At 46.0% G+C, this 57,671-nt stretch carries 48 protein-coding genes and 1 pseudogene (1 of these 49 only partly in view); 28 read left to right on the top strand and 21 right to left on the bottom strand.

Features of this window, described 5'->3' with window-relative positions:
• The 5 genes from RH949_RS13980 to RH949_RS13960 form a co-directional block, all read right to left on the bottom strand.
• Positions 1-1,077, bottom strand: the 5' end (the start) of a protein-coding gene (locus tag RH949_RS13980) for a PAS domain S-box protein (protein WP_446353866.1). The gene continues 2,091 nt to the left of window position 1, outside the view; the window shows 1,077 of its 3,168 coding nt (coding positions 1-1,077); its start codon is at positions 1,075-1,077; its stop codon lies off the left edge, out of view.
• A 418-nt stretch (positions 1,078-1,495) separates the two neighbouring features.
• Positions 1,496-2,632, bottom strand: coding sequence for a WD40 repeat domain-containing protein (locus tag RH949_RS13975; RefSeq protein WP_006101503.1), 1,137 nt, complete (start codon positions 2,630-2,632; stop codon positions 1,496-1,498).
• 28 nt (positions 2,633-2,660) lie between these two features.
• On the bottom strand, positions 2,661-3,086 hold the full coding sequence (locus RH949_RS13970; protein WP_446353950.1) for a heavy metal-responsive transcriptional regulator: 426 nt from the start codon (positions 3,084-3,086) through the stop codon (positions 2,661-2,663).
• Between the two features lie 158 nt (positions 3,087-3,244).
• Positions 3,245-3,538 carry a hypothetical protein gene (locus RH949_RS13965; protein ID WP_006101375.1) on the bottom strand — a complete coding sequence of 98 codons (294 nt, stop codon included), beginning with the start codon at positions 3,536-3,538 and terminating at the stop codon, positions 3,245-3,247.
• A 300-nt stretch (positions 3,539-3,838) separates the two neighbouring features.
• Entirely contained in the window at positions 3,839-4,009 is a 171-nt protein-coding gene (locus tag RH949_RS13960; protein ID WP_006101587.1) for a hypothetical protein, read from the bottom strand.
• Between the two features lie 188 nt (positions 4,010-4,197).
• Here RH949_RS13960 and ald point away from each other — a divergent pair, with 188 nt between their 5' ends.
• Complete coding sequence (ald, locus tag RH949_RS13955) at positions 4,198-5,295, top strand: alanine dehydrogenase (RefSeq protein ID WP_446353863.1); 1,098 nt, start codon at positions 4,198-4,200, stop codon at positions 5,293-5,295.
• 807 nt (positions 5,296-6,102) lie between these two features.
• Here the strand turns inward: ald and RH949_RS13950 are convergent.
• Positions 6,103-6,645 (bottom strand): pentapeptide repeat-containing protein, encoded by a 543-nt coding sequence (locus tag RH949_RS13950; protein ID WP_006101352.1) that lies wholly within the window; start codon positions 6,643-6,645, stop codon positions 6,103-6,105.
• Positions 6,646-6,944: 299 nt separating this feature from the next.
• Between RH949_RS13950 and RH949_RS13945 the strand changes: the two genes are divergently transcribed.
• Together RH949_RS13945 and RH949_RS13940 are read left to right on the top strand one after the other, a co-directional pair.
• Complete coding sequence (locus RH949_RS13945; RefSeq protein WP_006101388.1) at positions 6,945-7,328, top strand: hypothetical protein; 384 nt, start codon at positions 6,945-6,947, stop codon at positions 7,326-7,328.
• Positions 7,329-7,367: 39 nt separating this feature from the next.
• On the top strand, positions 7,368-9,017 hold the full coding sequence (locus tag RH949_RS13940) for a cation:proton antiporter (protein WP_446353861.1): 1,650 nt from the start codon (positions 7,368-7,370) through the stop codon (positions 9,015-9,017).
• Between the two features lie 135 nt (positions 9,018-9,152).
• On the opposite strand, the gene RH949_RS13935 is transcribed toward RH949_RS13940, so the two are convergent.
• Positions 9,153-9,554, bottom strand: coding sequence for a hypothetical protein (locus RH949_RS13935; protein ID WP_006101359.1), 402 nt, complete (start codon positions 9,552-9,554; stop codon positions 9,153-9,155).
• 311 nt (positions 9,555-9,865) lie between these two features.
• On the opposite strand from RH949_RS13935, the gene RH949_RS13930 reads away from it, so the two are divergent.
• Positions 9,866-12,793 carry a tetratricopeptide repeat protein gene (locus RH949_RS13930; RefSeq protein ID WP_446353858.1) on the top strand — a complete coding sequence of 976 codons (2,928 nt, stop codon included), beginning with the start codon at positions 9,866-9,868 and terminating at the stop codon, positions 12,791-12,793.
• 406 nt (positions 12,794-13,199) lie between these two features.
• Here RH949_RS13930 and dtd read toward each other — a convergent pair whose 3' ends face one another.
• Both dtd and RH949_RS13920 read right to left on the bottom strand, forming a co-directional pair.
• On the bottom strand, positions 13,200-13,646 hold the full coding sequence (gene dtd / locus RH949_RS13925) for a D-aminoacyl-tRNA deacylase (RefSeq protein WP_446353856.1): 447 nt from the start codon (positions 13,644-13,646) through the stop codon (positions 13,200-13,202).
• A 274-nt stretch (positions 13,647-13,920) separates the two neighbouring features.
• Positions 13,921-15,108, bottom strand: coding sequence for a class I SAM-dependent methyltransferase (locus RH949_RS13920; protein WP_446353854.1), 1,188 nt, complete (start codon positions 15,106-15,108; stop codon positions 13,921-13,923).
• A gap of 471 nt (positions 15,109-15,579) precedes the next feature.
• On the opposite strand from RH949_RS13920, the gene RH949_RS13915 reads away from it, so the two are divergent.
• The 7 genes from RH949_RS13915 to RH949_RS13885 all read left to right on the top strand — a co-directional run bounded on the left by RH949_RS13915 (position 15,580) and on the right by RH949_RS13885 (position 25,225).
• Positions 15,580-18,885, top strand: coding sequence for a phycobilisome rod-core linker polypeptide (locus RH949_RS13915; RefSeq protein WP_044207501.1), 3,306 nt, complete (start codon positions 15,580-15,582; stop codon positions 18,883-18,885).
• Between the two features lie 379 nt (positions 18,886-19,264).
• Positions 19,265-19,750, top strand: coding sequence for an allophycocyanin subunit alpha (apcA, locus tag RH949_RS13910; protein WP_044207500.1), 486 nt, complete (start codon positions 19,265-19,267; stop codon positions 19,748-19,750).
• Between the two features lie 105 nt (positions 19,751-19,855).
• Positions 19,856-20,341 carry an allophycocyanin subunit beta gene (gene apcB / locus RH949_RS13905; protein ID WP_006101432.1) on the top strand — a complete coding sequence of 162 codons (486 nt, stop codon included), beginning with the start codon at positions 19,856-19,858 and terminating at the stop codon, positions 20,339-20,341.
• A 202-nt stretch (positions 20,342-20,543) separates the two neighbouring features.
• On the top strand, positions 20,544-20,747 hold the full coding sequence (locus tag RH949_RS13900) for a phycobilisome linker polypeptide (protein WP_006101555.1): 204 nt from the start codon (positions 20,544-20,546) through the stop codon (positions 20,745-20,747).
• A gap of 247 nt (positions 20,748-20,994) precedes the next feature.
• Entirely contained in the window at positions 20,995-21,492 is a 498-nt protein-coding gene (locus RH949_RS13895) for a MerR family transcriptional regulator (protein WP_446353851.1), read from the top strand.
• Positions 21,493-21,513: 21 nt separating this feature from the next.
• Entirely contained in the window at positions 21,514-24,576 is a 3,063-nt protein-coding gene (locus RH949_RS13890) for an HsdM family class I SAM-dependent methyltransferase (protein WP_446353849.1), read from the top strand.
• Positions 24,560-25,225 carry a hypothetical protein gene (locus tag RH949_RS13885; RefSeq protein WP_446353847.1) on the top strand — a complete coding sequence of 222 codons (666 nt, stop codon included), beginning with the start codon at positions 24,560-24,562 and terminating at the stop codon, positions 25,223-25,225. Before RH949_RS13890 ends, RH949_RS13885 begins: the two co-directional genes overlap by 17 nt.
• Positions 25,226-25,286: 61 nt before the next feature.
• On the opposite strand, the gene RH949_RS13880 is transcribed toward RH949_RS13885, so the two are convergent.
• Positions 25,287-25,433, bottom strand: a complete 147-nt coding sequence (locus RH949_RS13880) for a hypothetical protein (RefSeq protein WP_446353845.1) — start codon at positions 25,431-25,433, stop codon at positions 25,287-25,289.
• A gap of 64 nt (positions 25,434-25,497) precedes the next feature.
• On the opposite strand from RH949_RS13880, the gene RH949_RS13875 reads away from it, so the two are divergent.
• Entirely contained in the window at positions 25,498-26,712 is a 1,215-nt protein-coding gene (locus RH949_RS13875) for an FtsW/RodA/SpoVE family cell cycle protein (RefSeq protein WP_446353843.1), read from the top strand.
• A 173-nt stretch (positions 26,713-26,885) separates the two neighbouring features.
• Here the strand turns inward: RH949_RS13875 and RH949_RS13870 are convergent, their stop codons facing one another.
• A complete protein-coding gene (locus tag RH949_RS13870) occupies positions 26,886-27,659 on the bottom strand; it encodes a DUF3747 domain-containing protein (protein WP_006101527.1) in 774 nt (257 codons plus the stop codon).
• 174 nt (positions 27,660-27,833) lie between these two features.
• Entirely contained in the window at positions 27,834-31,529 is a 3,696-nt protein-coding gene (locus RH949_RS13865; RefSeq protein WP_446353841.1) for a response regulator, read from the bottom strand.
• A gap of 587 nt (positions 31,530-32,116) precedes the next feature.
• Between RH949_RS13865 and RH949_RS13860 the strand changes: the two genes are divergently transcribed.
• The 10 genes from RH949_RS13860 (at position 32,117) to RH949_RS13815 (ending at position 43,047) form a co-directional block, all read left to right on the top strand.
• Positions 32,117-32,728: an N-acetyltransferase family protein gene (locus RH949_RS13860; RefSeq protein ID WP_446353839.1), complete on the top strand. Its 612-nt coding sequence runs from the start codon at positions 32,117-32,119 to the stop codon at positions 32,726-32,728.
• A 429-nt stretch (positions 32,729-33,157) separates the two neighbouring features.
• Positions 33,158-33,712, top strand: coding sequence for a hypothetical protein (locus tag RH949_RS13855; RefSeq protein WP_006101360.1), 555 nt, complete (start codon positions 33,158-33,160; stop codon positions 33,710-33,712).
• Between the two features lie 237 nt (positions 33,713-33,949).
• The gene (locus tag RH949_RS13850; RefSeq protein WP_044207491.1) at positions 33,950-34,210 is read left to right on the top strand and encodes a MoaD/ThiS family protein; all 261 of its coding nucleotides are present in this window, start codon (positions 33,950-33,952) and stop codon (positions 34,208-34,210) included.
• A gap of 105 nt (positions 34,211-34,315) precedes the next feature.
• Positions 34,316-34,771, top strand: coding sequence for a DUF2996 domain-containing protein (locus RH949_RS13845; RefSeq protein WP_006101518.1), 456 nt, complete (start codon positions 34,316-34,318; stop codon positions 34,769-34,771).
• Positions 34,772-35,263: 492 nt separating this feature from the next.
• On the top strand, positions 35,264-36,046 hold the full coding sequence (locus tag RH949_RS13840; protein ID WP_006101409.1) for an RNA polymerase sigma factor SigF: 783 nt from the start codon (positions 35,264-35,266) through the stop codon (positions 36,044-36,046).
• 159 nt (positions 36,047-36,205) lie between these two features.
• Complete coding sequence (locus RH949_RS13835; protein ID WP_446353835.1) at positions 36,206-37,132, top strand: hypothetical protein; 927 nt, start codon at positions 36,206-36,208, stop codon at positions 37,130-37,132.
• A 189-nt stretch (positions 37,133-37,321) separates the two neighbouring features.
• Positions 37,322-37,573, top strand: a complete 252-nt coding sequence (locus RH949_RS13830) for a hypothetical protein (RefSeq protein ID WP_044207489.1) — start codon at positions 37,322-37,324, stop codon at positions 37,571-37,573.
• A gap of 19 nt (positions 37,574-37,592) precedes the next feature.
• A complete protein-coding gene (locus RH949_RS13825; RefSeq protein ID WP_446353833.1) occupies positions 37,593-40,556 on the top strand; it encodes a hypothetical protein in 2,964 nt (987 codons plus the stop codon).
• A 252-nt stretch (positions 40,557-40,808) separates the two neighbouring features.
• Positions 40,809-41,336 (top strand): cyclic phosphodiesterase-like protein, encoded by a 528-nt coding sequence (locus RH949_RS13820; RefSeq protein ID WP_446353831.1) that lies wholly within the window; start codon positions 40,809-40,811, stop codon positions 41,334-41,336.
• Between the two features lie 307 nt (positions 41,337-41,643).
• Positions 41,644-43,047, top strand: coding sequence for a tetratricopeptide repeat protein (locus tag RH949_RS13815; protein WP_446353829.1), 1,404 nt, complete (start codon positions 41,644-41,646; stop codon positions 43,045-43,047).
• 142 nt (positions 43,048-43,189) lie between these two features.
• Here RH949_RS13815 and RH949_RS13810 read toward each other — a convergent pair whose 3' ends face one another.
• Complete coding sequence (locus RH949_RS13810; RefSeq protein WP_446353827.1) at positions 43,190-43,873, bottom strand: Uma2 family endonuclease; 684 nt, start codon at positions 43,871-43,873, stop codon at positions 43,190-43,192.
• A 709-nt stretch (positions 43,874-44,582) separates the two neighbouring features.
• On the opposite strand from RH949_RS13810, the gene RH949_RS13805 reads away from it, so the two are divergent.
• A complete protein-coding gene (locus RH949_RS13805) occupies positions 44,583-45,107 on the top strand; it encodes a PEP-CTERM sorting domain-containing protein (protein ID WP_446353825.1) in 525 nt (174 codons plus the stop codon).
• A gap of 456 nt (positions 45,108-45,563) precedes the next feature.
• Here the strand turns inward: RH949_RS13805 and RH949_RS13800 are convergent.
• Positions 45,564-45,940: pseudogene (locus tag RH949_RS13800) on the bottom strand (Uma2 family endonuclease); the annotation flags it as partial.
• A gap of 319 nt (positions 45,941-46,259) precedes the next feature.
• Between RH949_RS13800 and RH949_RS13795 the strand changes: the two are divergent.
• Positions 46,260-46,847, top strand: coding sequence for a hypothetical protein (locus RH949_RS13795; RefSeq protein ID WP_446353823.1), 588 nt, complete (start codon positions 46,260-46,262; stop codon positions 46,845-46,847).
• Positions 46,848-47,038: 191 nt separating this feature from the next.
• Here the strand turns inward: RH949_RS13795 and RH949_RS13790 are convergent, their stop codons facing one another.
• Positions 47,039-47,302 (bottom strand): XisI protein, encoded by a 264-nt coding sequence (locus tag RH949_RS13790; protein WP_006101346.1) that lies wholly within the window; start codon positions 47,300-47,302, stop codon positions 47,039-47,041.
• A gap of 108 nt (positions 47,303-47,410) precedes the next feature.
• Between RH949_RS13790 and RH949_RS13785 the strand changes: the two genes are divergently transcribed.
• Together RH949_RS13785 and clpB are read left to right on the top strand one after the other, a co-directional pair.
• Positions 47,411-48,061 carry a Uma2 family endonuclease gene (locus tag RH949_RS13785; RefSeq protein ID WP_446353821.1) on the top strand — a complete coding sequence of 217 codons (651 nt, stop codon included), beginning with the start codon at positions 47,411-47,413 and terminating at the stop codon, positions 48,059-48,061.
• A gap of 145 nt (positions 48,062-48,206) precedes the next feature.
• Positions 48,207-50,834 (top strand): ATP-dependent chaperone ClpB, encoded by a 2,628-nt coding sequence (gene clpB / locus RH949_RS13780; RefSeq protein ID WP_446353819.1) that lies wholly within the window; start codon positions 48,207-48,209, stop codon positions 50,832-50,834.
• A 112-nt stretch (positions 50,835-50,946) separates the two neighbouring features.
• Here the strand turns inward: clpB and aat are convergent, their stop codons facing one another.
• On the bottom strand, positions 50,947-51,534 hold the full coding sequence (gene aat / locus RH949_RS13775; RefSeq protein ID WP_006101361.1) for a leucyl/phenylalanyl-tRNA--protein transferase: 588 nt from the start codon (positions 51,532-51,534) through the stop codon (positions 50,947-50,949).
• A gap of 215 nt (positions 51,535-51,749) precedes the next feature.
• Between aat and RH949_RS13770 the strand changes: the two genes are divergently transcribed.
• A complete protein-coding gene (locus tag RH949_RS13770) occupies positions 51,750-52,079 on the top strand; it encodes a hypothetical protein (protein WP_006101347.1) in 330 nt (109 codons plus the stop codon).
• A gap of 63 nt (positions 52,080-52,142) precedes the next feature.
• Here RH949_RS13770 and rpsN read toward each other — a convergent pair whose 3' ends face one another.
• The 5 genes from rpsN to RH949_RS13745 all read right to left on the bottom strand — a co-directional run bounded on the left by rpsN (position 52,143) and on the right by RH949_RS13745 (position 56,783).
• Entirely contained in the window at positions 52,143-52,445 is a 303-nt protein-coding gene (rpsN, locus tag RH949_RS13765; protein WP_006101458.1) for a 30S ribosomal protein S14, read from the bottom strand.
• 171 nt (positions 52,446-52,616) lie between these two features.
• Positions 52,617-53,276, bottom strand: a complete 660-nt coding sequence (gene nth, locus RH949_RS13760; RefSeq protein WP_006101512.1) for an endonuclease III — start codon at positions 53,274-53,276, stop codon at positions 52,617-52,619.
• A gap of 127 nt (positions 53,277-53,403) precedes the next feature.
• Positions 53,404-54,504, bottom strand: a complete 1,101-nt coding sequence (gene rseP / locus RH949_RS13755; protein WP_446353948.1) for an RIP metalloprotease RseP — start codon at positions 54,502-54,504, stop codon at positions 53,404-53,406.
• A 356-nt stretch (positions 54,505-54,860) separates the two neighbouring features.
• Complete coding sequence (gene serS, locus RH949_RS13750) at positions 54,861-56,144, bottom strand: serine--tRNA ligase (RefSeq protein ID WP_006101575.1); 1,284 nt, start codon at positions 56,142-56,144, stop codon at positions 54,861-54,863.
• Between the two features lie 69 nt (positions 56,145-56,213).
• Positions 56,214-56,783, bottom strand: coding sequence for a DUF3611 family protein (locus RH949_RS13745; protein WP_006101463.1), 570 nt, complete (start codon positions 56,781-56,783; stop codon positions 56,214-56,216).
• A 272-nt stretch (positions 56,784-57,055) separates the two neighbouring features.
• On the opposite strand from RH949_RS13745, the gene RH949_RS13740 reads away from it, so the two are divergent.
• Complete coding sequence (locus RH949_RS13740; protein ID WP_006101567.1) at positions 57,056-57,517, top strand: hypothetical protein; 462 nt, start codon at positions 57,056-57,058, stop codon at positions 57,515-57,517.
• Positions 57,518-57,671 lie beyond the last annotated feature (154 nt).

Raw genomic sequence — 57,671 nt, 5'->3', positions numbered from 1 at the left:
AGAGGTACTGCTGACGATCGCGTTGAGTCTGGCTTCACTTTGGCGCAGGCGTGCTTCAGTTAATTTGCAATCAGTGATATCCCGTCCAACCGCCTGGAATTCCAGTAATTGTCCTTGTTCGTCAAAGATAGCGCGATCGCTCCATTGTTGCCAGCGAATCTCACCACTCTCTAGAATGACACGGTGTTCGACTATACCTACAGGATTGTCTGGGTTCAACTCCGCAATAAAGCCTTCTAACACGGCTTGATCATCCGGGTGAATCAGGGGGACAAAGCGATGTCCAATTAGTTCTTTGGGAGTTTTGCCAAAATAGCGACAATAGACTTCGTTAACAAAGGTGAGTATGCCATCGGCGCTGTAACGACAAATCAGTTCACTTTGATCCTCAATAATCGCACGATAGCGGAACTCACTGTGTTGTAACTGCTGCTTTTGCTGTTCTACCGTGTTCTCCAGGATTCGCGAATGGTTTTCTAGATGGTTGTAGGCTTGAGCATTTTTTAGCGCCGATGCAGCTTGGACGCACAGGAGTTGAACAATCGCCACGCGATCGCGCGTAAATACGCCTCTGGTTTGATTATTTTCTAGGTAAAGAATACCAATCCCCTGATTACCAACTGTTAATGGCGCACATAATATACTCAATTGGGAACGTGTTGAGTTTTGAGTGTTGAGGTTGTAGGGGCGGGTTTCACTATTATCTTTGTTTCCCGCCCTGATGGTACTAAACCCACTCTCATTTCCCTCATCTCCCAGATTCAGTGCGATCATTGACCATCGTTTAATATCTGTCGTATCGTCTGAGACGATCAAAATGTCTGGATGATGCCATACATATTCAACCAGCATCAGGGGAATCTCCGGGCTGGATTCAATGGGAGTCAGGGGCAAAATGCTTGGGTTCGTACCCCTTACCCCCCTAGCCGCTACAACTAAACCCTCCGGCTGAGGCAAAATCAGGGTAACGCTTTGAGCCTCTGTTGTCTCAAAGGCTATCTGGATTAAGGTTGAGAGCAAGGGCTGTAGTCTAATTTCTCCAGAGATGGCTTGGCACAACTCAATCACCATCGCCATGGATAGACTATCGGAATTATCAATGAAACAAGAGACCAAGGTTCTAGGGTTAAATGTTTTGACATCAAAACGGACGAACAGAAGTAACTTAGCCTACTGATCAGATGGTTATTTCTGAATAAAAATGAATTTTGCTTGACTTTTTCCGTCTATTGTTTTAATTACAACAGACCCTTGGATGATTCGCGATCGCGTCTTCTGTGAGCGTCCTTTTCTCCGGCTGATTAGCTTTTCTTTTCCAAAGATTAACTTGGCTTTATAGTAAGCTAAGCTTTTATAGCTTTTGTCCTCTAGTTTATACTAGATTTCCTTTAAGTGAACACGCCTGTACGGGAGAAATCCTAGTGCAAGAAGGCAGAAATAACGCCAACAGCTCCCCCATCTCCCCCAGTGAAGTAAGGGCTTGGTAACCAAGCCCCTACTGAGAACCTTGTGCCAACTCTTCACCACTCAGGGGAGAAATTTGCCAAATCCTGATTTGCCGATCAAATCCACCTGTTGCTAGGAGTGTACCATCAGGGCTAAAGGCAACGGAATGCACCCAATCGTCATGGGCTGTCAGTAACGCTAACAGTTCACCGGTTCTGAGATTCCATAACCGCACCCCGTCACGGCTGGCGCTAGCGAGAGTTTCACCATCGGGATTAATCGCCACAGCCCAGACTCGCCCCGTATGTCCCGAAAGAGTCTGTGCTAATTGTCCCGTTCTAAGATTCCAGATTTTAATTGTGCGATCGTAACTACCACTGACTAATGTTTGTCCATCGGGTGTAAACGCCAAGGCATTAACTGAACCACGATGGGCGCTAATCCGATTGAGTGACTGTCCTGTTTTTAGATTCCAGAGTTTAATTGAACCAAACTTATGACCACTTGCCAGGATATCTCCATCGGGGTGAATCGCCAGTCCATAGGTCTGGTTATCGAAACGCGCTAAGGTATAGATTCGACGTTGTTTGGTTAAATCCCATAGTCTAATTCCATCTAAAGCGCCTGTGACTAAGGTGCGACCATCTGGCGTGATTGCCAAGGATAAAACATTGCTGGTATGATCACGAAACTGATGGATATAGTCTCCGGTTTTCCAGTTCCAGAGATTAACCGCAGAATCTGTACCAGAACTGACCAAGGTTTCTCCATCGGGTGATAAGCGTAGAACCGATACTGAAGTTCGTTGCGCTCGCAGGCTGTCGATTTCTCGACCTGTTTTTAGCTGCCAGAATTTAATTTTGCCATCGTTACGACTACCGCCGCTAATTAGAATTGTTCCATCGAGGCTAAAGAACAACGAATCAACGGCTGTGTTATGACCTGTAAAGGTGTAAATGAGTCGCGGATTTCTCCAGGCTTCAGGAGAGGAGAGAGGTTGAGGCGGAGATAAATTATCGGGATTGAGTGGATTTGTTGGTGTAGGAGGCGGCGGTTGGGCAGGATTTTCCGGACTAGATGGCACAGCGGGTACAGGTAAAGGCTGACTTATTGCCTTATGGCTGATAGTCGCCAAACTTATCATGACTCCGATTAAAATTAAAATTGCCCCTTTGTTATTGATCATTTGTCAGGGAACAGGAAATTATCAGAACTTATTGAATGTTGGGGCAAATCGTTTGAGCTACGCGATCGCGCGGCGGCTGCTCTTGCCATCCTGAGAGTAAGCCTAAAAGCTCTGATTTGAGTAGTTCTAGGGCTTGAATTTGCTGGTTAATTTCCTCGACTTTATGCAGCAAGTGTTGCTTGACTGCACCACAGGGTAATTCCCCGGAGTCGTGAACCTCCAGGATTTCGTGGATTTCACTCAGGCTAAGTCCGAGGGATTGCGATCGCTTGATAAAGGCTAACCGATTTAGGGTTTGTTCGGTAAACAGGCGATAACCTGATTCGGAACGGGTTGTCGTTGGCGTCAGTAAACCCACCTCTTCGTAATACCGAATCGTTTTTACCGATAATCCGCTTTGATTGGCAACTTCACCAATTTTATATAATCGCTCTAATGTTGTTTTGCGCGTCATTCCCACCAATCCGCCTCTGTCTTCTTGAGTTTCCCGAAAAATTATAGCGGTTGCCATAAAGGTTTAAGACAGATTGAATGGTTCAAATGCCACGTACCAGTAAGAACCCTTCTGCCCTGGAGCCTTCTGCAATACACCCGACTTGCAACAAAGAAGCATCAGCGATGGGGATGACGTTTGCTGGTACTGAGCATCGGTAAGGGTGGACGGGAAGGACTTGATGGCAGATAATGGGTTACGGGTTGTTCAGCCAGTTCGGTTTGGCGGCGTTGGCTTTGCCACCAGCGTAAACATAAGGCTAACATGACCATCATTAACCCAAATGTTAGCAGCGACCAGCGTTCACCAACTCCGCCAATGACGGCATCGACAGCGCCGACAGTGACAATAAAGCTAGAAATCGGCTCTTTGCGGTAGGCTAACTTCCAGAATCGAGGTCCTAAGGCATTCATCACGGTTTGCTATTTATCTCTATTCCACGTAAGTACTTTATCTACTTCTAGGTTATCCGATCAATCGACAGATTAACTGACAACCCATTATTCTTTAACACTAATACTCTATAGTCGCAATCAGGGACGGAGGAGGGCGGGTTTTGTTCGTCAGTTATTGGCAGGTAAGCTAGCTTCAGTGGCTAAACCCGCCCCTACAATTGACGTGAGACGTTTGACTTGTTCAGAATCGCTCACTGGGTTATGCCCAGGAACCCTTTCGGGAGCAAAATACTCTCACTGCCATAAGATGTCACAGTATTATTGCAAACCTAGCCACGTTAGCAGTCCCTGACCTGTAGCATATTCAATCGCCAAGGTCAAGACAAAGCCAATCATCGCGGCTCGACCATTCAAACGTTCAGCATATTCATTGAAACCGAACTTGGGTTCGGCGAGTTGGGGAGTGGTTGTAGGTTGGGGTTGTGTCATAGTTGCCAAGGATGGTGTAATGATTTAGTTATATTTCTTTACTCAGTTTAACATTTAAACAAGCAAGGACAGAATTAATACAGTTAAGTGATACCAAATTCAACAACAGTGTTGTGCGATCGCGCCAGGAGTATAAGCTTAGTTCTTATGGCACAACGCCTGAAAACTGCATGACATAAAGGAAAACGATGGAAATCGGTGTACCCAAAGAGACAAAAGACCAAGAATTTCGAGTCGGCTTGAGTCCTAGTAGTGTTCGCGTCTTACAGGAAGCAGGACATCAGGTTTGGATTGAAACCCAGGCGGGGGCGGGTGCTGGCTTTACCGATGAAGACTATCAGCATAGTGGCGCTAAGATTGTCGCCACAGCAGCCGAGGCGTGGAATCGGGAACTGGTGGTTAAGGTGAAAGAACCGCTAACGTCGGAGTATCCCTATTTACAGAAAGAACAATTACTGTTTACCTACCTGCATTTGGCGGCGGATCGCCCGTTGACCGAGTGTTTAATCGATAGTGGTGTTTGTGCGATCGCTTATGAAACTGTGGAACTTCCAGATCGCCGCCTCCCCTTGCTGACACCAATGAGCATTATTGCCGGTCGTCTTTCTGTCCAATTTGGCGCTCGATTTCTGGAACGCCAGCAAGGTGGGCGCGGGGTGCTATTAGGGGGTGTTCCTGGGGTGAGACGCGGTAACGTGGTGATTCTTGGGGGTGGTGTTGTCGGCACAGAAGCGGCGAAAATAGCGGTAGGAATGGGCGCTCAAGTTCAGATTTTGGATATTAATGTTGAACGTCTAGCCTACTTAGAAACTCTGTTTGGTTCCAGAGTTGAACTCCTTTACAGTAATTCAGCCCAAATTGAAGCCGTCGTTCCCCAAGCCGATTTACTGATTGGGGCGGTATTAGTTCCGGGGCGTCGAGCGCCAATTCTTGTCCCTCGTGGCTTGGTGCAACAAATGCATCCGGGTGCTGTAATTGTTGATGTGGCGGTGGATCAGGGAGGATGTATTGAAACCTTGAAATCTACCTCACACACGAATCCCACCTATATAGATGAAGGGGTTGTCCATTATGGTGTCCCCAATATGCCCGGTGCTGTACCTTGGAGTTCGACTCAAGCCCTGAATAATAGTACGTTACCCTATGTCCTCAAGTTAGCCAATGAAGGAATCAAGGCTGTCGCATCAGATGTGGCGTTGGCAAAGGGCGTGAATGTCCAGAATCATCAGTTGGTTCATTCGGCGGTGCGGGAGGTTTTTCCTGATTTAAGTAACGCGAAGGTGTAAGCTGTTCGGCATATAAACCTTAATGTCAATAATGGCGCAATCCTTGTAGTGCGAGCATCTTGCTCGCTACTAATACCCCATTTAAATGCATAACGGCGTAAGCTATCGTACTTCGGCTTCTCTGGAGGGATTTAGGCAAGAGTTGGATGATCCGTGAACTCTTATATCGATTTATTACCTTATTTTTCAATAAACAAACTTCTGTATCATTGCTAGTCCACAAAAACCAGAACGGAGTAAAGTTATAAAGTGAAGCCATAAAGCTTCCCTGACAGATAACCGAGTCTAGTCTAGTGTAACTCCAATATTGAACGATAACGAGGTCAAACCATCTGTATACCCGAATATCTGTCTCGTCAACAAACAACAGCAACGATTAACTGTATTGTTCATATTTCCTCAACTAAAAGACAGGGAGCTATGCGACTCAAAGGTGTGAGGTAAGTCAGCGCAACCCTAAAACCAATTGTGTCAGCCGAGGAAATTACTGGCAGAAATGTAAACGTTGCTGTTGTTTTTCAATAGACAAAAACTTTGAGGGTTGAGGTGTACCAGTAATAAACCTTGGCGTAGCATCCTTCATAAGTAAGCTGTCATGCATTTAAATTGGGTATTAGTAGCGAGCAAGATGCAAAGCCTGCGGCATGGCTTCGCTTAACGCCCTACATACAAGGATTTCACCATTATTGACATTAAGGTTTAGATGCCGAACAGCTTATGGCATCACCTTGCTCAGGAAAAATGTACCCTTGCTCCCCCAGCTCCCCCAACTCCCTTTTACCACAACACTTATTCAGCAGCCCCTAATTAACGACACCCTAAACTATCCCGCGTTGAAACGCCGGTGACGGGATTAACGCCATCTGCCCGTTGACACATTAATGATATTTGATAGGTGTCAAGGATTGCACCGGAAAAATCAGCCCCTGTAATCGTTGTATCAAAAAAGCGACTACGACTGGCAATAGCATTAGTAAAAATAGCATTGGTTAAATTAGCGCCGTCAAAGACAACTCGATCAGCTAAAGTCTCGGACAGGTTAGCTCCGGTTAAATCCGCCTCAAAAAACGCCGCTTTGGTGAGAATTGATCCTTGAAGAGAAGCTCCTCGAAAAGAGGCACCGCGTAGATCTGCACCTGCAAACGAGGTTCCCTCTAAATTTTGATTAGAAAAATCTCGATAGTGTAATTCAGTAAGCGTATAGTTGACGCTATTCTCCTGTGCGATCGCGCTAGGCAAATCTACAATCCACGCGAAAAGTGCAATCAATAATCCTATTCCAATGGCTAAACGTTTCCCAGCTTTTTTACTGGGGCGGTTTTCGGTTTGTTTTTGGCTCGCCTTAGTCATCGTTTCTTCTTGACATTAAAACTGATGGGGTCTAACTTACCTATTTTGCCGCAAGCTGGGATTTGTCATTCGTCATTCGTCAGGGAATAGGCAATAGGCAATAGGCAATAGGCAATAGCCAATCGGGTAAGGTAGAGTTTTGAGTTAAATCGCAACGGCTCCATCTCCCCTATCTTTCTCATCTCCCTCATCTCCCTCATCTTCCCCCGCACCTTTGCGCCTTACCTCTCACTCGTTAAACTGCTTTTTGTTAAGATACATTAATGAGTCAATAGTCGCCCTATTCTACCAAACAACTCATGATCACTGAACTTTTGCCCTTTCAATTCGAGTTAAATACGACAGCGATCGCGGGTGCATCGTTGTGGGCGCTAGCGCTGTACTGGGGCTTCTCGACGCTAAGCCACTGGATCATGGAACAACTGAATCGCTGGTTTAACTTTGCCGAGCGATCGCTCTACACTTCCATGAAGGAATATGAACGCACTCGTCGGGGAAGAGAAGCTCAAAATGCTTTCTATGCTTCCCTGTTCAGCATTGTGCCATTTTTAGTCGTTGGCGCTGGCTGCAACTGGGGTGTTGAACTCACACTCGGTTCCAGTTGGGCAATCAGTATGGGGCTTCTGGCTTGTATCAGTGGCGCTGTTTATGAACTAGGGCGTCGTGATAGTCAGTCGAATTAATTATTTGTCTCTTATCCTTCCTCAGAACCAGAATCTTCTATGTTAACTAGCGCATTGTGGATTTTACTGATGGGCTTTTTTGGGGGTCAAATTGCCCGTCGTTTAGGTGCGCCACCGTTGATCGGTATGATTTTGGTGGGAATTGTCCTCGGACCACAAGTTGGCAATGTGATCAGTTCAGATGTGCTGGAAGCGGCGGATAGTTTGCGAACGGTTGCCGTGATGGTTATCTTGATGAAGGCGGGACTAGGGCTGGATCGGGAAAAGCTGCTTTCTCAGGGAAGTGTAGCGCTGCGGCTAGGCTTTTTGCCTGCGGGGTTTGAAGCAATTGCGATCGCGTTAGCCGCTATCTGGATTTTTCACTTTGACGTTCCCACGGGATTACTCTTAGGTTGCATCATTGGCGCAGAATCTCCGGCGGTAATTGTTCCGGGAATGCTGCGGCTAAAACGTTTGGGTTGGGGAGTGACGAAGGGAATTCCCGATGCCATTCTCACGGGGAGTGCCTTATCCGATGTTCTCTTATTACTTTTATTCAGTTTACTGTTAAGTTTTTTAGGTCAGGGCGGAATTGAAACCATCACCCTTCCTGGAGGATTTACACTTTCGGCGTTGCAATTACTACCGTTGCAAGTATTTATTGAAATCGGACTGGGCATCTTGATTGGCTACGCGGCGGCTCGTTTAATCGTCTCGCTACTAACGGAACAAAATTGGACACAAAATACGGTTCAAGATGTTTTAATTGCCGCTGGAATTGCCTTATTATTGGTGATTGTCGATAAAGTGTTGCCTTATTCGGGCTATTTAGCTGCGATGGCGATGGGGTTCTTTTTGATTGAATTGGATGCACCGTTGGCTCGACGCCTACGCGGTGGATTTGATAGCCTTTGGGTTGTGGCGGAGATTGTTTTATTTGTTTTATTGGGCGCTAGTGTTCAACTGCAAGTATTAGGGGATACAATTTTACCAGGACTTTTAGTGTTAGCTATTGGCTTGTTTGTCGGTCGTCCCGTGGGTTGGTATCTCTCGACAGTGGGAAGTAATTGGACGGGGCGAGAACTGCTGTTTTTGCTGCCGGGAAATATGGCAAAAGCAACGGTTCAAGCGGCAATTGGTGCGATTCCCTTAGCCAGGGGGATTGAAGGGGGAGAAATTATTTTAGCCATTGCAGCACTTTCCATTTTGACCACAGCACCCATTGGTGCTTGGGCGATTCCTACGTTTGCGCCAAAATTATTGGAACGGGGAGAGGTTGACCCGACGAAAGTAACGGTAGTGACTCATACCGTGTTGTTAGCGGCGGTGGATACCTCTCCCTTGGCGACAGAAGTTTTAAGGAAAGTAGCTACTATTGCTCGACGCACGGATGGTGAAGTGATTGTATTACATGTGATCAATAGTGATGAGATAGAGGAGGTAGAAAAGCTGCGCGATCGCACTCAACGATTACTCAGTGATATTCGCTATAAATTTATCACGATCAAGGGTTCCATTCCAGAAGAAATTATTCGGGTGGCGCAAGAGTATCAAGTGGCAGATATTGTCATGGGGAAACGGGGACATCAACCTTGGCAACAGGTGCGAGTCGGTTCCGTATCGCAAGCCGTTCTAGAAGTAAGTTCTATCCCGGTTATCTTAGTAGAAGATCCGCAAAACGAATTGGCGATAAAAAGCCGCAGGGTTTGATAATTAGTGGCTGCTGAATAAGTGTTGTGATCGGGACAGGCAAGAGGCAACACCTCGACTTCGCTCGGTGTGTCTTATGCAATGGGCAATGTCTCAGTCTATTGTTGATTTACGGCTAATCTTGAACTCAGTTTGCTAGCGCCAATAGGGACGTCCTTTCCAAAATACGCCAACGAGAACGGCAACCACGTTGGCATAACTTAAACTTACCAAGAAAGCGGGTACAGGCAATAGTGATTTTAACCACAAAGTTAGGGCTAAACAGGGAACTAATGCCCACAAGCTGTTACTGTTAATCAAAACCTGGGGATAAAAGCGTTCTAGAATATAAACCGCGAGAACTCCAAATCCCACCGCAGCCATTAAGGCGATGATCATCCCTAGGGGAGGAGTATAGAGAAACTGGAGCATCTCGCGGATTGCAGCGGATTGGGTGACGCCTAAGCCGATGATAATTTCAAGGGCGATCGCGATCGCAGTGGTAATCCCTGAGATTTCGAGTAGCGATCGCCAAGGGAGAGATCGTAAGCGATACATGGAATTTTATCCAGTTGAGGGCATCCTGCTATTCTACCGCTCTAGCTCCCGTGAAACGTCAAAACCTACTGGCGTGGCACACCTGAGAACTAACGCAAAGGCTCTATATGTTCTATATGTAGGGTGCGTTAGCGATAGCGTAACGCACCATATAACTGGAAAACCTCTCTCCAAACCTCTCTCCTACAAGGAGAGAGGCTTTGAATTCTCCCCTTTCGTGCAAAAAAAACGAAGCATCCTTATTCTTGATGACAAAAATATAGTGAATGGGGACATACTAGGAATAAGAGCATCAGGAGGCAAACCAGATCATGTCGGATGATAATATTGCCGTATTATTACAGCAGGGACATGAGCAGCTAGATCGGGGACAAAACCAAGAAGCGTTGCAGATATTTCAGCAAGCCGAACAACGGGAACCGGAAAACCCCCAAGTGTTGTTTGGGTTAGGTTTAGCTTGTTATCGCTTAGAGCAATATCAGGAATCGGTTGATTATCTGACTAAAACTTTAGATATTGAACCCTGCTATATTTTAGCCCTAGCGTATCGAGGTATGGCTTACCGAGGGTTGAAATTAGAGGAACCCGCAACAGCAGATTTTTACCAAGTGCTTCAACGTGAACCTCACACTTATCAAGATTGGCGAGGGCGAGGACTTGCGTTATCTGAGTTGAAGCGGTATGAGGAAGCAATTGTTAGTTTCGATAAAGCCATTGAAATTAATTCTGACTACTATTATGCCTGGAATGGGCGGGGTTATGTGCTGTATGAGTTAGGGAACTATAAAGAGGCGATCGCGAGTTACGATAAAGCCATTGAAATTAAATCTGACTACTATTATGCCTGGAATGGCCGGGGTGGTGTACTGTATGAGTTAGGGAACTATAAAGAGGCGATCGCGAGTTACGATAAAGCCATTGAAATTAATCCTGACTACTATATGGCTTGGAGTAATCGGGGTATTGCGCTAGATAACGTAGGGAAGTATGAAGAGGTGATCGCGAGTTTCGATAAAGTGGTTGAAATTAAGCCTGACTACTACAAAGCTTGGGGGAACCGAGGTGTTGCGCTGTATAAGTTAGGGAAATATGAAGAGGCGATCACGAGTTTCAATAAAGTGGTTGAAATTAATCCTGACTACTACACAGCTTGGAGTGATCGGGGTGATGTGCTAAATGATTTAGGGAAATATGAAGAGGCGATCGCCAGTTTCGATAAAGTGGTTGAAATTAATCCTGACTACTACACAGCTTGGAGTAATCGGGGTGATGCGCTGGATAAGTTAGGGAAATATGAAGAGGCGATCGCCAGTTTCGATAAAGTGGTTGAAATTAATCCTGACTACTATTATGCCTGGAATGTACGTGGTGGTGCGCTGTATAAATTAGGGAAATACGAAGAGGCGATCGCAAGTTGCGATAAAGCCATTGAAATTCGACCTGACTACTATATAGCTTGGATAAATCGAGGTTCGGCATTATTCTACCTGAAACGCTACGATGAAGCCTTCCAAAACTGGGAAAATGGAAGAAACAACCTTAACTTAGACACGCCTGAACACCGAGAAGGGCGTGGCGAACTCTACTATGGTGAAGCTCGAGCCTATTACCAACTAGGACAACAGGAAGCTAATCTCGATAACTTACTCAAAGCCAAAGATTCTTATGACAAAGCTTTGAATCTTCTTGATACTACCAAATATCGCCAGCGACAACTAGAAGTTTTGCAAGACTTAATCCGGGTTTGTCAATACATCAGCACGCCGAAACAAGTCCAAGAACTACTTAACCAAGGTACTGATTTATTAGAACGATGGCTGCAAGACTCTAACTTTAGCGATGAAAACTATATCCACTTCAAACAGAAATTTGCCGGATTTAATCAATACCAAGTCGATACCCTCGCCCAGTCATCCGAACCCGAACAACAAATTCAAGCCCTAGAATTAGCTGAAGAACGCAAAAATACCTGCTTAGGCTGGCTACAATATGGCAAAGCCTATAAAGCTCCCAACCTCACCTATAACCAAATCCAACAGCAACTTAATTCCCATACTGCTGCAATTTACTGGCACATTAGTCCCGCCGCGATTACTACCTTTATCCTCAAACATAACCAACCACCGCAAATCCTCCAGCTTCAACCCTTAAAATCGAAGAAAAAGCGCTCGCCATTTCCTTTCTTTAATCAACCCAAACAATCTTATCCAGCAACCGCCAATCAATTGCGAGAGTTTGAAGACTGGTTAGAGCGATGGAAACAAGACTATCGCCATTACAGCAAACCGCACCAAACAACCTCTATTTGGTGGCAAAGTATGGACTCTCAATTACGCAGCCTGGAATATATTCTCCATATTCGTGATATTTTGCCCTATCTCAGAGATATTGACCAACTCATTTTAATTCCCCATCGCGACTTACATCTCCTCCCTCTCCATTACCTTTTTCCCCCAAAGTTTACCATTACCTATCTACCCAGTTTTCAAATCGGATTAAACTTGCAACCCTATCAATCTGCCCAATCGCTCCTCAGTCTAGAAAATCCCTCTGATAACTTACGCTATTCTAGGATTGCAGCTAATGTGATTGCCGTCTTATATCCCCAATATCAACTCCTGGATATTTCCACACTGGATAAAGTCAAACTGATTCAGCGATTACAATCAAATACAGGTACATTTCAATTCACAGGTCATGCTTATCACAATCTAGACAATCCTAAAGCATCAGCCCTACAACTGACATTGGCTGATAAGCTAACTATGGCAGATATTTTTGAACAGTTAGACTTTGGCAATTACAATCTCATCTTTCTCTCCGCTTGCGAAACCGGGATTACGAATTCCCAGAACCTGATTGATGAATATGTGGGATTAGTTAGTGCATTTCTAGCCAAAGGCGTAAGTTATGTGATTAGTACCCTTTGGATGGTAGATGAACGTTCAACCGCTTGGCTAACCATTCGTTTTTATCAATATCTGAAAGCGGGTGAACATCCGGTGTCTGCTCTCAAACAGGCACAAAATTGGCTCAAGCAAGTTACAAATCGTGACCTAGTGAATTGGTATCTTAAACTCGCTCAAGATGTAAAAGCCACTCATCCTCACGCGAGCGAATATCTCAAAACTGAAGCGGCTTTAATTCAACAAGATTCGGATAAAATGATGGCAGGTAAACCTCCCTTTGAGCATCCTTATCACTGGGCGGGTTTCATCATAACAGGTAATCCTTTTTGATAATAACTAGGACTGACTTTCTTGCTCCCCTCTCCCCAGAGTGGGAGAGGGGCTGGGGGTGAGGGGTTTCTGGCTTAAGCTGTAAGGACAAGATAATATCGTGCCCCTACCCTAAATAGTGTTTGTGCGTAAGTCCTAAGCTGTCATGCATTTAAATTGGGTATTAGTAGTGAGCAAGATGCAAAGCCTGCGGCATGGCTTCGCTAAACGCACTACAAGGCTTTCGCCGTTATTGATATTAAGGTTTAAATGCCGAACAGCTTAACCCAATTAGGTGTGCCATACTACTACAATTTGCTTTATTGAGAAGGGAGCAATATCTGAGTGTTAACTAACAAGCTGTCACGCATTTCAATTGGGAATGGGTAGCGAGCAAGATGCTCGCACTACCAAGATTTCATCAATTCTACCGCTCCAGTAGCAATGTCACGGGTCCATCATTTTCAATCGAGACTTGCATCATCGCCCCAAATACCCCGGTTTCCACTCGTAACCCACTTTGACGCAACTTTTCCACAAACTGCTGATAAAGCTGTTCGGCTTGTTCTGGATTTGCCGATCGCGAAAATGATGGACGACGTCCTTTACGACAATCGCCATACAAGGTAAACTGACTCACCACCAACAATTCACCGCCAATTTCCTGAACCGATTGTTCCCAGCGATCGCTATCACTATTGGTTCCCGGAAATAACCGCAAATCCAAGCATTTTCGCGCCATCCAATCTAATTCAGTTTCCGTATCGCTATCAGCAATTCCTACTAATAAATTTAGTCCTCGACCAATTTTGCCAACGACTTCACCGTTAACGGTAACTTGAGAGGATTTAACTCGCTGGATAATAACGCGCATTGACAATTTACGATAAGAAATTTTTAGTTTTGAATGTGTAGGGGCGGGTTTCACCAATAACGCATCGGCTCAAACCACTAACTTAACTAAACCCGCCCTGACTATAACTTTCGCTTACAGAAATCAGAACCTAATGTGTGTGTACGGTTGGGTTTAGGGGCGGGTTTAGTCGCATATCCCCCTCTCCCCCAGCCCCTCTCCCACCAGGGGAGAGGGGAGCAATAAATGACAAATAAAGAATGACAAATGACGAATGACAAATGACAAATGACGATTACCGACTCAAGATAATAAGCTGTTGCTGTTGGAGCGATCGCACTCCATCTAATCCTAACTCTACCTCCCTTAAAATCTCTGCCACAGTGCGTTGTTGACTACTGTTCTCGTCGCAGGCTTGCAGAAAAGCAAACTCCGCATCTGATAAATTGATAATCTGATAGTCGTAGTTAAATAAACATTGACTGGGCCACCCTTCCATACAGGGATTGCGTTCTGGAATCGCCGCTAATAACTCCTGATCCTGTGACCAATCAACCTTCGGTAAAGGTGGACGCCCCAAGAAAAACTCATAATGAGATAGGTCTGGATCTAACAATTCAATTAAACGATACTGTTCGCGATCGCTCAACCCACTCGCCCGTTCCATTAATCCTGGATTTTTCCCCAATAGGCGATCCAATTGCCAATATCTAGGATTAGAAAAGCCGATAAATTCTAACCCCGACGCATCAATTAACTCAAATAGACTGTCAATCGTGTAGTCAATCTCTTGGGGATGCACATACATATCCGCGAAATTCGCATCCCGTTGATTTTCCAATGACCAACGTTCTTTTTCTCGCTTGACAATTCGGTTATTTTCTGGTAAAGATTCAAACACCTGGCGTCCGACTTGCACACCATCGTGGTAATCCCCACGCTGTTCCCCTTGCAAGAGTGCGATCGCCTGTTGCATTAGCCGCACTTCCCAGCGCCCCAATTCAGCATAGACAAAAATATGCATCAAGCCCCCTGGTGCTAACTTAGGGGCTAATGCCTGAATACCGCGAATCGGATCAGGCAAATGATGCAATACGCCTACACAGTTAATTAAATCAAACTCTCCCTCCAATTCCTGGGCATCATAAAGACTCAAGTGATGAAACTCAACCCGATTCGCCCCAGAACGATGACACCTCTCCTGCGCCACCTGCAACGCCCCAGCACTCAAATCGATGCCCACCACCGCAGCTTGGGGATTCAGGTGAACCAAATATTCGGTTCCTACCCCTGTACCACAGCCAGCATCCAAAATCCGAATATCCTGCCTTGACGGTTTTTGACCCGTGCAGAAACTATAGGCGGCTAACCAATTCCAGCGCCAGTTATACCCAGGCGGCGGTTCATCCAGCAAGGGTTCTGGGGGAAAGGGGTAAGCGTCATACAATTGGGCTACAGCCATGCTGGTATTGTCATTGGTCATTCGTCATTTGTCCTTTGTCATTGGTCATTCGTCATTGGTCATTCGTCATTGGTCATTCGTCATTGGTCATTTGTCATTCGTCCTTTGCTTCCCCAGCTCCCCCAGCTCCTTCACCCCTCGGAACCCGAACTAATGTAACAAAACTTATGCTTTTTCTCAGTGAGTGAGATTAATCCACTATGATGACTCTGTTATGACACTGTAAAATTTTGGCATGTATTCTATACACTTCTTAATAAAGCCGTTAAGCAGATCAGAAACGTTTTAATCTAGATTCTGACCAGGTTGAGCGAGGTCACTGGTTGATTTAGGGCAAGGTAACGCAGGATATCCCATTCCCTGAACAAGTAGGTCTGGGAAAAAATCTTAATGTACTGAGCCTAAGAATGTAAACGACAGTGACCTAGATGAATCCCCTGGTCAGGCTTAACACAGTCAGTAGCAATTGTCGATGGGAGCGTTTGAAAATCAATGAGTGTTAAGGCAAGTGGTGGAAGCTCAGTTGCACGTCCGCAACTGTATCAAACTGTACCGATTAGCAACATTATCCAAGCCGAACAGCAAGATCGGTTTTTGGGTAAAGGAGAGCTGCTTGAGCTGTCCGAATACTTCCAATCCGGTACAAGACGCATAGATATTGCCAATCTGATTACTCAAAACTCAGACTTGATCGTATCTCGTGCCGCTAACCGGATTTTTGTCGGCGGTTCTCCGATGGCGTATTTAGAAAAGCCCCAAGAAGAACCTGCACCGGAAATGGCAATGGCAACCAGTGGTGCGGGTACAGGTGATGTCAGACGCACGATGACACTAGGAACCGCGACGTATGTAGAAAGTGGCGGAGGGTTCTTTGAAGGATTCCGGAACATCTTTAGCGCCTCCAGTGGCGGTCCAGCGCCATCGGGATTCCGACCGATAAACGTCGCCCGTTATGGTCCAAGCAATATGCAGAAATCCCTGCGGGACTTGTCTTGGATGCTGCGCTACCTCACCTACTCAATCGTTGCCGGTGACCCGAATATTATTACCGTCAACGTCCGAGGATTACGGGAAATTATCGAAAATGCCTGCTCTGGAGATGCCACATTACTGGCACTGCAAGAAATGCGGGCAGCGTCTTTGGGATACTTTAAGCGCGATGCTGAAGCCGCCCAACTGGTTGGTGAGTACTTTGAGATTCTGATTAACGAATTCAAAGCCCCGAATCCAGCCGATAAAGTCCGCCAACGTCCTTCGCCGGATCAGCAAGGGTTACAACTGCCTCAAAGCTACTTTAATGCCGCAGAACGGCGTCCGAAGTTCGTGATGAAGCCGGGACTATCAGCGTCAGAAAAGAACCAAGTGGTTAAAGCGGCGTATCGGCAGATCTTTGAGCGTGACATTAGCCGCGCCTACAGCCAATCCATCTCCTACCTAGAATCTCAGGTGAAAAACGGCGATATCTCCATGAAGGAGTTTGTGCGTCGCCTGGGTAAATCGCCCCTATATCGTAAGCAATTTTACGAACCCTTTATAAACAGTCGTGCTTTAGAACTGGCATTCCGTCATTTCCTGGGTCGGGGTCCGTCCTCTCGCGAAGAAGTTCAGACCTACTTCTCGATTGTGTCCGATGGCGGTTTACCTGCGCTGGTAGATGCCTTGGTGTATTCTCAGGAATACTCCGATTACTTTGGTGAAGAAACTGTTCCCTACCTACGGGGATTGGGACAGGAGGCTCAGGAATGCCGCAACTGGGGAATGCAGCAAGATTTGCTCAAATACAGCGCCCCTTTCCGCAAAGTACCGCAATTTATCACCACCTTTGCTAAGTACGAGCAGCCGTTACCGGATCAACACCCCTACGGTGCTGGTAATGACCCCTTAGAGATTCAGTTTGGGGCAATTTTCCCCAAAGAAACGCGCAATCCCAACACGCAACCGGCTGGGTTTGGCAAGGATACTAAGCGCATCCTGATCCATCGCGGACCGGCGACGAATAACCAAAACAGCAATCCTCAGGCAAGGGGTGAGTTTCCCGGTTCTCTGGGGGCGAAAGTCTTCCGCTTAGACCAGATTCCTAGCACTAAGGCGGCTAGTGTCACATTTGCCGAAAGCTCAACCCAAAAGGTGATTAGTGCCTGCTATCGCCAAGTCTTTGGGCGGGATGTGTATGATGGTCAACGCCAGAAAGTGGCGGAGATTAAGCTGGAAAATGGCGAAATTACCATCCGGGAGTTTATCCGCATCTTGGCGAAGTCCGATGTCTTCCGCAAGATGTACTGGACATCTCTGTATGTGATGAAGGCTGTGGAATATATCCACCGTCGTCTATTGGGACGCCCCACTTACGGGCGCGGGGAAACGAACAAATACTTTGATATTTGTGCCAAGAAAGGGTTCTACGCCCTGGTTGATATGCTGATTGACAGCAAAGAATACGAGGAAGCCTTTGGGGAAGATACGGTTCCCTACGAGCGCTATCTGACACCGGGCGGTTTACAATTGCGATCTACTCGACCGGGTGCGATTCGTGAGGATGTGGGGACTAAGCCAGAAGTCCCAGCTACTCCCGCCTATGTGACGATGGCAGAGGTGTCAGAAACGCGGACTGAGCCGGATGTTCAATTCCGGATTAATCAGGGCGTTAACACTAAGCGCCAGCAGACCAAGATCTTTAAGCTGACGGATCTCAACGATAAGCCAGCGGTGAAGGTTCTGATTCGTGCGGCGTATCGCCAGATCTTTGAGCGTGATGTTGAACCTTATGTGGTCAAAGGTCAGTTCTCTAGCCTGGAAAGCAAGCTGGGGAACGGTGAGATTAACCTCAAGGAGTTTATTGAAGGGTTAGGATGCTCTGAACTCTACATCAAAGAGTTCTACACGCCTTATCCCAACACCAAGGTGATTGAGTTGGGAACCAAGCATTTCTTGGGTCGAGCACCGGAAAATCAAAAGGAAATCCAGAAGTACAACCAGATTCTGGCATCCCAGGGTATCCGAGGCTTTATCAGCGCCATGGTTAACAGCATGGAGTATGTTCAAGTCTTTGGTGAAGATACGGTTCCCTATCGTCGCTTCCCCACTTTACCGGCGGCGAACTTCCCCAATACCGAGAAACTCTATAACAAGCTGACCAAGCAGAATGATCAACTGGTGGTTCCTAGCTTTGAGCCAGTCAGTTCGCGAGTGGATGGGGCAAAACTGCCTTTGACAGGGAAAGCGATCGCGGATATGGCGGCGACTAAGCCTGATTTTGTCGAACTCAGTCGTTCTGTACCCAAGGACAATAATCCTGCGGTTCAACCCGCCATCGGAATTGCCAATCGTAAACCGGCACGGATTTTTCGCCTAAACCCCGGAAATCTGGATGAAACGGCTCAGGTGATTGAGGCAATTTACGCTCAGGTGATGGATATCTGGACGGGTGAAATTCCCCCATCCTATCGACAGCCTGATTTAGAGCGTCAACTGAGCCAAGGTGACATCTCGGTGCGCGGCTTTGTTAAGGGATTGGCTTGTAGTGAAAGCTATCGCCAGCGCTTCTACTCACCCTATCCCAGTGCTAAAGTCATCGAGTTCTTGTTCCGTCATCTGTTGGGACGCACTCCTGCGACTCAAACGGAGATTCAGGACTACACCAAACTCATGGCTGAACAGGGACTGAATGCGGCTGTGGTTGCGATCGTGGATAGTTCAGAGTATGCTCGTTTCTTCGGGGACTATGTGGTTCCCTATCCTCGCGTTCCCTCATTGCCAGCAGGCAATTACTTGGGCAGTATCAAAGCTATCTCTGATTAGGGATTAGGGTAATGTTCTAGGCGTGCCATGGCACGTCTTTGAGGAAGATCAGGTGTAGAGACGTAGCCTGCTACGTCTCTACAGTTAGGGTTCCCCACCCCTAAATCTGAGGACAAATGTTACAAAATGTTGCGAACATAGGAAAAATGTGAACAATCTATCGCAAAATATTTGCGGAAGAGAGCTGTCTCACTGACCTAATGTATCGCTAGCTACTCTCACCAATCTTGAGTCGATTAAGTCGTTTCAAGATCGGGCAGAGTCAGCCATTAAGCTGGAGAGCCTAGCCCATTGGGAAGCGTTTCAGCGTTTCAACAGTTACAATAAGCCAGTTTAAGTACACACACCTGGTTACATTCTTGGAGGAGGAATCCTGTAAATGAGTATAGTCACGAAATCAATCGTGAATGCCGATGCCGAGGCTCGTTACCTAAGCCCTGGTGAATTAGACCGGATCAAGTCGTTTGTGACCTCTGGTGATCGTCGCCTACGGGTTGCTCAAACGTTGACAGACTCTCGTGAGCGCATCGTTAAGCAAGCTGGAGACCAGTTATTCCAGAAGCGTCCTGATGTTGTTTCTCCCGGTGGTAATGCCTACGGTGAAGAAATGACAGCAACTTGTCTGCGTGACTTGGACTACTATCTGCGCCTAATCACTTATGGTGTTGTTGCTGGCGATGTTACCCCAATTGAAGAAATTGGCTTAGTCGGTGTGCGGGAAATGTACAAGTCTTTAGGGACTCCCGTTGACGCTGTTGTCGAAGGCGTTCGTGCCATGAAAAACGCTGCTACCGGTATGATGGCTGGGGAAGATGCGGCTGAAGCTGGCTCCTACTTCGACTATGTAATCGGAGCAATGCAGTAGACCCTATCCGACTGGGAAAGACGTAGCATGACGCTTCCACACCTGGACGTTGCACGTCTGTCTTAAGGATTCGAGAGACTAGGTGAAATAAGGAAAATAGAATCGATGCAAGACGCAATTACCTCTGTTATTAACTCTTCCGACGTTCAAGGAAAATACCTGGACGCCTCTGCGATGGACAAGCTCAAGGGCTATTTCGCCACGGGTGAATTGCGGGTGCGTGCGGCAACCACAATCAGTGCTAACGCAGCAACTATCGTTAAAGAAGCTGTTGCCAAGTCTTTGCTCTACTCGGATATCACTCGTCCGGGTGGCAACATGTACACCACTCGCCGCTACGCTGCTTGTATCCGCGACTTGGACTACTATCTGCGCTACTCCACCTATGCCATGTTGGCGGGTGACACCTCCATCCTGGATGAGCGTGTACTGAATGGACTCAAGGAAACCTATAATTCTCTAGGTGTTCCCATTAGTTCCACCGTACAAGCTATCCAAGCCATGAAAGAAGTTACCGCCAGTCTGGTGGGTGCTGATGCTGGCAAGGAAATGGGTGTTTACTTCGACTACATTTGCTCGGGTTTGAGCTAGAGAATTCTGGAACGTTCCCTTGTGAACCTGTAGTCGGTCATTTTTTCAAGGTTTGGGAAATCAATTGTGAGTGCTAGCTTGTTAAAGGCAAGTCTGACTTTTTAGTTAAGCAGATGAGTTTTGACAATCTAGTATTGACAGTTGAGTCCCAAACCTGATTGCAATATAAAGTTTTTGAGTTTTAATTAGGAGAACTTCAATCATGCGAATGTTTCAGGTGACGGCTTGCGTCCCTAGCCAAACTAGAACCAGAACTCAACGGGAGTTGCAAAACACCTATTTCACTAAGTTAGTTCCCTACGACAACTGGTTTCGGGAACAACAGCGGATCATGAAAATGGGCGGCAAAATTATCAAAGTGAAGCTAGCGACTGGCAAACAAGGTACAAATACTGGATTGCTTTAAAAAAAATAGCTTCTAAGGCAAAGGTGGGGGGTCGCGATGACCCCTTTTTGATTGAAGATTGTCGAAGGTAAGCTGTCACGCATTTACAGCAGTTTTCAAGTTAGTAGACTACAGGCGATGATTGCGCTGAAAAGCAAGCCGATACAATATACATTAGTGAAAATTTTTAAATAAATGTTTTAATTTCGGTTTAAAATTAAAACAATCGAGTTATTCTTGTTCTAACTGTGATATCCAGGAGTCTTTTGTGGTTAGCGGATTTAACCGACCGGAAACCATAGCCCTAACGGGTATCAGCTCTAGTCGGTTGAGTTACTTAGATCGCACTGGGCTGATTGTTCCCAGGAAGTTTGGCAACCCCAAGCATCCTAAAGTCGTTTACCGATGGGAACAAGTCTTGGAAATTAAGACGATTGAGAGGTTGAGAGAAAAACTCTCACTTCAAGAAATTCGGCGGGTGCTTGAGTTCTTGAGAGCAAAGAATCACAAGCCTGATCTTTTTGCTCATAGTCTAGTCTTCGTTAACTCCCAGCTTTATCTGATTGAAGATGTCAAACATTTTGGGTTAACAGTCTTGGAGGCGTCAGGGAAAAACAAAGGACAGGTTGTTATTCGGGAAGTTGGTCCAGTTGGTGACGTAATTACTGAGCTATACCGGGAAGCTGAAAAGCATCAAGTTTTAGACTTTGACAAGCGGACTCGTCTAGGAGCTATAAATCCAGTTGACAAGTTAGTGACGAATTAGATATCCCATGGAGTTAGCGGTATGACTTCCCAAACTGCGGTCATAACTTCATATTTGCAAGTTATGGAAGCAACAGGCTTCTATCGGAATGGCATTCCCACATCTGGCGTTATTCCAGCGGCATCACTTCGTAGTAATCCTCAACAACTGGATAAACGGATTAAATATAGTGCAGTTATTAATCCTGAACAGCTAAATGCTACAGCAATTTTTGAGTTATGTGGATCGCCTTGCATCTATTTTACGCAACTGCAAGAATCAGATCCTGAGCCTCAAGAACTAGCTCGATTGCACCAATTGTCTTGGAATCATGGTTTAGCTCCAATGTTGTGGGTTGTGACTCCCACTAAGGTTTTACTTTATAACTGCTATTCTCAACCGACAGAAAACGATAGAAATAATCCAGATCGACATCTGATTGAGATTTTTCAGCAGACTGAAACAGGATTGAAGCAATTAAATCAGTATGCCAGCCGTATCCAAATTGAGTCGGGTGAATTTTGGCAATGGGAAAAAGCTAAGCAAATTGATCGCAAGCAAAGAGTTGATGCGGTTTTGGTTAAAGATTTAACCGATACGGAAGAGATTTTAGTCGAGGATAAAAGGTTAAACCGTTCGGTTGCTCAGAGTCTTTTGATTCAGTCTATCTTTGTCGCTTATCTTCAAGATAGAGAAATCCTTGATTTTCAGTTGTTACAGCGACAATTCGGATTCAATAGTTTTACGGAAATCCTAGAGAATAAGTCAGCCACTGAGCATTTATTTTCCTGGATACAAAGAACATTTAATGGAGACTTATTTAGCTTATCCAGCGAAGAGATAAATCGAGTGCAGCTAAAGCATTTAGAAGTGATCAAAAACTTTATCGGTGGGCTGCAAGAATTGAAAACGGGTCAACTACGTCTTTGGCGAGCCTATAATTTTAAAGTAATTCCTGTCGAGTTAATTAGTGCAATTTACGAGAAGTTTATTTATGCAGAAGATGCCAAGTCTGCCAAAGCTAATAGTACCCACTATACACCAATTAATTTAGTTGACCTAGTTCTATCAGAAGTCTTTAAGCAACTTGATGGCAATGCCAAAGTTCTCGACCTTGCTTGTGGTTCAGGCGTGTTTTTAGTAGACGCTTTACGACGATTAGTGGTGAAGCGTTTGGCTAGTGGAGAGCAGAATTACCGTCAGCTAGTTCGTGACACCCTCTACCATCAAATTTATGGTGTAGATATAAAACAAAAAGCTATTCAAATTGCTGCGTTTAGTTTATATCTTACAGCTTTAGAGCTAGATTATGAATTAGAACGAAATCCTGGTATTTCAGAAGATTTACAATTTGAAAAAATCATTGGCAAAAATTTGTTTATTGGTGATGCTTTTGATGAAGGGGCAGAATTCAATACAATAGAACCTTTTACTCATAAACAGTTTAGTGCAATTGTCGGCAATCCACCTTGGACAAAGTCGGAAGCAACTAAATCCGCATCAGCATACTGTAACCGTAAGCGCCCTGAAATGGGATACCCCAAAGGATACCCTACGGCTTATGGTACACCACCTGATCAAGCATTTTTGTGGCGTATAGGCGATTTTGCCAATACTCGTACTCAAATTGGTCTAATTTTACATGGTCAGCGTTTTTTTAGTAATCATCCAGATGCTAAAGAAGCGAAAAAAGAACTTTTAAAACGGTTTTATCCTAAGATAATTATTAATTTTTCTAAGCTACGTAGAGAACATATATTTCCTCATTCAGAGGCTCCTGCCATAGTTTTAATTGCTGAGTTTGAGCAAGCAAGATTTAAAGATAAAGATTCATTTTACTTTGTCTGTCCAGAACGTTCTGTAGAATTTAGAAAGCATGGAATTATCGAAATTAGTTCAGAAAATATAAAAAAAATATCAGTACATGCTGTTGCATTCGACTCTGATATGCTTAAGATCGCTACCTGGGGGTCTGCTAGAGATTTATCACTCATTCAACGGTTACGCACATGCTATGAAGAAATTGATAAAATAGCAGATATTTCCCCTAAATCTGGATTGAAAGTTGGCAATAAAAGTAAACGTAAACACTCTCCATCTTACCTATATGGAAAAAAATTTCTTGATTCTGGCATGATGCCGAAATATAAAATTAATCCAGATGAATTAGAATATTTTGATTATCCTAAAGTAGAATCCCCCAGGGACTCTAACATTTATAAAAGTCCACTGATTATTGTTGCAGAAAAAGTTGAATTTACTAATATTAAAGCTGCTTTTAGCTCTGAAGATATAGTTTACACAATAAGCTATTCTGGAATTCGAGTGAATTCAGAATTTAAAGCCCATTATATCAATGCTGTTCTTAATTCATCAGTAACAAATTATTTTCTATTTATGACGGCTTCTGCTTGGGGGATAGAACGTAATAAAGTTATGACTCAGGACTTATTACGTCTGCCTATTCCTACAATCAATCCTGAAAATTTACCCTTAGTTGAGCAAATTATTCATATAGAAGGAGAACTGTGTAATTTAAATCGACATTCTTCAGAATCTGATTTAAAACTCAAGTTAGATGAATTAGTGTTTCGCCTTTATGAATTAGATGAAATAGAACAAATTATCGTTGAAGATAAAAATCAAATAACCATCGATTTATATATGAATAGGGAGCAGTCTCTAGCAGTGAGGCGAGTTAAACCTGACGAGTTAACCCAGTATGCAACACAGTTAATCGGCGTGATTCAACCATTTTTACAAACACTAAATGAAAGAAAAATAGTTGCTGAAGTGATTGATGTTGGCAAAGCACCATTACAGGTGGTTAAGTTTAGCATAATCTCTGTATCAAGTCATTTACCCATTGTAAAAACTATTCCCGGTCAGCAATTAGAAATAGTTCTTAAGAAAATTGCTGAACAGTTACCCCAGCAAATCGCTGACCACATTTATACCCGTCGAGACTTGCGAATTTATGTAGGAAAAGATATCTACATCGTCAAACCAGCTAAACGTATTTATTGGACTCGTTCTGCTGGTTTAAATGATGCAGATACTATACTATCTGAATATTTAAGAACAAGTCATGCTTCCATTGGATGAATCGAGTGCAGTTGGACAAGCGACAATAAACATATCTGTAGATATTATTGCCACAATTTTAAATATCACTGTCGTTGCTTGGTCAAAGGTCATAACTATTGATGAGGTTAGTCCAACAATGCTCGAACCAAAAATCTCTGGCTATTTGCGGAGAGCGATGACATCCGAAAAGAACTCTCGTCCCGGGTTAAAAAGCCAGCTCCGAATTGAACCCGAAGTTGGTACTTTGTCTTCATCAGATTCAGTTGAACCAGAAGGTAGAATCGATATAAAAATTATCTATAGCTTTGATGAAGAAGAATACTTCGGTATGGAGTGTAAACGAGTGAGTAGCAGGACAACCGGTAAAGACAGAGAGTTAGCCAAAAAATATATTACAGAAGGGATTGTGCGTTTTGTTAACGGTATATACTGTCCTCGTCATGGATGTGCTGCTATGTTAGGTTTTGTGATTGATGGTAACACCAAGGGTTGTATTGATCGAATTTGTGACCGACTGGAGCAACGGAAAGAAGAAAGTTGTATAGAGGAATGTTTAATTGAAGAGAACAATTTTGGCGAATATTCCAACCTTTATCGCACTCGTCATCGCCAAAACAAACAGAACTCTTCGATAAACCTGCTTCATTTATTTCTCTCCTGGGAGTAGAAATGTTGCACTCAGCCGCAGATAACCGAGGAAGCATTATTCGTCCGACTCAACCCTGAATTCACGGAAAGCTAATGTTTAGATGCTCTACTTTGGCTAGAAGCAGTCGGATTAATCCATCGATACGCGATCGCGATGACAAGATGGGTTTGAGCATTTTGGTGATCTGAGGCAAATCGGCGAAGACAGCGCAACTACGAACGAACACGAACGATTACTGGATGGTCGGCTCCGGTTGCGTTACCCTATTTGAGAGTAATCATTGACGATTAGTGACTCTACGCAATCTGATTTCATGGATTCATCCTTCGGCTAAGGACTGGGCAATCGATGCCCGTCTATTGCGCTGGTTAACCTTTCTGTGGCTATTGGTGGGTTTGGCGGTGCTGTTCTCCGCATCCTATCCTAGTGCCGATGCTGAGTTTGGTGACGGTTTATATTACTTTAAGCGACAGCTCATCTGGATTACCCTAGGCATGATCGCCTTTAACTTTTTTGTGCGATCGCCTTTACGGTATATCCTCAAAATTGCCCATTGGATAATGCTGGTGTTATTGGGGTTGATCTTGATCATCCTAATTCCCGGTGTGGGGACGACGGTGAATGGCGCAACCCGTTGGCTATCCCTGGGTCCTGTTCCCCTACAACCCTCGGAATTAATTAAACCGTTTCTGATCCTTCAGAGTGCTTGCATCTTTGGGCAATGGCAACAGATTTCCGTGCGAGTACGCCTGTTCTGGCTAGGGATGTTTGCCCTAGTGCTGTTGGGAATTTTGCTCCAACCCAATCTGAGTACAACGGCGCTATGTGGGATGACGCTGTGGCTCATTGCACTGGCGGCTGGGTTACCCTTTTCCTACTTAGGAGGAACCGCCTTGGGAGGCGTGTTACTGGCAACGATTAGTATCAGCATCAAAGAGTATCAGCGGCGTCGGGTGATGTCATTTCTTAATCCCTGGGCTGATCCGATGAATGACGGCTATCAATTGATTCAAAGCCTGCTGGCGGTGGGTTCGGGAGGAACCTGGGGTTCAGGGTTTGGTTTATCCCAACAAAAGTTGTTTTATTTACCGATTCAGTATACCGACTTTATTTTTGCCGTATTTGCTGAAGAATTTGGCTTTGTCGGCAGTACGTTGTTGCTGCTGCTGATCGTAGCTTATGCTACCTTGGCAACAATTGTGGCATTGAAAACCCGTCATCCCGTGCATCGGTTAGTTGCGATCGGAGCGATGATTGTAATTGTCGGTCAGTCGCTGTTAAATATTGGTGTCGCCACAGGGGTTCTCCCGACTACGGGTTTACCTTTCCCATTTTTTAGTTATGGGGGAAGTTCCATGATTGCCAATTTGTGTTCGGCTGGATTGTTGATTCGGGTAGCCAGAGAAAGTAGTGAGGCTCAAGTCGTTTCTTTACAAGCCCGTCGCCAATCACCACCTCAGCGGCGTAGGCGACAGAGAACGCAGTTACAGAGGATGAGAGATTAGCGGTTAGCAGGGGGAGCTGGGGGAGCAGAGGAAGCAGGGGAAGCGGGGGAAGCGGGGGAAACGAGGGGAGAGTAAATGAAATTGGAGCTTATCCGAGCAGTCTTGGGGCGGGTTTAGTCACATCTAGGTGAGGCAAGCTCTAATTAGTCGTGAAACCCGCCCCTACACAACACTTACCTTAACTCTTCCAAAATTGGCACAGTCTGATTGGAAGCAGGAGGGGGTAGGGTTTGAGGATTGGTGGCTGGATTGTCTAGGGTAGGTACAGTTACCGAGGGTGGAGTATTTTCCTCGCTTGGCTTCGTAAAAATAAACTCCCGCTCGGTTTCTGCGGGTGCAGGTTCCCGTACTGCTGGCGTTACCGGGTTTGGAGGACTCACCGCTGGTGTTGCTGGAACCGTTGTATCGCTTGTTAGATAGATATGACCTAAAGCTCGACCTTGATAAGCACGTCGCGTGAACCGCCAAGCTGGATCAAGTTCAATTTTGAGGAAATTGCCATTACTCAACCCTCGAGTTCTGCCAATTTCCACTTTGGGAGCTTGACGATTCATCCGATTTGTACCAATGAGAACTAACTCGCCATCACGCTCGACAAGTCTGAGCAAATAGTCTAATCCTAAATCTTGACCCTCCATGCGAATCGAATAACCATTACTATCAGTGCTACGTCCGCAAATGCCTGTAAAGTCAAAATTGAGCAGTAACGGATCAACGATCGCGGGATTACTTCCCACCTCCTGCCAGCAAGGGCGTTGGGTTGAGCGCTGTTCGATAATCAGTAATTGATACTTGTTATCCCCGAAAGGAGCAGCAACGGCAATAAAATTATCAGAATTGACTTCTTGACTATCAAATGTTCCCGCTTTCAGGGAATTTGAACCTCCGACGGTGAGTAGAAATGCCGTCGTTAGAACTCCAACGTTGAGCCATCGTAAACGTTTCATAATTAGTGTGGTTGCTGAAAATTTCTACATTCAAAAATAGACGTAGTGAACGCTCCAAAGATTCCTAATCTAGTATTTGACATCCTCCCCCTGCTTCCCCTGCTTCCCCTGCTCCCCCTGCTCCCCCTGCTCCCCCTGCTCCCCCTGCTCCCCCTGCTCTCCAACTTCCCCGCACTAACGACTCCCCTGATCGGGTGAATTGGCATTTACTGGTACAGGGTTGACTGTAAAGGTTAAGACTGTCTCATCGACACCTTTAAGCTTAAGAGAACGATACTTTGCGATCGCGTCATCGTCTAACCAATCGGCAACGGATGCCGAAACCAGGATTGAATTCGGTTCAGCGGCTTCTTGCAGTCGGGCGGCGATATTCACCGAAGGACCGATCGCGGTATAGTCGGTTCGTTCATCTCCACCAAACATACCCACTACCGCAGTTCCTTGATGAATCCCACAGCGGAATCGTACAGGCGGGGGACCTCCATTACCCACGAGTCCCCTCTCTTGCCACTTTTGATTCAGCTTATCAAGCGATCGCAACATTTGTCGTGCCGAGGCAATTGCCCGTCTAGCTTGTTCGTGAGGACTTAATTCTTCAGGAGCGCCGAAAATCGCTAAAATACCATCCCCCATAAACTTATCCACTGTACCCCCATTATCAAACACCGCACGAGTCATGGCTGCCAGATACTCATTCAGCAACTCGGCAATTCGACGCGATCGCAAGGTATTCGACAACTCGGTAAACCCAACAATATCACTAAACAAGGAGGTAACTAAGCGCGGTTCTGGATGTAAATCCAGTGCCAATTCTCCCCGTGCTGCTTTCTTTACCATAGCTGGGGGTAAAAAGCGCTTCAGTACCGACTCGGTTAGATATCGATTTAACTCAACCACGCGCTGTTCTTGTTCTTTAAGCGCCAACAAATTCCGGACTTCTGCCAACAATTCCCGGTCATTAAACGGTTTCGACAGATAGGCATCTGCCCCCTTTTCTGTTCCCTCAATCCGGCTGGCTTCATCCGCTTTTGCCGTGAGCAATATAATCGGTATTCCCTTAAAGTCCTGGGAACCCCGAATGGTATGAATCATATCCAGTCCTGACATCACAGGCATCATCAAATCAGTCACGATAAGCTGAGGATGGCACTTCTGCGTCATTTGCCATCCCTCTTCCCCATTCCGTGCTGTCCATACCTGATACCCCGATTGCTTTAAAATACTGCCCACATAAGCCCGTAAATCGGAATTATCATCAACGACCAAAATTCGCGCTACTTTCGCCGCCAAAGGTGTATGTGGATCAACAGTCAAATAAGCATCTCCCGGCTCTTGAGGTTCGGCTTCGGGTTGCTCTTCGAGTTCCCCAAAGGAATTCAATTCCAAGTCCGCCAGTTCCACCAATGCCCGACTGGACTGGATTTCTGTGGCAACATCCACAATCTGCTCGACGGGGAGGTGAGCTTTTCCTTGTTGTAAATGAATGGTGAATGTTGTTCCTTTTCCCTGTTCCGAGGATACGCCAATTTCTCCCCCATGGAGTTCGACTAATTCTTTCACCAACGCTAATCCTAAACCACTACCTTCATAACTGCGGTTTACTGAGCCTTCTGCTTGTCGGAACCGTTCAAATAAATGAGGAAGTTGTTCTTTACTAATACCAATACCCGTGTCGGCAATTTTTAGACAAACTTTATTGTCCGTCGATTTAACGGCAATGGTAATACTCCCCCCAGCATTGGTAAATTTCATCGCATTTGACAGGAGATTATACAATACCTTGTCAAATTTCTCTATATCTAAATAAATCTCAGGACAAGGGATGACCTGGCTCAAGAGATTGATATTTTTTTTCTCGCAGTAGGGTTTAAATGTTTCAACAATTTGATGAATAAATTCAATTAAGTTACAGGGACGGAAACTCGGTTGCATCCGTCCTGCATCGAGTCGCTGTAAATCCAATAGCTGATTGACTAATCGCAACAAGCGGCGCGAATTTCGCAGTGCGATTGAACTTTGTTCATACGGTAATCCCTGATGTTGATTAATTGCCGATTCTAGTGGTCCAATCATCAGGGTTAGGGGCGTGCGGAATTCGTGGGAAACATTTTGGAAAAATTCCGTTTTCTGCCGATCTAATTCCATTAACCGCTCGGCTTGCTGTCGCGTTTTTTGATAAAGTCGCGATTGCTGAACCGCAATTGCCGCTTGGGATGCCACGGCTTGGGCAAGCTCAATTTCGGATTGCAGCCAGTGGCGTGGGGTATCGGTTTGCCGCAGACTAATGCTACCAATAATTTTGCCATCAACCAATAAAGGCACCACCAAAAGGGCGCGGGCATTTTGGCGCAGGGGCAGGTCAGACCCATTCATTTGGGGATTAGCTACCAAATCATCAAGCACCACTGGGGCTTGGGAATAAATAAGCTGCCGTAATACGGGATTGCCGACAATCGGAACAGCTGACAGGGGAAGTTGAGTGGAGGAAACCGATTCCATTTCAATGGAGGAGGTAGGGGAATGAGTCACAGTGACTTGATTATTCTCTGGAGATTGATCACGATGATTAACCGACGTTCCCACTACTTTTGTCGATTTCCCATCATACAAGCCCACACATTGAACAAACTCATCGTCTTCACTCCACAGAGACAGAACACAACCATCAACGTTGAGAGCAACGCCTAATTGTTGAGTAATCGCGGTAAAAATTTCTTGGGGATCAAGACTAGAACGAATAGCGCGAGTAATTGTGTTGATTAAAGTTTGCTGGGTTGCTAAGGCGTGTAGCTGTTCATACGCCCGTGCCTGGGAAATTGCCATGGCAGCTTGGTCTGCCACCATCACGACGAGTTGAATTTCGTCATCTTGCCAGCTATAGGGTTCTACACACTGGTGTAACGCCATGACAGCCACCAATTCCTGTTGACTAATCAGGGGGACGACTAAGCTAGAGCGAATATTCGCCTGTTGATACGCCTGTAGCCGAGCTTCGCCTTCAGGACTATCCTGATTAAATCGTTCATCTGTCAATACATCGTGAATAACGGTGACTTCATGGGTTTGCCAAACCGTCTGAGTTAAAAGCGGCGGTAGCGATGAGGTCGCGTCTGTATCTTTACCCGTGGTTTGTATGGTACAGGAGTTGGGTTGTGGCTGTACTAAGTCTAATGGTGAATGGTTCGGTGATAAGGGTTGCCTACCATTGTCTCTAAACCTTGAAGTTTCGCCATCTGAATCGCTCAGTTGCCGTTGATAGACAAACCATTCATCGACTAACTGCTCTTGCTGGAAGGGACGAAGAATGCATACATCGACTTCTAGCAAGTGACCCACCGTCTCGACAATCCGCTGGAGAACGTCTTTAAGCGGGGAACTACCACTTTTGTCATACTGAGCATTGCGAATGGTATTGGTTACGGTATTCAGCAGGGTTTCCCGACGTAACGCCCGACAGAGTTCACTGGTGCGGGACTTAAGGACATTATGAGTGTCCATGGCTTGCCGCACGACTGACTTGAGTTCCTCGGCATTCCAGGGCTTGGTGACGTATTTAAAGACTTTACCCGCATTGATGGCTTCAACCAGGTCTTCAACATCGGTGTACCCCGTCAAGATAATCCGGATAATATCAGGGTATTGAGCGGCGGTGATACTGAGAAACTCCGTACCACTCATTAGTGGCATACGCTGGTCGGAGATAATCACAGCCACATCTCCTTCAGCTTCCAAAATTTCTAGTGCGGCAGGACCATTGTCTGCCCGCAAGACTTTGTAGTCACGATGGAATGTTCGATAGAGCAAGTCCAGGTTGTCGGGTTCGTCGTCAACAACCAGAAGTTTAGGCTTTCGTGTGGATTGAGATCTCATGCACCGCTCTCCTGCTGCCAGAGCTTTTGCGAATAAAAACAGTTTGCACGCACGTTAGAGATTTTTACGGCTGGCAATGACTGGCTCGATGAGAACTCTCTGACTCCAGGGAATTGTAGTTCGATGATCACGACGGGCTAAAGGAAGCATGTTACTTGTCCTGCGGCAATTTGGCTATTGTGACGGTAGTTAGTGGTACACCCCAATTGATTTTAATTTTTGTTTTCCAGTATGGTTGTATTCTGCCTCAAGTTGCCGAATAGTCATGTTTGGTCTGAGCGTCTTGGTTTTGGCTTTACCATAAGAGTTATGCGATCGCGCCTAACTCCTCCATTTTGGGCGAATCATGAAAATTTAGGAGATCGAGCATATCTTGAGGACGCAAAGCGCTGCGCCTTGATCGGCTTTATGATGGTGTCATGCCCCTGGGAAAGCGCTGTGGGAAGAAGTGATTCGTCAATGCTCTCCTTGTACAATACTATCGTTCTACAAACGAAAGACGATGATTTCTGGCTAAGTGTTAATCCCAAGGGAGTGGTGATGGCGCTCTTTATATTTTTGCGATGGTGAACCCCTGCTTTTCTTTTGTGACGTCCCACAAAGTTGCTTCTGAAGCTCAGCAAACGCTGGCTGTGGATGCTTCCCGCTTAACGATCCGGAGGGCAAAAGACCAAGATTTAATGGCGCTCTCGGAAATTCTAGCGGATAGCTTTCACTCGCAACAGGGACTCTGGCGTTTGGTTTATCCAATTTGGCGATTAGGAATTTATGAAGATCTGCGGAATCGTCTGCGTGGCAATTCTCCCCATTATGCCTGTTTTGTTGCCCTCAACCCTGATGCTTCTGGCGATAGTGCTGACGGGCTACTCGTCGGCACTGTCGAAATTGCCCTCCGTTCTCCTCCATCCTGGCAACCTCAAGGTCACCACTATCCTTACATTTCTAATTTAGCGGTCAGAAGGTGTTGTCGGCGACGGGGTGTGGCTGGACAATTACTGCTAGCTTGCGAGCGTCAATCCTTGGCATGGGGCTTTCCCCATCTTTACCTTCATGTCTTAGATAGTAACGATCAAGCGCGGCAACTTTACCTGAAAATGGGCTATCAACTGCATCATCTAGAGCCGAGTTACAGTCTCTGGCGACGCCATCCTCAACGTTTGTTATTACGCAAGCGTTTAAATACGGGAACACCTGGATAACCCTAAGAGGAATTTTTTCCTCACGGCGGTAAGTGACACAGTTGGGGACATAATCTCCACTTTGCCGCCTTTGGGAATCGAGTTTCTCGCTCCAGCTTTACCATTTCTTTAAAAAACGTTCCCGCTTCTTCACAGAATCTTCATAAAATTTCTTAACAAATAGGCGTATATTGCCCCAATTCAGGCATCTGTAAGGGATTGACCTGACCTATACCTGTAACCGTATGCCATAAAATAGAGTTATAAATTTGTCGAGAAGCAACAAATGACACCGATCTGAGTGGGTTTGATAGGGTAATTCAATATAGAGGATCAACAAAACTTCTCTTCTTGGTTATTATCAAAGACTGATAACCCAATGAATTGATTAGTTGTGCGTTCAACCTGGGTGCATCCCTGCTCCCTTGAAATTAAGCAATACGAGTTGAAATGGAGAGCGAAAATAACCAGCGTTGCCAAACAGCTCTTTACGAAGAAGAGGAGGTGCTTGCCCGCCCCAATAGTTTCGCCAACGCTCAAGGCTCTAGTGGCATGAATAAACAAAGCCCAAATTCCCATGACTCACCGGAAGGAAAAATTCTTCAGCAGCTTCACGATCAACAACTGTTGATCGTTAATCCTCGGCGTCGGAATGGCTTAATTCTCTTCAAGCGCTATCATGCTGAATTTGCTGGACCCGGTTCAGGGGTGGGAGGATTATTCGATGTGGATTGTCAGCGGGTGCTACCTGTGGGAAACATTTCTTTACTCTCTCCAGAATCATCAGAAGAGCGAAAGCGGGCGTATCTGATTCGACGACAGTGGGTGAGATTAACGATGCAAATTACTGATAACCCAGTTCCCCTGCAACGCGCCCAAAAGATGATAGAGCAATTTGAGGGCTTCTTTGACGCCCAAACAATTGCTAAATTACCTAATGAGGCTTTTTCTCTGTTGGTGGGAGTCTTGCCTCAGACGGTGATCAAAGTGCGTCGCACAGCCTAGTGGCTTGACCCAGCTAATTTGGTGCAATAGATTGGGTTCGTAGTGAGGGCTTCAGCCCTCTCCAGATAGGCGTTAGAGAACTAAAGTTCTCACTACAAACAAAGTCCTATTTGAGCTGGGTCAAGCCAGTAGATACGATGAAGCTAGGGAAGCCGGGGAAGCTGGGGGAGATGAGGGAGAATTTCCACAGACGGGTTAGGATCAAGAAAAAATTGGAGCTTTAGCGGATTAAGCCGGATGTCTGAACCTTTGATTTGTGTCTCCATCAAACTGTTCGCTGCTTATCAAGACGCTTACGGCGTCCCTGAACTTCAACGGGAGTTCCCCGCCCAAACCCCTGTATCTGTCCTTCTGGATAGCTTAATCGCCGAACATCCTCAACTGAAACCCTGGCGAGATTTGACTCGTTTTGGTATCAACCTCCAGTTTGTTGAACCGGATACGATTTTGCAAGCAGGAGATGAGGTTGTCCTAATCCCCCCTGTCAGTGGCGGTTAATCTGTATGAATTCCGGCGAATAGATGGGCAACAGCTTAATTGATGGCTCCTTTTTCTGTAAAAATATAAAGAGAAATTATCATAAAAACCTGCAAGTGAGTCGTTATGCCAGAAAAAAACAAATCTAATCCAGACGCTCAAGGAGCTAAATCTAAATCCTCTAAAGCCAAAAAAGAAAAACCGCCAGCACCTGAGGACAAACCGTTCCCGGAATTTATCGAACAAGAGTACCTACCCGCGTTAAAGACTGCCTTTGGCAAACAAGGCATCGATGATGTAGAGGTGAATTTTGTCAAGGAAAAATTTCCGATTCCTGGTTTAAGTACCCAGCCAGACTGCTGGCAAGTCATTGGTCGCTTCGCTAATGGTCAGCGCCAATTTAACGTATATTTCCCCGATGAGGATATAAAGGAGCAAAAAGCCTTCTCCTGTGCGCCCAAGGGAGCCAAACCCAGTACCCTTGAGTCATTTATGATTGACGAACGCAAGGTGTCTCTCGATCTGCTGGTGTTTTATACTATACAGCGATTGAACGCCCAGAAATGGTTGGCAAGAAATTAGTTAGGTGGAGCAGGGGGAGCAATGTAGAGACGTGCCATGGCACGTCTGGAAGCAGGGGGAGATGTTAGCTGTTCAGTTATTTCCCTGCTCACTGCACTAGGAGGCTTCTCTTGAGCGATCGCAAATATGAGTTATACTTAACTGAATGGGGTATGCTTTCGACCAATTACTATTACTATACAAGCTCAGAACTTTCAGCTACATTTTGTTCCCAAAACTGGAGTCCTGCTGTAACATAGTGCGATATTAGGGTGTACTGACTGCTTTCCTTGGAGATTAGCCAAAACGTTAGCTCATGGGCTTACCCTACTTCTGCTTCCTGGCGTTGTGGTAGCCGTACTTGCGAAAAACGGCTGTAGCTGGCTAATCTATTAGTGATCCTGACCTGTAGTGATCCGAACCTCTAAATTCCAGCAGCAAATTTCCCACCGAACCGCTGGCTTGAGTTAAGGGTTCTCACTCAACGCACGCTTCTACCCCCTTACTTTTGCTATGCTAACTTCCATTACCCACGAACAAGAACTAAAACACGAAAGCCTGCGACTGCTGCGAGACTATCAGCAATCCAAATCCGCAGAGACTCGCAACCAGCTAGTGTATCTCAATATTGGGCTAGTTAGACGAGAAGCTCATTATTGGGTTAATCAATGCACCGAAAGCTATGAAGACTTGCTACAGGTTGGCTGTCTAGGTCTGATTCGAGCGATTGAGCGATTTGCTCCCAGCAAGGGTAATGCCTTTAGTTCCTTTGCTATTCCCTACATTCGTGGTGAAATTCAGCACTATTTGCGCGATCGCGGCGGTTGCATTCGTATCCCCCGGCGCTGGTTGGCGCTACAACAGCAGTCTATCGCTATTATTCGCCAGTTACGAGCGCAACTCAATCGCCAACCCACCGATGCAGAAGTGGCGGAAGCTCTGGAAATTCCCCTAGCCGAATGGCAAGAAATTAAGCTAGCGCATCAGAATCGAGAACCTCTGAGCCTAGATACCCCTGTTGGGGATGAAGAAGACGGCACAACCAGTTTGGGTGATATTGTCCCTGATCCGCAATATCGCAGTTTTCAACTGGCACAAGAAGACCAAATTCGCCTGCAACAAGCGCTGGTTCACTTAGAACAACGGACTCGCGAGGTTTTAGAATTTGTCTTTTTACATGATTTAACTCAGAAAGAAGTGGCAGAGTTGTTGAATATTAGTGTGGTAACCGTGTCTCGCCGCATGAAAAAAGGACTCAACGCCATGAAAAATATTATGAATGGTGGAGAACGGTAAGTGTCAAAGATGATGGCGCGATCGCTAGTAGCCGTGGCAGTCAAAGCTTCCACAACGCTTTCACTATAATAGATAGTAGGTAGAGAGAATAATTGAAATTTATTTCTAATTGGGGTGTTCTGTGTGGTGTCTTCTGTAAAACTATGGGGGGACTCGATCATGCATAAAAAATTATTAGTTGGGTTGACCACAGTATTAGCATTGTATATGGGAGGTTGTCAGGGGGACGATACTGAGCAAATTGGCGAAGTGCCAGAGCCGACGACAGAGGAATCACCAAGCGAGTCACCTGCTGCACCACAGGTAGCGCCCTTTAACAATCCTGATGTAGACGCACAGCCAAGATTGCCGACAGCATCAGGGTTGATCCGAAGTGGGTCTCCCCAGGAACAAGTTAGAAAAGTAGAAAAAGGACGCAGCGATCCCTTTGCTACCCTGACCCTAAAACCGGAAGTAACCGTATTGCCTAATCCTCAAGCACAAGGACGATCTATACCTGTACCTGTGGTTCAGCGACTGCCTTCGCCTTCCGTTAGGAGGGGGACAGGTAATGGTAGTCCAGGTAGTCCAGGCGGTGGCAATCAAAGCAGAGGAACAGGTGGCACAGGTGGTACAGGTGGCACAGGAAGAACGGGTGGAAACGGTTCCAACGTAGTACCAGGAGCAACAACATCACCAGGAGGAACGAGTGCCAACGGTGGTAATGGTGGTAATGGAGGGAAACCAGGTAATGCGACAGCCAGTGGAAGTCCGGTTCCGGAACCCCCTCCCTTGGTTCCAGAACTGCCAAAATTACCAGATCCTACACTAGCTAGGCAAGTGGAAGTTGAGGGTGTAGTCCAAGTTGGCAATGTGCCTCGAGCTATTGTCAAAGTTCCCAATGAACCAAGCCGCTACGTCCAAGAAGGACAAAGGATTTCCAACGGACAAGTTCTGGTTAAGCGGATTGAAGTGAATCGCGGTCCGACGCCAGTGGTTGTTCTGGAGCAATATGGTCAAGAAGTGGCTAGACAGGTTGGTGAAGAACCTGCGGGAACTCCAGCACAAGCCGAATCCTCTACCGCTTTGCCACCACCACCCGCCTGATGGCAGGTGAATGAGCAGCGCCCTAGCTAGGAGCGCGATCTGTCAGGATAAATAGTTTGTAGAGACGTGCCATGGCGCGTCTCTTTGTATTAAAAGCAGTAGCTTGCAAACTTTGGTAACCTGGAGGAATTCAACCCCAAAAACGTATCTCAGAAAACGAAAAATTAGGTGAATTGAAACGTACAGCCTGTGGCAAGCCAATCACTACGATATTATGTATCTGGTTCGAGATTGCCTTTAGCCGTTTATCGAGAGGTGGCGGCTCATTTACGGCAAGTAGAAGGAGTAGACGTTGAGCTAATCCCCCAAATGTCCCAGACGTTTGATTACAATCAAAGTCAAGTAGAGGGGTTATGGATTCAACATGCTGATGATTCTGATGCGGTGAGTCGAGAACGAGTTAACCAAATTTTGACTCACTATAACCTACTCACGACTTAATGAAGAATCGTTAACGATTATGGACTATTGGGAATTTCTACTCCAAAAAGAGGGCGATCGCACTTGGTTACCGATCAAATCCCCTAAGCTTGACTTGGATGTGGGTCGATACCGGGTAGTGGCTCATTCGAGTCGCGCCAATACCGATGTGGAAATTTGCGTGACGCATACCGATACGAAGGAAACACCACCTAAGCGACGGTATCAAAAGCGATCGCGCCGTACTAACCCTGATGGGTTAATGGTGATTATTCCCTTTACCTATCTTAAGCCCGGTCTGTGGGAGTTGCGCTGCTGTGGCGATATTATGTCCGATTTTCTGGGCAATTCCTGGCAGGAAACGGTACAGTTATCAGTTGTACCTAAGGTGAGTGAGGTTTTAGAGAAGGCAGAAGGCGCAGAGAAGGCAGAAGGAGATGAGATCACTTCTGAAACGGTAAATAATGACTCCGCGCATCCTGAGGAACTTCACCCGCCATTGATCACTTCCCTCCATAGCCCAGAGACACAAGAGCAACCTGCGATCGCGGATGTGGATAATGATTCACTCGACTCATCTCACCCTGTCGCCCAATCCACCCAATCCCCCTCTCCAACTGAGTTACCGACTCTAACTGAGACAATCACATTACCCCAACCTCATACCCCCTCTCAAACCCCTATAGCGGCGACAGACACCGCTCAAACGGATACAGAACACTCCGTTTCCCATCCCACAAATGGCAAAATCGGCGATAGAGAGGAAACGACACCCTCAGAAACAAAAGCCACCTCTCCCTCACCGGAAGCATTACCTGAGTTAGAGATTCCTGAACCCGATATCCCGATTCCAACCTCTACCTCTTCCCAATCTCCTATCTCCAATCCCATCTTGGATCAATCACTGCAAGTGCTAGAGCAAGTGTTGCAACAGGTACTTGATCCGGTAATCAAAGAATTTGAAGCGTCTGAGTCTTCAGAATTGCCTATTCCCATCTCCCCAGAATCCGAATTTTCCCCAGAGGAAGATACGTCATGGCAAGGATTAATCTTAACCCTAGAGGAGGAAGCTTTAGTCACACAACGGGGAGAATCTCTGACTGTAGCCGGACAGGTGGATCAGTTAAAGGTGCATCCGCTAGACCCTAGGGAAACTGTCCTAAGTGAGACGAATCAGTTTCAGGGCATCCTACACTATGAATTACGTCATCCGCAAACCGGAGAGGTTGTCGTGGATGTCCGAACACCCATAGCTGCACCCGCATTTCCCGTCACTTTTAGCCAGACTCTAGAGATTCCCTCAGACAGCAAAACCTGTTTATTACTAGGAAAAGTTAACCTGTACGAATCAACGGGGACAGCATTAGCCAGTCAACCGTTTACAGTCACGGTAGATTTAGATGAATTGTTAGTTGCGGTTCAATCAGGAAATTGGACAAAATCGGAAGACACAACTCCTAAAATTTCTACCCCACAACCCAAGTCACAGTCAATTCCTCTGAATCAGATATTTCTTGATCTGGTTGATAATCCGAACAGCCGTAAGCCTTTAATCTACCAACCCTCATCCCATCAACCTTTACCCCCACAGCTTTATCACCCCCAATCCCAGCCCGGATTAACCAAATCCCTGGATTTGCCGACCTTTTCTCAGCCCAAACCAACCACAGGGAAAGCATCGGAATCCCTTGCGGAAATCCAGCCAGAAACAGAAACGCGATCGCAAGCTGTTGAACCCACTGATAAACAGACAACCGAAACCACGCCTTCAGCACCCGACGATACAATAGAAGACTTCGTAATCGACTCATCTGTCACCGAATCTCTAGTGCAGGAAACAGGTGAGGGGGAAACCACCGAGGATATCTCTGTTCCTCACACGGCGGTCACTGAAGCCTCTGTGCAGGCGGAAACCGCAACTGAGTCCGCTGAACCCTCAAAGGAAACGCCCCCCCTAGAGGACAATCTCGCTGCCTTAGCAGAAACATCTGAACAGGCTTCTACAGAGTCCACCGAGATATCCGATGTCTGGACATCAACACCAAAAGCGGAACCGGAATCCTCCCAGGGAGAGGAGATAGCGAATCCAGACTTATCCGAGTGGAAAACAGCCGCGATGTCAACTGCTGCACCCCCGGAGCAAGATCCGATCGCGGTTGATCGCGCTTTCACTGAACTCAACCTGAATGAGCGATTCTGGGGGCGTTTGAATGCGTTAATGACGGATACGGATTTAGCCGAATGGCTGAAAGTGGAGTTACCCTCTAGCGAGGACTTGGTTGAGTTGGAAGGGGAACTATCTGAGCCAGAGGTTGATCCTTTATTTGCTCAACCCAAAGAAATTCCGCCATCCTCTGATGATGACGATCAAGAATTAAATGGCTTTGATGAATCGATGTGGGATGAAGACACCGAGGAGGTGGGAAGTCTTAATCATGAGGAGATCCCGAAACTCGAACCCCCTGTTCAACCCGATCATCCTCCTTTGAATCGTGAGGAATTGTTGGAGCGAGAAATTGTGGTTGAGGATGAACCCTCGACGACCGAATCCTCAGCGTCTGGAACAGTTGGTTCAAGAACCGTTGAGACAGCAACAGGAGCGCGATCGCACCTGAGAACTTCTGACATGGCTCAACTCGACTTAGGGACGCCCTTACCCACACCAGAACTATTCATCCCGACTCAGGAACTAGCGGCTGGGGAACCTTTACTGGTAAAGATTAAATTGAATCCTCATTCGGCTCGCTTAGGCGTTAAATTATGGGTTCAAGATCGCCAAAGTCGCTCCCTACTTGATGGACCCCGGTGGTTAATGGAGTTAAGTCCCAATAAAGCGGGAGAATTAGAAGCCTTAACTCAGTTGGTTGTACCCTTTGGGACAGTAGAAATTCGCTTTGAAGCGATTACGGTAGATTTAGATAGTGAACGGGAAAGTCACAAAGTTTCCGTTGATCGAGTTGTGGTTCCACCGGACTTGTCAGATTTCTCTGAGGATGAGTTATGAATTTACCCATACGATCATCAGTTACTTGTAGGGGCGGGTTTAGGGATAAAATGAGGAAACCCATCTTAAATTAAACAACGAAACCCACCCTAATCCTAACTTTCATCGTCGCTATTCTGTAAATTGGGGATTTAGGTGATCAGTTGAGTGTGAGGGGGAGGAAGGGCGGGTTTTGTAGAAACGTTATTAATTTCTGGATTAATTATTTCCCTAAACCCGCCCCTACATGGGATATACAGCTTTAGATACCCAATGAATACTAAGATATCGTTCTGGCTGATACCATCAGCAGCTTATCAACCTTTTTTTCAAGAGATGATCAAGTCTCTAGCTCAAGCCCATAATGCGCCCAGGTTTGAGCCTCACGTCACTATCTATTCGGGAGACTATAGGGCTGATGAATCGGTTGATGAAGTAATCGAAACAGCTACAAAGAATATTTCAGGCTTTATGCTGGATATCGATCAGGTTGGCTATACCGATCTATACACCAAAACATTATTTGTGCAATTTCACTCATCAGCAATTCTAACTCAGATTTCCGAGACCTTACACCATAATTCGGCTAAACCCTCTAATTATGTTCTCAATCCCCATTTAAGTTTGATTTACCAGCATCTTGATCAAACCGTTCAAAAAAAATTAGCTACAGAGTTAGTGATTCCCTACAGTCAGGTTTTCTTTGATGAAGTGAGAGCCATTTCCACACCCGAACCTGTTCGGAGTGGTGAAGATGTAGAAAAGTGGCAAACGCTCAGTGTCAGGAAATTGGTATCGTGAGAGGGGAGCAGGGGGAGCAATGTAGAGACGTGCCATGGCACGTCTGGGAAGCAGGGAAAGCAGAGGGAAAAGAGGCGTTCCGATAAAAAATCTTTTGTAGGGGCGGGTTTTACTACTAACATTTCGTTTTCACCCTGATGTAACTAAACCCGCCCCGAGCTAACTGTTCAATTATTGCAAATGACGTAGTTTGCTTCTCGCGATAGCGAGTATGACATAAGACAAATGACATAAGACAAATGACGAATCCGGATCAAGCGATCGCACCTGCGAAACAAGAAGAGGAAAAACTGTTCGGTTGACGGACATGAGTGGCGACAAGCATCAGCAGGATGAGACTATGGTTGTATCAGGGAATTCTAAACTATCCGAGAATCTCTCAGCAGGGATGGAGGATGTGCAATCTGACGCCGATACCTGGTTGAGTCAGGGAATTGCGTCGTTTCAGCAAGGGGATTATCGCCATGCGATCGCGGCGTTGAATCAAGCCTTGCAGATTAATCCCGATTTGGCGCAGGCTTACCATTATCGGGGAATGAGTCATTATTGTCAGGGGGATGCTTTGGGTGCGATCGGGGATTTTGATGAGGTGTTACGGCTTGATCCTCAAAATGCTCAAGCTTATAGCGATCGCGGTTTGATTCTGGCGACGCTTAATGATCGCTGGGGCGCGATGCAAGATTATAATCAAGCCTTGCAAATTGATCCGAATTATGCTACAGGGTATCTGAATCGGAGTATGCTGCGGTTGGCATTAGAAGATTATGAGGGTGCGATCGCAGATTGTGATCAAGTGATTCGGATGAATCCGAACTTAGCGGAAGGGTATCTGAATCGAGGGATTGCTCGGTTTGAAGTAGAGGCTTATCAGGATGCGATTGGAGATTGCGATCGCGCTTTAGCGATTAATTCCAATCTGGCGGCGGCTTATTTTAACCGAGGGATGAATCACATCGCTTTAGGAGCCTATCAGGAAGCGATCGCGGATTTTAACCATGTCTTGGAATTGAATCCCAATGATGCTCAAGCGTATCTGAATCGCGGTTATGTGCGGTTACAGTTGGGGGAAAATTGGTCAAGTATTGAAGATTTTGACCAAGCGATGCGCCTAGAACCCGTGGCGGCGAAGGCATTTTTTCAACAGATTGCTGATACTTTTAATCAAGAACCCGACGCCGTTGAGGATGATGAATCGAAACTGATTCAAGGGTTAATGGTTCAAGGAAATTTACGCTATCAATTAGGCGATTATCCAGCGGCGCTGAATGCCTATAATCAGGTTTTAGAACTCGATCCGAATTATACAGAAGCCTATAATCAACGCAGTACCGTGCGTTCGGCGATGGGGGATTACCAAGGCGCGATCGCGGATTTAGACATGGTGAAAACCCTCTCTCTGGCGACTCCATTATCTCCAGAACCTGTATCTGTGGCGACGGATAAACCAACGCCTCAAGAGTACCATAAGATCGGCGTACACAAGTTAAATCAGGGAGATTTCCACGGCGCCATTGAAGCGTTTAATTATGTCTTACAGGATAATCCAAATAATGCCACGGCGTTAACCTGTCGGGGATTTGCTTATCGTCGTCTGGGAGATAAACCACGAGCAATTGCCGATTTTCAGACAGCCGCGAAAGTGTTTTATGAGCAAGGGGATATGAAATCATCTCAGGAAGTGATCAAAACATTAAAAAAATTGCGGCAATAGTTTATTAATACAATCCCCTGTAGGGGCGACCCGCTTGCATCAATTAACAACACTATTCCACTCAATTGAATCGGGTCGCCCTCTGTTTAATGGCGTAGCTTTCAACAATTCTGGGCGCAAGGATAGTGTCCCCACATAATCGCTACGCCTGCGAATTTAAACCCTGGACAAATGCCTGATGTTCGGCTGTCTGTATTCCCTGCTGCAAAACGGCTAAAACTTCAGCTAAATTCCCCTCGCGCAATGCATTCACCGCTAACCATAATCCCGGAAAAACACGAGATTTAATAATTCCCGCTGCATCGGGTTCTAGGGAAATATATCGTCCTGCTTCTAAGCGAAACCAATCAATACGATTTTCATAACTTTGCCAGACAATATATTCTTGGACGCCATTGCGACGATAGGCATTCAGTTTATCGTTTAAATCATAAGACGCACTCGAAGCCGCTACTTCAACAATTAACTCTGGTGCGCCTTCAATATAATCATCCTCAGTAATTCGAGAATTTCCTCCGACTTCCGGTTCAATTCGCAGTAAAGCATCCGGTTGCGGTTCGTTATCGGTGTCCAGACGGACTGTGGTATTATCCTGCACATCAACTCCTGGTGTCGCCACCCCATACATTCCCAACCAGGTGATGATTTTGGCGTGGGGTCTACCGTGACGATTAGCACGAACGGGTGAAGCCACGTAAACCACTCCTTCTATTAATTCGGCTTTTGTCTTTTCTGGCATTTGCTGGTAGCGACGCTCATATTCGATGCGAGTGAGGCGATCGCCACTTTCTAGGGGAGGAGGAGAAACAGTAGGACTGATTGACATCTGACAGGCTCTAACTGGAATTGCTAACGGTTGCGTTTATTTTAGCGTTTGGCATTGTCTGAACTTGATGTCAATCAGCACATAAGCTGTTCGGCATTTAAACCTTAATCTCAATAATGGCGAAATCCTTGCCGTAGTGCGTTTAGCGAAGCCATGCCGCAGGCTTTAGCGAAGCCATGCCGCAGGCTTTGCATCTTGCTCGCTACCCATTCCCAATTTAACTGATCGCATAGTTTTTTCCAATTAAGGGATGAGTCGCATTCTTGACAATCAGCCTTATCGCTTCATCACAACTTTACAAAACGAGTTAAACAATTTCCCGTTAGTTTAAATGATTTGTGAACAAAAATCACCCTGAAACCCTTATTCTCTCAGCATCACTATTTCACAATTCATTTATACACCTGTAAATTTTCAAGTTTCAATAATTTAAACTTTCTGTAAAGTTTCAAAATACATCTTTACATCATCGGGGGGGGTAGGTCATGATTTATTCATTGAAACAAATTCATTGTTCAAGTTCACGACATCATCTGATTAAACCATGCTGAAAACATTATCTCTCGTTACCGTTGGCGCTACAGTTATGGCATTGGGAGCGATTACTTAAGCCGAAGCCAATACCATCATTCAGCCTCAGTCAGCTTCGTCAGATCTGGGAGATTTTGGTTCTTTTGCCAACATCAATCTTTCAATCGACCAATCTGGCTTGTCCACTCCCTATACCAGTGGTGTGACAGATTTTGACACCTATGTATCTGGAAATCCTACACACGGTCCCTTGATCCCTAACACTTGGATTTCAGGTTCTTCTGGTCCCGGATCAATTACTTTTGATTTAGGAAATGTTTTTGACTTGGATGGGATGGCGATGTGGGGTACGGGTGGTGTATTTAGTGTACAAAACTTCAATCTGTTTGCTTCGGAGACTGGAGCAGATAGTAGCTTTGTCAGCTTAGGTTCTTTTGTTCAAAATGTTGAGTCAGGCGCTGACTCTGCCCAAGTCTTTAACTTCGGTACAACGACTGCCCAGTTTATCCGAATGGATTTTCTAAGTAATCATGGTGCTAGTTCTGGAACAGGAATTGGCGAAGTTGCGTTTAAGACGGCTGAGGTTACACCTGAACCTGTTCCTGAACCTATGACTATTTTTGGTTTAGCGACGACTTTAGGCTTCGGTGCGTTAGTCAATAGAAAGAATGCTAAAAAGCAGAAGAATAAAGATAACAATTAACTGAGAGGGTATTGAGTACATCATTGTTATCTGTCTCTCTGAAAAGGGAGACTTTTGTCTTTTTTGATTCCCGATGATGAGTGAACGGTAAATAATGCGGAGCATACCATACCCAATCAGATAGATAAGAATTCCATCCAGAAACCGTAGGGGCGCACGGAGCGTGCGCCCTTTCTCAATGTGTGCCTGATTAAATCATCAAATCTATTCCCCAATTTTAGGTAGGGGTAGGGCGGGTTTTGCAGCAATGTTAGCGGTGTTGCATCCAACATTTATCCCTAAACCCGCCCCTACACGATGGCTATGGCGCGGGATTCAAATAGGATAAAGGAACGAACTGTAGGGGCGACCCGCTTGCATCAATGGACAACACTATTCCACTTAATTGGATCGGGTCGCCCTCAGCTTAATAGCGTAGCTTTAAACGATTCTGGGCGCAAGGATGGTGCCCCTACATTAAGATTGCGCCTGGGGATTTAAACGCTGGACAAATGCCTGATGTTCTGCTGTTTGTATTCCCGGCTGCAATACTGCCAAAACCTCAGCTAAATTCCCCTCACGCCTTCTACAATTAACTCCGGTGCGCCTTCAATATAATCATCCTCAGTAATCCGAGAATTGCCCCCGACTTCCGGTTCAATTCGCAGTAAGGCATCGGGTTGAGGTTCATTATCTGCATCCAGACGGACTGTGGTATTATCCTGCACATCGACTCCTGGTGTCGCCACCCCATAGGTTCCTAACCAGGTGATGATTTTGGCATGGGGTTTACCGTGACGGTTAGCGCGAACGGGTGAAGCCACGTAAACCACTCCTTCTATTAATTCGGCTTGTCACTCAGCACATACCGCAGGGGCGCACGCTCCGTGCGCCCTTTTCCAATGTGCGCCTGATTTAATCATCAAATTTATTCCCCAATTTTAGGTAGGGGGAGGGCGGGTTTTGCAGTAACGCTAGCGGTGTCGCATCCAAGGTTTATCCCTAAACCCGCCCCTACATTACGATATCTGGATTGGGAATGCCAGTTTCAACTAATTCATTCAAATGGAGGTTTGGCGGCAGTCCTATATAATAAACGTTTGCCTTCTACCTTCTGCCCTTAATTATTCTGATCTGTTAGACGGTATAGTGATGAGTTAAGGAGTATGTTTAATGACAGATAAGCCCGCATCTTACGAGCAGTTCACCCTGCCAATCGTACAGGAAATGTTCGAGTTAGTGTTAGATGAGCGAACAAATTGGACGGCTAACATAGAACCCGTGGAACCCAGCCCTCGATTACTTCAAGACTTGGAGGATAATGTACTGCTCGCCTTAGCCACCAATACTGAAAAAGCGAGGTCAGAACTGATTATCACTCCCATCCTTAACGAGTTGCGTCGGAGAAAGAATGTGGTCGTATTTTCGGGTAAAACATTCAATGTCAACGAAGAACTGGGTTTAAAGGGACGCTGCGATTTTATTATCACTGCATCCGATGAATTCTATTACATCAAGGCTCCAGTTTTAACGATTGTCGAAGCCAAGAATGAGAGTATTGTTTCCGGTTTAGGGCAATGCCTTGCCACAATGATTGCTGCCCAGATATTCAACTCAAGTGACGTAGTATATGGTGCAGTGACAACAGGCGATCGTTGGAAATTCTTGCAGATCAATGGCAAAACTGTCAGTATTTCTCCAGTTGAGTATAACTTGGACAATTTGGGCAAAATCTTGGCAGTGTTGGAGGCAGCAACGTGACATTTGAAGAAAAAAACATAATTTTCGGAACACCTCTATAGGGCTCCCCCTGCTTCCAGACGTTCCACCGGAACGTCTCTACATGACTTCCCCCGCTTTTCAGTAGGGGTAGGGCGGGTTTTGCCGTAAGGCTAGCGGTGTCGCATCCAACGTTTATCCCTAAACCCGCCCCTACATTACGGCTATATACTCTAACCAACCGCAAATTCAGTAAACTTACGTTTATAGGGAGCATGAAAAGCTAAAACAATATCTGGCTTGGGAACGCCAGCTTCGACTAATTCATTAGCCACTCCGATTTCTGTTCCATCACGCTCAATCCAAATCTTTCCATCCTTAATTTCTACATAGATAATACAACCAAAGACGCGACTCAACCCTTCCCAACCGATATGCAAGACTTGGTAGCGATCGCTCTCAGCAAGATGCCCGACAACTCCTACGAAGTCGGGCATCTGTCGGTGTACCTGACTAACTACCAAAAGCGCTGTAAATTTCTCACTCGACGCTAATCGACGCTAAAATAAACGTAACCGTTAGCAATTACAGTTAGAGCGTGCCAGATGTCAATTAGTCCCACCGTTTCTATCCCTCCCCTAGAAAATGGCGATCGCCTCACTCGCATCGAATTTGAGCGTCGCTATCAGCTAATGCCAGACAACAAAAAAGCCGAATTAATTGAAGGAGTAGTTTACGTGGCGTCACCTGTTCGCGCTAACCGTCACGGTAGACCCCATAGTGAAATTATCGGTTTGTTATTGGTTTACAGAATACAAACACCGGGGGTTTATCTTACTGATAATACTACAGTCCGTCTGGATGCCGATAATGAACCTCAACCTGATGCCTTACTACGAATTGAACCGGAAGTCGGAGGAAATTCTCGGATTACTGCGGATGATTATATTGAAGGCGCACCGGAGTTAATTGTAGAAGTAGCGGCTTCCAGTGCCTCTTATGATTTAAATGATAAACTGAATGCCTATCGTCGCAATGGTGTACAAGAGTATATTGTCTGGCAAAGTTATGAAAATCGTATTGATTGGTTTCGCTTAGAAGAAGGAAGATATGTTTCCTTAGAACCTGATGAAGCAGGGATTGTTCGCTCTAATGTTTTTCCGGGATTATGGTTAGCGGTGAATGCGTTACGTGAGGGGAATTTAGCTGAAGTTTTGGCAGTGTTGCAGCAGGGAATACAGACAGCAGAACATTAGGAGTATGTCCAGCGTTTAAATCCGCAAGCATAGCGATTCTGTCGTGAAATACCCCGTAAAAAAGCCGTGAACACCGATCCAGCCACCCCCACCCACTTTTTACAATAAAGTCAGTTAAACAAATTCTCTACATTAACCCCTAACGATGCAACCCAATAATCCCAATCTGTTTACCGAAAAAGCCTGGGAAGCCCTCGCCCATACCCCAGATGTGGTTAAAGCCGCCCAGCAACAACAAATTGAAAGCGAACATTTGATGAAAGCGCTGCTGGAACAAGAGGGGCTGGCGATCAGCATTCTCAATAAAGCCCAAATCCCCGTGCAGCGAATCCGGGAAGCCACAGATGCCTTTATCCAGCGTCAACCCAAGGTGTCTGGGAGTAGTTCCTCTATTTATATGGGGCGTAGCCTGGATACCTTATTAGATCGGGCTGATGGCTACCGCAAAGAATTTAACGATGACTACATCTCCGTCGAACACCTGATGTTAGCCTATGTCAAAGACGATCGCTTTGGCAAAAGCCTATTTCAGGAATTTAAACTAGACGAACAAACGCTGAGAACTACGATTACCCAAATTCGGGGGAACCAAACTGTGACTGATCAAAACCCAGAAGGCAAATACGAAGCCCTAGACAAATATGGACGGGATTTAACCGAAGCCGCTAGAGAGGGCAAACTTGACCCGGTGATTGGGCGAGATGATGAGATTCGCCGCACGGTACAAATTCTCTCCCGTCGCACCAAAAATAACCCCGTTTTGATTGGGGAACCCGGAGTGGGTAAAACCGCGATCGCAGAAGGATTAGCACAGCGAATTGTCGCTGGCGATGTACCCCAATCCCTTAAGGATCGGAAATTAATCGCCTTGGATATGGGGGCGTTAATCGCTGGGGCGAAGTTCCGAGGCGAATTTGAAGAACGATTAAAAGCGGTTCTCAAAGAAGTTACCGACTCCAAAGGACAAATCATCATGTTCATTGATGAAATCCATACCGTTGTCGGTGCAGGGGCGACACAAGGATCGATGGATGCGGGGAATTTACTCAAACCCATGCTAGCTAGAGGCGAGTTACGCTGTATTGGTGCGACAACCTTAGATGAGTATCGCAAATATTTGGAAAAAGATGCGGCATTAGAACGGCGTTTTCAACAAGTCTTCGTCGATCAACCCAGTGTCGTGGATACCATCTCCATCCTCAGAGGGTTAAAAGAACGCTACGAAGTTCACCACGGCGTTAAAATCTCCGATAGCGCCTTAGTCGCCGCCGCTACCCTCTCCACCCGGTATATTAGCGATCGCTTCCTCCCCGATAAAGCTATTGATTTAGTCGATGAATCCGCCGCCCGACTGAAAATGGAGATTACCTCCAAACCGGAAGAACTCGATGAAATCGATCGCAAAATCCTGCAACTGGAAATGGAGAAACTGTCCCTGCAAAAAGACAGTGATCCCGCCTCCATGGAACGCTTAGAACGCCTAGAACAAGAACTGGCAAACCTCAAAGAAGCACAACGCACTTTAAACGCTCAATGGCAATCGGAAAAAGACGTTCTGGATCGGATTCAAGGGATTAAAGAAGAAATTGACCGGGTGAATGTAGAAATCAGCCAAGCCGAACGGGAATACAATCTGAATCGGGCGGCTGAACTCAAATACGGGAAACTCGCTGAGTTACAGCGATCCTTACAAGCCTCTGAACAACAGCTAAATGACACCCAAACCAGTGGTAAGTCTCTGTTGCGGGAAGAAGTCACTGAGTCCGATATTGCGGAAATTATCTCCAAGTGGACGGGAATTCCGATCAGCAAACTGGTAGAATCCGAGAAAGAGAAACTCCTACAACTCGAAGACGAACTGCATCAACGAGTCGTCGGACAAGAAGAAGCCGTTACCGCTGTCGCCGATGCGATTCAGCGATCGCGTGCAGGATTAGCTGACCCCAATCGTCCCACCGCTAGCTTCATTTTCCTCGGTCCCACGGGTGTGGGGAAAACTGAATTGGCAAAAGCCCTCGCCGCCTATCTCTTCGACACCGAAGACGCCTTGGTGCGAATTGATATGTCGGAATACATGGAAAAACACGCCGTTTCTCGCCTCATTGGTGCACCTCCCGGCTATATTGGTTATGAAGAAGGGGGACAGTTAACCGAATCGATTCGGCGACGCCCCTATGCGGTGATTCTCTTCGACGAAATCGAGAAGGCACATAATGATGTATTCAATATCATGCTGCAAATCCTCGATGATGGTCGGGTTACTGATGCTCAAGGGCATACGGTAGACTTCAAGAATACCGTGATTATCATGACCAGTAATATTGGGTCACAGTACATTCTCGACTTAGCTGGCGATGACACCCATTATGACGAAATGCGGGGACGAGTCATGGATGTGATGCGGACGAGCTTCCGTCCAGAGTTCTTGAACCGGATTGATGAAGTAATTATCTTCCACGCCCTGCAAAAACACCAGTTACGCCATATCGTGTCCCTACAAACTCAGCTACTGGAGACACGGTTAGCCGAACGGCAAATGTCGCTGAAGCTATCGGAAGAGGCGATCGATTACTTAGCCGAAGTGGGATATGATCCAGTCTTTGGCGCCCGTCCTCTGAAGCGGGCGATTCAGCGAGAATTAGAAACCCAGTTGGCTAAAGCTATGCTGCGGGGTGAGTTTAGTGATGGCGATACCATCTTTGTGGATGTGGAGAACGAACGGCTAACATTCAAGCGCTTACCTGCGGAGTTGTTAACCACTCAATCCGGTTAAGCACCATTGTAGAGACGCGCCATGGCGCGTCTCTACATAAATTAGGTGTCCTAACAGCCATGGCGGTTGCTATAAGACTTGTAAAAACCCTCAATCCCTGGCTGTTGCCTCTTTATACCGGAATCCGATCAAAATAACATCGCCGTCGCAACGCCTGTCGTAGTAGCACCTGATACTTTTGCTCCTCTATCGTACCAGCGCCAAAGCGAGCCAAGTGAGGATTCATCATTTGTACATCAAATAACAAAAAGCCGCGCGATCGCAACCGCTCGACTAATGTGACTAACGCCACCTTCGAGCCTTCGGGAATCCGATAAAACATGGATTCGCCAATAAACGCGCCGCCAATCACAATCCCTAAAATCCCACCCGCTAGTTCATTTCCTTGCCACGTTTCAAAGCTATACGCCCAACCTTCCTGATAAAGTAACCAATAAATTTCCTGGAGTTCTGGAGAAATCCAGGTGCTTTCCCGATTGGCACAACCTGCCACAACTCCTTTAAAGTCTCGGTTAATTGCCGTGCTAAACCGCTTCTGATTGAGAACCCGTTGTAGAGATTTAGGATAGCGAAACCGCTCATCTAAGGGAATGATTGCTCGCTGGCGACTAGAGTACCACCCTAGTGATCCGGTTTCATCCGCCATCAAAAAATAGCCTTGAGCATATCCTTGAATTATTGTCGGAATATTTAACTCCATAGCACTAGAACTCGGTTGAGAGTCCCTATTCTCGAATCGCTAAACACTATTTTAAAATTTTCCTGATCAGACATAATTTCGCTATGCTTAAAAGTGACATCTCCCTGATTAAATCAAAGATTAATTTCTCAATTATGCTGCTCACACGACCTCAACTTTTGAGGTTGACAAATTTTAAACAGTATGTATTGTAGACAGCTAACGTTTGACATTTTATGGCTGAACCCATTCCCCCAGTTACCCTTCCCCCTGCTGAAAATGCCCAGCAGGAAGGAAAATGGTTGCGAGACGCTTTGGTGTATTGGCTGGATCATGAATTTCTACCAGAACCAGCAAATCAGGACATTGCCGATCGCGCCTCCCAAATCTTTGTCCGCCAACGCTTAGAAGGCGAAAACGATGTCGGTTCTTTGGTCATTGCCATTGTCACCGAAATGCAGGCTTTCGACTTCCGAGAAAGCTTCTATAGTGAATTCGCGATCGCCAACGCGGTTAGCGATTTGCTCCTCGACAGTCTGGGTATTGACCGTTGCTGTGGGAATTAGTCATCAGTCATTGGTCGTTTGTCCTTTGTCTTTCCTTAAGAACGATTGACCAATGACCCAAATCTACCAACTCGACTTGACTACTCCTGGTAGTAATCCTTTATGCGCCCATTCCCGCAGCACATGGCGAGATAGACCAAAATCCCGATAGTAGCCTCGGGGACGCCCGGTTACCCAACAGCGATTCCGTACCCGATTTGGCGCACTACTGCGGGGTAGCTGTTGGATCTTCCGGTGAATCTCTAGTTTTTCAGCCGGAGAGGACGCATTATCAAACTGTTCTTTCAGTGCTGCTCGCTTAGCCGCATACTTCTCAACCAGCTTCTTGCGCTTTTTCTCGCGCTCAATCATTCCTTTTTTAGCCATGAGTCTTTGGCGTTTCCCTAAATAAAGACACTGTTTCCTATCTTATCTTTGTCATTCGTCCTTTGTCATTCGTCCTTTGTCATTCGTCCTTTGTCATTCGTCATTTATTGATTAGGAAATCACTCCCCCTGCTCCCAGACGTAGCATGCTACGTCTCTACATTGCTCCCCATCATCCCTCAATCCTAGCACTGGGACATAAATCAGCCAGTAAGCAAGCGTCGCACTTCGGCTTCTTCGCCTGACAAATTGCCCGACCATGATAAATTAAGCGAATTGACCAGTTTTCCCAGTCTTCCATAGGCAACAGTCGCATTAAATCACGTTCGATACGAATGGGGTCACTATGTTCCGTCAAACCCAGACGCTGAGTCAAGCGCTTGACATGAGTATCCACCGTCACTCCCTCGTGGATATCAAAGGCATTGGCTAGCACAACATTGGCAGTTTTGCGAGCTACACCGGGTAACTTGATCAGCAGTTCAATACGTCTCGGAATCTGACCGCCAAACTCGGCGACGATCATCCGACAAGCCCCTTGAATATTTTTCGCCTTATTGCGATAGAATCCAGTTGGACGCACCAAGGCTTCTAGCACCTCAATATCCGCCTGCGCGATCGCTCTAGCATTAGGAAATTGGCGAAACAACTCCGGTGTCACCTGATTCACTCGTTCATCCGTACATTGGGCTGAGAGAATCGTCGCCACCAGTAACTGTACAGGAGTGTCATAGTTGAGCGTACAGTGAGCATCTGGATAAAGTCGCTTCAGGCGAATCAAAATCTCCAATGCCCGTTGCTGTTTAGCAGACCATTTACGGGTGATGCTCATGCAAAATTTAGACGTAGCTATCTCTCTAAACTTAAAACTTAGTCAGGGCGGGTTTAGTTACATCTGGGTGAGGTAAAAAACGATAGTAGTTAAACCCGCCCCTACACACTCAAAACTCAAAACTATTTCATTGGAACAAATTTTGCACCCAACTTGAGGGAACTAAATTTGCCGTATCCCGCACAATCAAGAAAAGTCCTAACCCTAAAAGTAAAACCAATCCCGTTTGCATGATATTTTGCTGAACTTCTGTAGGGATAGGTTTTCCGCGAATTCCCTCGATCGCTAAAAATGCCAGTTGACCCCCATCCAGTGCGGGTAAGGGCAAGATATTAATAATCGCCAAATTGATGCTAATCAACGCCGCAAACTGAAACAGATTTCCCGCATCAGAACGGGCAATATTCGCGCCAATTGCCACAATCGCTACCGGACCGGATACTTGTTCAGCCGTTTCACCAAAATTGCTAATCAGTTGACCAAAACCCTTGGCAATTTCCGTACTCAGGCGCTGATATTCGTCAGCCGCAATCGTAAACATCTCGACAAGTCCATCAGCGTAATTGCGGACTATTTCACCATTGGGTGCCAGTTGTACGCCAATTCTACCTTTGCCATCGTCTCCGGCTTCTGGCGTCACGTCCAGGGACAAGGTTCGTTCACCCCGCTTAATCGACAGTTCTAGGGGTTGGTTGGGAGAGTTTTGAATTTCGGTCATTAGGGTAAGGATCGCATTCCGACTGGCGCCCAAGGGTTGATCCTCAACCGCTAAGATAACATCACCGGGTTTAATCCCGGCTTCTTTCGCGACTAAGCTACTTTCTGCGGCAATTTCTGGAACCTGTACTCCCGGCTGGTAATTGAAGTCAGTAATTCCCACTGTTCCCACCTGCACCACCAGTAGAAAGTAAGCAAAAATCAGGTTGGCAATTACCCCAGCACTAATTACAATCGCTCGGTCTAAAACAGGTCGATTGCGAAGTAAATTTGGGTCATCTGGAGGGATATCGCTATCGGGGTCATCATCGGGGAAACCCACAAATCCGCCCAAGGGGAAAGCGCGGATCGCATATTCCGTATCAGGTCCTTGGTATTTCCACAGCACTGGACCAAAACCCAGGGAAAAGCGATTTGCATAAATGCCCTGCAAACGAGCTGCCATAAAGTGACCCAGCTCATGCACCACAATCAAAACCGCCAAGACTGCGATCGCCGCCAAAATTGACATAAGAAGTAATATAACGATTGCTTGCGTCCTTTCTATTGTACGTTGTAGCTGTGAATACTTGGTCAGACACAGTGGGTTTCGAGCATTTGCCAGTAAGCGTAATCGAAATCGATGGGAGTCAGGAGTTCCGCAACTGTCACAGGCGATCGCACTGATAATTTTACGTAGGGTGGGCAAGAGCTATAAACCTTGAAAGCCTTATATTAGGCTTTGTTTTCTTGCCCACCACAGGGCAACTGAGGATGAATGGCACGCTTCTGCTAGACTGGTGGGCAATGCCCACCCTACGATATATCAAAGGTTTCGGTGATTCCCTAATGCCAAGCCAGAGAGTGCCATTCAACTTAGAATGAATGTTACAACACCTCACGTCCCATATAGGAATGTAGAACCTCTGGTATTTTTACTGTACCGTTAGGTTGCTGATAATTCTCTAAAATTGCCGATAGGGTGCGCCCAACGGCTAATCCAGAGCCATTCAAGGTATGGACAAACTGAGTTCCTTTTTTGCCCGCTTCCTTAAAGCGTAGACTACCGCGTCGCGCTTGGAAATCACCGCAATTGGAACAACTCGAAATTTCACGGTATTTTCCAGAAGAAGGAAGCCACACTTCTAAGTCATAGCATTTTGTGGCAGAGAATCCTAGATCCCCCGTACAGAGTTCAATAACACGGTAAGGAAGTTTTAACGCCTCTAAAATGGCAGCAGCATTTTCTACCAGTTTTTCATGTTCAGCTTCCGAGGTACTCGGATGAACAATTTTAACCAGTTCAACTTTATTAAACTGGTGCAGTCGAATCAGTCCTTTAGTATCTCGCCCGTAGCTACCAGCTTCTCGGCGAAAGCAGGGTGTATAGGCGCAGTGATAAATAGGGAGTTGGGAGGCGTCTAGAATTTCGTCACGGTAAAGATTAGTTAAGGGGACTTCCGCTGTGGGCGAAAGCCATAGATCATCGCTATCACACTTGAAGCTTTCTTCGGCAAATTTGGGCAGTTGACCCGTCGCCGTTAATGAGCGGCTGTTAATCAGTATCGGTGGGATCACTTCCACATAGCCTGCGGCAATTTGTCGATCTAGCATAAAACTAATCAACGCCCGCTCTAAGGCAGCACCGACACCGATTAGACTGACAAAACGGCTTTGTGCCACTTTCACAGCCCGCTCAAAATTGAGAATACCGAGGGTTTCGCCAATTTCCCAATGGGGTAAAATCTTGTCATTCTGGGGAATATACTCGTCACCCCAACGGCGCACCTCGACATTTTCCGCTTCACTCTGACCAACGGGAGTTGAGGGACTGGGTAGATTGGGTAGGGAGAGTAATAGCGCCTCAATTTCTGCTTTAAGTTCTTTTTCTTGAGGTTCTAGTTCACTAATTTGGGTTTTAACCTGATTACCTTCCTCTCGCAGTTGTTGGGTTTCTGGCGCGTCAGGGGGACTCCCGGCTTTAATTTTTTGACCGATGAGTTTACCAATCTCATTACTACGGGCTTGCAGGCGACTACGGGATGTCTCTAGTTCCCGTTGGCGCTGATTCAAGTCCAAAATGGGCTGGAGGTCATACTGACCCGCCCCGCGTTTTTCTAGGCGTTTTTGGACGCTTTGTGGATTTTCTCGGATTTGCTTTAGGTCAAGCACAGATTTTTATGGATACTGGGCAAAAAGGACAAATTGACGAATGACGAATGACGAATGACGAATGACAAATCACCGATTAATCCGATTGAACAGCCAAATGGCAATAGCGATACCCGCAAAATGAGCCGTAATGGTGTTGATATTCGCCTGTACCAAGAATAAGTCTAAGGGTCGCACGAATCGATTGGCGTCATACACTGTCAAACCAGAGGGTTGGGAAATCGAGCGGATCACAATGCTGCCGATGATGGCTTGGGCACCCACAATCGTCAATAACATGCCCGCCATATTGACGATTAATCCTAGCCTAATGGTTTTAAGGGTATCGGCTTTGCTGGGTCGTGTTTCTGTATTGCCAACGAGTAACTGTTGGGAAATGCGAGTATAGCGCCATGCGATGTAGACACCCACACCTAACGTGACTAACCCACAAATAGCTAAAAATATGCCAAACCCAACACCTTGTTTCTCGTCTGTCGGTCCAATGGTACGACCCGCGATTCCGGTGAGCAAGATCCCCAGCGACACAACTCCGAGGACTAATTGTATCCACAAAGCAATTCTGCCAAAGGTACGCAGCACCAAGGCGATGCGCTGGAGGGGGGTGGGTAGTGAGGACGTATCGGGCAATTCTCGCATTGGGACTCGAATCCGTGAGTGACACCTATTTCATATTTAACCAGGAGAACTAGAAAACTGTTGTTTGTGCAAGCCAAACGCTAACTCCGACGAATCTTTGCCACTCATTATAAATTTTCATAATTTATCATTTATGTTTGATAATCTTTAGCTTATTCCTCAGTGAACTTTTAATGGGGATTGTGCGTCTGTTAGGTCAGGTATAAAGCCAAAGCCAAGCTTTAGCCCTACGGTGGGAACCTGATCGTCACGTTAGCTCATGGAGGAAGCGTATGGAACCGAATTGGAAACAACGTTTATCCTACGCTATCTATGCCATCGCTTTAGTCTGGAGTTTGTCGTTGTACAAAAATCAGGTCAGCACGAATCCCCTATCTGCAGCTCAACAACACTGGCAGGCGATCGCAACAGCTAATCCTGATCTGTTAATCTATGGCTACAGTGATCATGCCGTTCTTAAGCGCTCCTACAATGTACCTGATGTGAATGAGACCTATCAGGGGTTCTCCATCTACTCAGCTTGGCAGGACTTTTTCCGCCAGTATGATATCAAAGACTTTCAGGTACTGGAGCAACAACGACGCGATCGCACGGTTAAAGCTCAAATTCAGATCACCGCCAAATCTGATCAGGGACTGATGGTGGTTTGGTCAATGTCTTACCAGGCTGACTTCGATCAAACAGGTAAGATTATTAAAGAAGTTTGGCAGACGAATCCAGAACTGGGTGTTTAACTAACGTTTTCCAGACCCCTCCGGAAATAGGGTAGCATCTCCAAGTCGTGACCAATAGACGGTCTGAAACCCCCTTAGGGAAAACGTTAAGGAATTGAAAACAAAATATTGCGGACTATTGCTCAATAAGCTAGTAGAAATTATTAATACTAGC

The organism is Coleofasciculus sp. A1-SPW-01, assembly GCF_040217205.1.
Lineage (GTDB): Bacteria > Cyanobacteriota > Cyanobacteriia > Cyanobacteriales > Coleofasciculaceae > Coleofasciculus > Coleofasciculus chthonoplastes_A.
The sequence above is the reverse complement of the archived record's forward strand: the minus strand, read 5'-3'. Positions and strand labels throughout refer to the sequence as shown.

Bases quoted from the DNA above. Each gene is read 5' to 3' on its own strand.
- RH949_RS13885 (WP_446353847.1), top strand. From the start codon at position 24,560: ATGCTTCCATTGGATGAATCGAGTGCAGTTGGACAAGCGACAATAAAC.
- apcA (WP_044207500.1), top strand. From the start codon at position 19,265: ATGAGTATAGTCACGAAATCAATCGTGAATGCCGATGCCGAGGCTCGT.
- RH949_RS13975 (WP_006101503.1), bottom strand. From the start codon at position 2,632: ATGATCAATAACAAAGGGGCAATTTTAATTTTAATCGGAGTCATGATA.
- RH949_RS13965 (WP_006101375.1), bottom strand. From the start codon at position 3,538: ATGAATGCCTTAGGACCTCGATTCTGGAAGTTAGCCTACCGCAAAGAG.
- RH949_RS13845 (WP_006101518.1), top strand. From the start codon at position 34,316: ATGCCAGAAAAAAACAAATCTAATCCAGACGCTCAAGGAGCTAAATCT.
- RH949_RS13870 (WP_006101527.1), bottom strand. From the start codon at position 27,659: ATGAAACGTTTACGATGGCTCAACGTTGGAGTTCTAACGACGGCATTT.
- RH949_RS13945 (WP_006101388.1), top strand. From the start codon at position 6,945: ATGATCACTGAACTTTTGCCCTTTCAATTCGAGTTAAATACGACAGCG.
- apcB (WP_006101432.1), top strand. From the start codon at position 19,856: ATGCAAGACGCAATTACCTCTGTTATTAACTCTTCCGACGTTCAAGGA.
- nth (WP_006101512.1), bottom strand. From the start codon at position 53,276: ATGAGCATCACCCGTAAATGGTCTGCTAAACAGCAACGGGCATTGGAG.
- RH949_RS13815 (WP_446353829.1), top strand. From the start codon at position 41,644: ATGAGTGGCGACAAGCATCAGCAGGATGAGACTATGGTTGTATCAGGG.
- rpsN (WP_006101458.1), bottom strand. From the start codon at position 52,445: ATGGCTAAAAAAGGAATGATTGAGCGCGAGAAAAAGCGCAAGAAGCTG.
- RH949_RS13940 (WP_446353861.1), top strand. From the start codon at position 7,368: ATGTTAACTAGCGCATTGTGGATTTTACTGATGGGCTTTTTTGGGGGT.
- RH949_RS13930 (WP_446353858.1), top strand. From the start codon at position 9,866: ATGTCGGATGATAATATTGCCGTATTATTACAGCAGGGACATGAGCAG.
- RH949_RS13825 (WP_446353833.1), top strand. From the start codon at position 37,593: ATGGACTATTGGGAATTTCTACTCCAAAAAGAGGGCGATCGCACTTGG.
- RH949_RS13810 (WP_446353827.1), bottom strand. From the start codon at position 43,873: ATGTCAATCAGTCCTACTGTTTCTCCTCCTCCCCTAGAAAGTGGCGAT.
- RH949_RS13850 (WP_044207491.1), top strand. From the start codon at position 33,950: ATGTCTGAACCTTTGATTTGTGTCTCCATCAAACTGTTCGCTGCTTAT.
- dtd (WP_446353856.1), bottom strand. From the start codon at position 13,646: ATGCGCGTTATTATCCAGCGAGTTAAATCCTCTCAAGTTACCGTTAAC.
- clpB (WP_446353819.1), top strand. From the start codon at position 48,207: ATGCAACCCAATAATCCCAATCTGTTTACCGAAAAAGCCTGGGAAGCC.
- RH949_RS13855 (WP_006101360.1), top strand. From the start codon at position 33,158: ATGGAGAGCGAAAATAACCAGCGTTGCCAAACAGCTCTTTACGAAGAA.
- rseP (WP_446353948.1), bottom strand. From the start codon at position 54,504: ATGTCAATTTTGGCGGCGATCGCAGTCTTGGCGGTTTTGATTGTGGTG.
- RH949_RS13935 (WP_006101359.1), bottom strand. From the start codon at position 9,554: ATGTATCGCTTACGATCTCTCCCTTGGCGATCGCTACTCGAAATCTCA.
- ald (WP_446353863.1), top strand. From the start codon at position 4,198: ATGGAAATCGGTGTACCCAAAGAGACAAAAGACCAAGAATTTCGAGTC.
- RH949_RS13920 (WP_446353854.1), bottom strand. From the start codon at position 15,108: ATGACCAATGACAATACCAGCATGGCTGTAGCCCAATTGTATGACGCT.
- RH949_RS13890 (WP_446353849.1), top strand. From the start codon at position 21,514: ATGACTTCCCAAACTGCGGTCATAACTTCATATTTGCAAGTTATGGAA.
- RH949_RS13740 (WP_006101567.1), top strand. From the start codon at position 57,056: ATGGAACCGAATTGGAAACAACGTTTATCCTACGCTATCTATGCCATC.
- RH949_RS13745 (WP_006101463.1), bottom strand. From the start codon at position 56,783: ATGCGAGAATTGCCCGATACGTCCTCACTACCCACCCCCCTCCAGCGC.
- aat (WP_006101361.1), bottom strand. From the start codon at position 51,534: ATGGAGTTAAATATTCCGACAATAATTCAAGGATATGCTCAAGGCTAT.
- RH949_RS13900 (WP_006101555.1), top strand. From the start codon at position 20,544: ATGCGAATGTTTCAGGTGACGGCTTGCGTCCCTAGCCAAACTAGAACC.
- RH949_RS13865 (WP_446353841.1), bottom strand. From the start codon at position 31,529: ATGAGATCTCAATCCACACGAAAGCCTAAACTTCTGGTTGTTGACGAC.
- RH949_RS13835 (WP_446353835.1), top strand. From the start codon at position 36,206: ATGCATAAAAAATTATTAGTTGGGTTGACCACAGTATTAGCATTGTAT.
- RH949_RS13915 (WP_044207501.1), top strand. From the start codon at position 15,580: ATGAGTGTTAAGGCAAGTGGTGGAAGCTCAGTTGCACGTCCGCAACTG.
- RH949_RS13960 (WP_006101587.1), bottom strand. From the start codon at position 4,009: ATGACACAACCCCAACCTACAACCACTCCCCAACTCGCCGAACCCAAG.
- RH949_RS13785 (WP_446353821.1), top strand. From the start codon at position 47,411: ATGTCAATTAGTCCCACCGTTTCTATCCCTCCCCTAGAAAATGGCGAT.
- RH949_RS13950 (WP_006101352.1), bottom strand. From the start codon at position 6,645: ATGACTAAGGCGAGCCAAAAACAAACCGAAAACCGCCCCAGTAAAAAA.
- RH949_RS13840 (WP_006101409.1), top strand. From the start codon at position 35,264: ATGCTAACTTCCATTACCCACGAACAAGAACTAAAACACGAAAGCCTG.
- RH949_RS13790 (WP_006101346.1), bottom strand. From the start codon at position 47,302: ATGCCCGACTTCGTAGGAGTTGTCGGGCATCTTGCTGAGAGCGATCGC.
- RH949_RS13770 (WP_006101347.1), top strand. From the start codon at position 51,750: ATGGCTGAACCCATTCCCCCAGTTACCCTTCCCCCTGCTGAAAATGCC.
- RH949_RS13970 (WP_446353950.1), bottom strand. From the start codon at position 3,086: ATGACGCGCAAAACAACATTAGAGCGATTATATAAAATTGGTGAAGTT.
- RH949_RS13820 (WP_446353831.1), top strand. From the start codon at position 40,809: ATGAATACTAAGATATCGTTCTGGCTGATACCATCAGCAGCTTATCAA.
- RH949_RS13795 (WP_446353823.1), top strand. From the start codon at position 46,260: ATGACAGATAAGCCCGCATCTTACGAGCAGTTCACCCTGCCAATCGTA.